Below are 56,468 nucleotides of genomic sequence, written 5' to 3'. Positions count from 1 at the left end.
CAGCGCTCACCCGCACCACGACGTCATGGGGTCCAGGGGTGGGCTCCGGCAGGTGGGCGGCGTGCAGGCCGTCCTTGCCGTACTTCTCGACGACGAATGCCTTCATGTCAGTCGGCCTTCTGTGCGGTGGTCTCAGGGGGCTTCGTGAGGGCCGGCGGGGTGCTGCTGGTATGCGCATGGCGCAGAGCAGCCTTGGCGATCTTGCCGACGGCGTTGCGCGGCAGTGTGTCGAGGACGTGTATCGCGACGGGGCGTTTGTAGCCGCTCAGACTGGCGACGCAGTGCTTCTGGAGCCGGTCGGTGTCGATGATGCGGCCGGGAGCCGCTTGGACGTAGGCGACGACCACTTCCCCCCAGACCGGGTCCGGGACTCCGATGACGGCGGCCTCGAGCACCCCGGGGTCGGCCGCCAGGACGTCCTCGATCTCCTTGGGATAGATGTTCTCCCCACCGCGGATGATCATGTCCTTGGAGCGGCCCACCAGGGTCAGATAGCCGTCGGAGTCGAAGTGGCCCACGTCGCCGGTGTGCAGCCAGCCGTCGATGAGCACCGCGGCCGTCGCCTCGGCGCGGCCGAGGTAGCCGCGCATGACGTTGGCTCCGCGCACGACGACCTCACCGTCGGTCCCGGTCGGGGCCTCGGTGCCGTCGGCGGTCAGAACTCGCACCTCTTGGCCGGGGAAGGGCAGCCCGACGGTGCCCGCACGCCGCGGACCCGCCACGGGGTTGATCGTCGACCCGCACGTGGCCTCTGACAGGCCGTAGCCCTCGACCATCGGGAAGCCGAACCGGTCCTCGAAGCGGGCCAGCAGCTCCGCCGGGGCCGGAGCGGCACCACAGACGGCGTACCGTATCGACGAGGTGTCGGGGACGACCTGGGCCGGGAGCGCCGCCAGCATCGCGTAGATCGTGGGAACGGCGCTGAAGTACGTGGGCCGTTCGGCCTCGACGAGGTCGAAGAACGTGTGTGGATGGAAACGTTCGGCGATGGCCACGCTCGCACCGGCGGCCAGCGGGATCAAGACGCTGACCACGATGCCGTTGACGTGGAACAGCGGAAGGATCAGCAGGCACCGGTCGCTCGGGCCGACGTCCAGGGCCTGACGGCCCATCTCCACCATTGCGTCCAGGTTGGCGTGGTCGAGCATGACCCCCTTGGGTACGCCGGTGGTTCCGCTGGTGTAGATGAGCAGCGCCAGCGCGGCGGCGTCCACGACGGGCTCGGCCGCCGGGCCCAGCGGAGTACGGCGCAGGTCGCCGACAGCGAGAGCGGCGATCTGGCCCTCCGCCGCCGTCCCGTCCTCCACTACGCACAGGCGCGCACGCGCGTCGGCGAGCTGGCGTGCGACCTCGCCTTGCGTCAGGCTCGGGTTGACCGGGGTGATCGTCGCGCCGATCCGCCAGGCGGCGAAGAGCAGGACCACGAACTCGACGCGGTTGGTCAGTCTGAGCGCCACCACATCGCCGGTCCCGATGCCCAGGTCGTGGAGGTGTTCGGCAGCGGCACGCACCCGGTGCAGGAACTGAGTGTTGGTGAGCGACTGCGCCGGGTCGCAGACGGATCGGCCGTTCGGGTCTTGCTGGGCACGGTCGTCCGGGAGGGAAGCGACATGCACGAGGATCACGCCTTCAGGTTGCGGGTCAGGAATTCGACCTGGTCGGTGACCACGGCCTCGAATACTTCACCCGTGTAGATGTCGAAGTGGCCTGCCTGGTACTGCTTGATCTCGGCGGCCGGTGCGGTTCGTGCGTATGCCAGCGTCTGCGAGGCAGGGGTGACCGTGTCGTGGTCGGTGATGCAGAACAGGATCGGTATGGTCACGCGCTTGGCCGCGCGACCGGGCCGGTAGGCCGCGATGGTGGGGACGACACGAGCGGCGGCCTGGTTGACGAAGCTGCTGCCGGGCGGGATGAGCGCCTGATAGCCGGGCAGGGCATCGGGCGCGTTCATCAGGGCCAGGGACCCCGGCGCCGCGGCGAGCGGGATCGTGACCGGAGCTCTGCCCCGAGCGCAGGCGGTCAGGTCGCGGGCCACCAGGGGGAGGAGCTTCAAGGACCCGGTGGCGCCGAGCGCCCGTGCGGATGCCAGGCCGTCGGTGAACGGGCACTGTGCGACCGCGGCACGGAGCTCCGGGTGGCGGGAGGCGACGGTGATGGCGTGGCCACCTCCAAAGGAGCTGCCCCAGACCGCGACGCGGCTACGGTCGAGATCGGAGCGGGACTGGATGTACGCGAGTGCGGCGTCCCAGTCGGCGAGCTGGCGTTTGATCGACAGAAGCTGACGCGGTACGCCCTCGCTGTCGCCGAAGTGGCGGTACGTGAAGGCGAGCGCGGCGATCCCCGCCCGGGCGAAGCGTTCGGCGAATGCGTCCAGCCGCATCTCGCGCGTGGCGCCCAGACCGTGGCCGAGGACGACCACGGGGGGTGCGGTTACGCCGTCCGGACGGTAGAGCCAGGCGGCGCAGGCAGCGCCATCGGACGGGAAGGTGACGTCGTACCGGGTGGCGGTGTGCTCCGTCATGCTGACTCGCCGCCCTCGGCGGCGCTGGGCGCGACGCCCGCGGCGATCGCCCTTTCGTAGGTGTCCCCGTCGTAGAGGGGCAGTTCACCGGTGGCCTCGGTGTCGGCCATGTACGCGCGCATCAACCTCTGGCCCTCGCTCGACAGCGCCGTGGTGAGGAACTCCGCGCGTTCGACATGCAGCCCGTCCTCCAGCGGCATCGAGCCGCCGAAGTACACCGCCCGCTTGATCGCAGCGACAGATCCCTTCGTCCGTGCACCGAAGTGTTCGGCCAGCGCGATCGCGCGGCTGAGGACCTGGTCCTGCGGTACCACCTCGTCGACCGCGCCGAGGGCGAGGGCCTCGGCGGGCGAGAACGGCCGACCCTCCAAGATGGCGACGAGCGCGCGGTGCGTGCCGATCAGTCGGGGGAGCCGCTGGCTGCCGCCACCACCTGGCATGATTCCGAGCAGGACCTCCGGCTGGCCGATGACATAGTCGCCGTCAGCCATGACTCTCAGGTCATTGGCCCACGCGAACTCCGCGCCCAGCCCCAGGGCGGAGCCGTTGAGCGCGGCCACGAAGACGACGCCGCTGCGGTTCATCCTGAGGAACGTCTGGTGCAAGCGCTCGAGCTCGACCGCCGGCCACAGCGGTGTGCCGCGCACGGCCGGTGCCACGACGGCGCTCGCCTTGTTCGCGGCTTTCGCCGTCCGCGCCAGCGCGGAGGCGCCGCGCCGGCCGACCGGGGGCACCGCGGCGCCGCCCTCCTGCAGCCAGCGCACCTCCGCGTGACTCACGAACCGATCCGGGTGCGTTCCCGTGAAGACCACCGCCCGGACGGCGGGATCGCGATCGACGCGGTCGACCAGCGCATCCAGCTGCTCGGCGATGTCGGGTCCGAAGACCTGGCGGGGGCCGCCCTCGATGCGGGCGACGACGACCGGCCCGCGTTCATCGACCGCCAGGTGGCCACTTTCCTTCTGCGCCATGACGCTTCCCTTCCTCGGCGCCTCGGGCCTGAGAGGGGTGTGCGACGACGGGGGTGTCGAATCGCGCCCATCCTGCCCTGCCATCTACAATAACGAAGTTATATTGCGTCGGCAAGGCTGTCCTGCCCCGTCTGGGCCAGGGGCCTGACCCAGCGCGATCGGAGCTGGTGGAAACATGGGAGGCATGGCAGTGAAGGCGACACCGGGCGGCGTGCCCGAGCGGCTGGTGGACGCCGCGATCAAGCTGCTGGCCGAACAGGGGCCGTCGGCGATCAAGGTGCGGGCGGTGGCGTCCGCCTGCGGACTCTCGACGATGGTGGTCTACAGCCACTTCGGAGGGGTGCCGGAGCTGACCCGGGCTGTGGCCGATCGCGGCTTCACGGAACTCGGGCGCGCCTTCGCCCGTATCCCGGTGACCGACGACCCGGTCATGGACCTGTTCGCCATGGCGGCGGCGTGCCGTCGGCTCGCGCGGGAGAATCCGCACCTGTACGACCTGATGTTCGGGCTGTCGACGCGCGCAACGTACCGCCCCGACCGCGACGCGGGCGGCCGGCTGAGTGGGCACTCCCCGGCCTTCCGCGACGCGTACGCACACGTCGCCGAGGCGTGCACGCGACTCGTGTCGTCAGGAAGGACCTCGCCCGCCGAACCCGAGGTCGTTGCCGCGCAGCTGTGGAGCTTCGTGCACGGCTTCATCAGCCTCGAACTGGCCGACCACTTCGCCGAGTTCGCCGACCCGCTGGCCGAGGTGCTGCTGCCGATGGGCGTGACGTTCTGCGTGGGCCTCGGTGACTCGCCCGAGCGAGCCCGCGCCTCGCACGAGGAGGCGGTAAGCCGCTACGGCGAGCTGCTGCGGGAGCCGTCGTAGGGCTCTTCGGCCGGCGGGAGCAGTTGGTCGTGACGCCCCAGCGCCTCGACCTCCGCCTCCAGCGTGGGAACGGAACGGGCCGCAAAGCGACGCATCCATGGCCACGCGGCCGGGGAGTTCAGCAATCCACGCGTCCAGTTCGCAACGCCGACCGCTCGGGGGATGTAGGCGCGGGCACGCCGACGGGCGAGTCCGTCGACGATCGCGGCGGCCGCGTCGTCAACGCTGGTCGTGACATTGCCGGGGTACGGCAACCTTTTGCGCAGCGCGCGGAAGGACGGCAGATCCGCCTCCGCGCCCCGCACCAGATCGGTGTCGACCCACGATGGATGCACCAGCCCGACGGTCACGCCCAGATGGGCCACTTCCTGCCGATAGGCGAGGGCGAGCATCTCCACGCCCGCCTTGCTCGCGCCGTATGACGCCAGAGCCGCCAGCGGCATGAAGGAAAGGGCCGAAGCGACGACCAGGATGTGCCCCCGGCTCTCGGCCACATGCCGAGTGGCGTACTTGAGCGTCCGGAACACCCCGTTGACGTTGATGTCCAGCACCCGCTCGAACGCGGCCTCATCGATGGTGCGGACCGTCCCGTATGAAGCAACTCCGGCATTCGCGACCAGGAAGTCAATGCCGCCCAGGGACGCGGCGCACTCATCGATCGCCGACCGTAGAGCGTCGGCATCGCGCACGTCCGCCTCGCGCCACACGGCGACCGACTCAACCTCCTCGGCCAGTAAGCGCAGCCGTTCAGGCTCCAGTCCCACGATCCCCAGGCGGGCACCCCGGGCGGCAGCCAGGCGGACAACCTGGGCGCCTATGCCGCGAGCGGCGCCGGTGACTACCACGGTCCGGTCCTTCAAGCCCTGCTTCACGCAGCGAATATAACTTCGTTATAGCATCCGGGCAAGGGCCTGGGCAAAGAGGCGGCTGGCCGCTCCAGCGCGACGTCGCCTGCTTCGACCTGCCCAACATCACCGCGATTCCGAACCTCTGGAACGTCGGCGACGGCGTCAAGGAATACGCCAACGGCGGCACCACCGCCTGCGCCGGGTACAGATCAGCGATGACGTGCAGCGGCTGACGGGAATCGGACCACGCGGCGCCGCCCGCCCGGCAGGCTCGGGCCCGGCTGGACGACCGCGGAGCCGCAGCCAGGTGCTGCAGTTCGCCCACCGAAGGCTAAAGAGCCGGGCCAGGTGCATGGATCACGTCCGCTCCCTGGCAGCTGCCCGTGCAGGGATGTGGGGTGTCAGCCGCCACGCTGAAATGCCTCACGGGCGGAGAGAGACCCTGGGATGGTTTGCGCCGGTCTGGGCAGCGGTCCGCCAGGGGCCGACGGCTATGACCTGTGCGGCTCCTACAAGCTCGTACCTTCCGGAGACTCGGCCTGGAATGCGTATCTGAACATTCGTCAGTCCCGATGGCCTCCCCTTGGCCTCCCCTGCGCCTCCCTGGCGCCCTGACGAGGGACCCGCCATCCCCCTCCCGAGAACATTTGACCAGTTCAGAGCGGTTTCGACGGCCAGACGGTGGAGCCTGACCGAACCAGCGACCAATGGATTCGGTTCACTGTCGCCTCGCTGGCGAAAAAGCGACGCCCTGACCCGAATATTCGCAGGTCAGGGCGTTCTGACGTGATGTCAGCGGTAGGCCGTGTGGGACTCGAACCCACAACCAACGGATTAAAAGTCCCCGCCGGATCGTCATCAGTGGGGATCCGTGGTACCAGGGAGTCCTGTCTGTCCAGGTCAGCGCGCTACTCGATGACGTGAAGTCCGCGTCGAGATGCCTCGTCCCAGCACGTCCGCTCACGCATCGCTCACGCACGACCTGCGCGCAGGCATGCGGTCTGGCCGTCACCACATAGCGGCAGACTGCGTTGCGTTTGATGCATGTTTCAGCCGGGATCCGGATAGAGGTCAGCGCCGGTTGACTGGCCGAGCGTGGCGCTGAGCCGCACTCCGCTGCTGGCTGCAGGGCCGGCCCTGATGCGGCACGGTGTCGGCGCTTGGCGAGTAGCGCGGACTGTCAGTCTTCCGAGGAGAACACCTCATGCAAGTTAAACTTCTCGATGAGCCAACTTCTAGGCACCTTCCTCCGGCGGTCAAGGTCAGCTCGCCGGTGCAGTGTGTCACCTGTGATGATGCGTGACATTGACTCGGCGAATCCGCGAACACGCCTAAATTTGTCTATCACGGCTTCGACTTCATCGTCCGGAAGGTGAAGAACCGCCATGCGCAGCTTATTATATATAAGCGCAGGCACATGGGTTGTGATCCCGCTGGATGTGAAGTTATGGCGTACGGTCACGCCTGGAATCACCATGCATCGTAGACCAAACGCCCAGGTGCGAAGTGAAATCTCTGCGTCTTCATCTCCCCAGGTTCCCAAGCCTGAATCAAATCCTCCGATATCCATGAAGGATGTCCGGCGCATCGCCATGAAGCCACCTGGCAGCAGCGGAACCTCGTAGGGTTTTCCATCGATTCGCTTTGGCAGCCACTCCCACCTAAGCGACGCATCCTTGGACTTCCAGGTTCCTCCATAGCCGCCGTGGAATTCGTCTTCGAGTCCCGCTATCCCCGGACTCACCACACCTACATCCGGGGCGGCCAGTATTCGCGACATCTCTGCAGCCCAACCTGGCGGGACGACTACGTGGGCGTCACTCCACACGACGATGTCTCCCGATGCCGCGGTGGTACCGAAGTTCTTGGCCTTCGCCACCCCAAGATGGCTGGGCGGCCGGAGCACAGTGACCCTATCCTGGGGGAGGTTGTTCGCGCTGCCATCGCTCGACTGATCGTCTACGACGATGATTTCAGCAAGGGAAACGTCTTTCCCAGGAGAGGTTTCGAGAAACCTCTCTATAGTATCGGCGAGTCGTTCGCCTTCATTTCGAGACGGTACGACAAGGCTCACAGTCGCGTCGGACATAATCACCTTCTAGTGGGTAGTGGCCGGTTCCGGAAGAGGGCGATTTAGCCTTCTGTTGACAGCGATGATGGTGCATAGCAGGAGAACTGCTGCCAGGGCGCTTGCGCCGTACGATATTGTCAGTGAAGAATCAGCTTGCATCGAGCGTTTCAGCCCGAGTGAATAGAGGCTTCCGCCGATGATCGGCCCCAGACTGCCGCCAACTGTTTCTGCCAACACCAGATTGGCGGACAGGCGTTCGGCGCTGCTGTCGGTGGCTGGCTCCATCGCGGTTGTCATGACCGTCGGGTAGGCGGCCCCCATGCCCAGCCCGGCCACTGCGCAACTCACAACAACGACAGTGACGCCGAGCGTTCCCGACCCCCGTGCTGCAAGGACAGCAATCAGGCCGCCGGTAGCCACGGTGAGCATGGCCGCGCCGACGGCTGCGACGAATGCGTCGGGTTTCTTCCATCGTTCAGTGAGCTTCGGCTGGGTCATGCTGGCAAGCGCCCAGCAGAGGGTTCCCACCGATAGGGCTAGCCCGGCCTGGGCGAGCCCGGAACCGATGGCGCGGGTGACCAGGAGGGACAGGGTGCCTTCGATGCTGAAATAGGTGAATGCCAGGAAGAGCATCGCCACGATGGAGGCTCGGGACGCGGCCGTAGTGTCCGCGGGCAGCAAACGAACGATGGCGAACCCGATTATGACGAGGCCGAGCCCGGCCGCTGCCAGGGCTGCGAGGGACGTGAAGCTCGTTCCCGTCAGGACTGCGAGCGTGCCGATCACGAGCATGCTGATCGCCTTGGCCGGGATCGGGGAACGCTTCACTGGTCGCGAGGTCATGGCAGCTGTCTGCCCGGCAATCAGCAGGCGCCCCAGGAGCAGGATCGGGATGAACATGAACAGGGTCCACCGCCAACCAAGGAGCGCGTTCACTGCGACCGCGTACGGCGGGCCGATGAATGCGGGCACGACCCACATGGATGCGATCAATCCGTAGACGCGGCTACGCAGATGACTGGGGACCGTGCTAGCCACGGCGCCGAGACTGAACACCGCGAGCGCCCCGGACGCCGCCCCCTGCAACAGGCGTCCGACCACAAACATCGGCAGTGTGGGAGCCGTGAGTGTCGCCAGGGCACCCACGCAGTAGATGACCAATGCGAGTGCGAGCATCCTGCGCCGGCCGATGCGCTCGGCCACCGCGGCGCTCAGGGGGATCATGACCAGGACCGACAGCGTGCCGGCACCTACAGCCCAGCCGAAGTAGTGCTCGCCGCCGAGGTCCTCCGTAATGCTCGGAAGCAGCGTGGCGACGGTGAGGCTGTGCATGGCGGCAGCCAACTCGAGGAACAGCAAACCGATGATCAATCGGCCGCGCTGTCCGGTGAACACCGCGCGCCAGCTAGCGTCGGACTTATCTGGGTTCTGGCTGGAGAGCTGCTGGTCCTCTGCGGTCACCGGTGGGTACCTCTTCCCGATCGTGGCTTGCGTGTAGATGGGTTCGCAGGAAGTCAGCGACCTCGCTCCGATGGGTTCGGCGGCTCGTCATGCGGTGCAGTTGGTGTCCGTCGTGGGGGAACCGGAGGTAGTCGGTCAGAACGCCTGTGTCGCGTAGTGCGTCGGCCAGCGCGTCCGCGTGTGAGCTTGCTCCGGTTTGACGGACACGGTGGCTGTGTCGGTCAGGCCGCGAGGGCGGCTTCGTATTCGGCGGGGCTGCGGTAGCCGAGGCTGCTGTGCAGACGGCGCGGGTTGTACCAGCCCTCGATGAAGTCGAAGATCGCTGAGTGGGCGACGGCGCGGCTGGGCCAGATCTGCGGGCCGCCGGCGCCCAGCTCGCGCTTGAGGGTAGCGAAGAACGACTCGGCCAGGGCATTGTCCCAGCACACCCCGGTCCGCCCGGTTGACAGCCGGATCCCGAAACCCTCTGCCACCTCGGCGAATTCACGACTGGTGTACTGGCAGCCGCGATCCGCATGAAAGATCAGCCCTCGCCCCGGGCGACGGCCGCGGCAGGCCGCCAGCAGCGCGTCGGTGACCAACGAGGTGCGCAAATGGTCGGCCGTTGCCCAGCCGACGACCTTCCGCGAGGCGATGTCGATCACGGTGGCCAGGTAGAGCCAGCCCTGATCGGTGGGGATGTAGGTGATGTCGCCGCACCAGCGGGCATCGAGCCGAGTCGCGGTGGCGAAGTCGCGCTGAACCAGGTCCGGTCGCCTTCTCGCGTGCGGGTCCTGGACCGTGGTGCGGACACGGCGTCCGCGGCACCGGCCCAAGAGCCCGGCCTGACGCATCAGCCGTGCCACGCGACGCCGGCCGCACCGCACGCCCTCTCGCCGCAGCGCGGCGTGGACGCGCGGGGAGCCGTAGGCGCCGCGGGAATGGGCATGCACCGCGGCGATCTGGTCGGCCAGCTCGTCGTCCTGCTGCCGGCGCGGGCAACGACTGCCCGCGCGGCGGGCGTAGAAGGCGGCACGCGAGACCTTCAGCAGTTCACACGCCCGCTTGACGCTGTGACCTGCCTGCTTCTCCGCCTCGATGAACGGATGCACCGTCACCGGGTCTCGTTCGCGAAGAAAGCCGTCGCCCGCTTGAGGACATCCACGTCCTGCCGCAACCGACGATTCTCCTGCCGCAACCGGGCCAGCTCCACCCGTTCATCGCTGGTCAGCCCCGGCTCCTCACCGCCATCGACCTTGGCCTGGCTGACCCACAAACGCACCGCGGTCTCGGTCAGATCGAAGTCCTTGGCCACCTGGCCGACCGAGCGGTCGCCTCGCCGGCACAGCTCGACGATCTCGGCCTTGAACTCCGGCGTGAACGAGCGCCTGGGACGCGGCTTCTTCTTCCCCATGCTCTCCATGGTGGACATCCTTCCGGGGCCGTGACCCCTGATCTCGGATGTCCGTCAAAGCGAATCAAGCCCACGTGAGCCACCGGCACACGAGAATCCATGGCCCCGTGGGCGAGCAGTACCGGAGCGGTGATGTCTGCTGCTCGATACAGCGGAGAGGTCTGCCGGAGCCGGTCCCGCTCGGTGTGGAGGTTGCCGATACGGGTGCGGTACTCGACCGCGTTGGCGCTGGCTGCATGAACTTCCAAGAAGGCTGGGAGGTCGCTGATGACGCTTGAGGCCACCACGCAGCTGACCAGTTCGGGACACTGCGCCGCCAACATGAGAGCGGCATAGCCACCGTAGGAGGATCCCATTACGCAGACCCGTGATGGGTGCAGCCAGCCCGCGTCAGAGCACTGGTGGAGGGTGTCGACGAGGTCGTCGTTCATGCGGCCTGCCCATTGGCGGTTGCCGGCATTGAGGAATGCCTTGCCGCGTCCGGTGGAGCCGCGGTAGTTCACTTGGATGCATGCGTATCCCAGGCTGGCCGGGTCTGCTGCACGAGTAGGTGACAGATGATCACGCCGCCATCGCGACGCGTTCCTTCATGATCAGTTCGTACTCGATGGGCGTCAACCGGCCCAGCGCGATCTGGCGCCGCCGACGGTGATAGGTGCGTTCGATCCAGGTGACGATCGCGATGCGGAGTTCCTCGCGGGAATCCCAGCTACGCCGGTTGAGGACGTTCTTCTGCAGGAGCGAGAAGAAGCTTTCCATCGCGGCATTGTCCCCGGCTCCACCGGCTTTCCCCATCGATCCTTTCATTCCGTGCCTGTCGAGTTCCTCCTTCAGCTTCTTGGAACGGAACTGGCCGCCGCGGTCGGAATGCAGGACGCATCCGGCGACGGATCCGGACCGGCGGGCCACGGCCTGTCGCAGGGCATCCACGGCCAGCGCGGATCTCCTGCGATGCGAGATCGAGTAACCGACATCCTGCGTGACCAGACGTCCTTGACCGCGCAGAGGTAAAGAACTCCCTCCCCGGTGCGGTGCTCGGTGATGTCGGCCAGCCACAGCGCATTCGCCCGTACGGCGCTGAAGTCCCGCCGCACCAGGTCATCGTGCGCCGGCGGACCGGGCCTGCCGGACTTGGCCTGCTTCTTCTTGCCGAACACGCTCCACCAGCCGTTGTCCCGGCACACCCGCCACACCGTCCGCTCCGCCGCCCGGTACCCGGCAGCACGGGCGGCATCGGCGAGGAACCGGTACCCGAACTCCGGGTCATCGATGTGCGCGTCGAACAACGCGTTCGCCAAATACGCCTATTCCAACTCAGAGCGCGTGACTGGGTTTTCCACCCACCGGTAATACGGCTGCCTGGCGAGCTTGAGGACCCCGCACGAGACCGCCACGGGAATCCCGTCAGCGGCCAGCTCGCTCACGAGCGGGTAGAGCCTTTTCCCGGAATCTGCGCCTGCGACAAATACGCCGCAGCCCGCCGCAGCACCTCGTTCTCCTGCTCCAGCAACTTGTTCCGCCGGCGCAACTCCTTCAGCTCCTCACGCTCGTCACCCAAGACCGAAGGACGCCTTCCCTCGTCCTTCTCCGCGGTCCGCAGCCACGTGTTCAGCGTGGCGGCATGGATCCCGAAATCTCTCGCGACCTGCTCGACGGAAACCCCCGGACCACGCTCACGCGCGACCCGGACGACATCGTCACGGAACTCCTTGGGGTACGGCTTCGGCACAGCAACATCCTTCCCAGCCCGCCCGAAGGCAAGCCACCTCGGATGTCACCCGACCGTGCAGCAGACCCCCTCTATTAACGGGGGCGCGCTGGAACTGGTCGCTAGTGGTAGCCGTCGAGTGGTCTGGACATGAATCACCGCCGGTGCGGCGCGGGCGTGAACCGCCAGACGATCATCTACAAGATGCGCGCGAACCGCCATGGACTTGTGACATTGAGCTGCCCCGAGTTTCATAGCGTCCGGACTTGATTGGTCAGGCGGACTGCTGGGTGGCTTCCTGACTTCGCCAGAAGGCGTCCTCGTACTCGGCGGGTGGCACGTAGTCGAGGGCGGAGTGGAGCCGTTCCTCGTTGTACCACGTCACCCAGCGAAAGATCGCCCGCTCGACCTGGTGGACGTCGTGCCAGGGGCCCTGCATCTCGATCAGCTCGGCCTTGAAGGTGCCGTTCAGCGCCTCCGCCATGGCGTTGTCGTAACTGTCCGCGACGGACCCGACGGATGCCGAGGCGCCGATGTCGGTGAGCCGGTCTGTGTATCGAATTGATACGTATTGCGACCCGCGGTCGCTGTGATGTATGAGACCGGAACCCGTCTTGATCCTCCGGCGCCACAGCGCCATTTCCAAGGCGTCCAGCGGCAGTTCGGTCCGCATGTGACCGGCGATCTGCCAGCCGACGATCATCCGCGAGTACACGTCGAGGACGAACGCGACATACGCCCAGCCGGACCAGGTCCGCACGTAGGTCATGTCCGCCACCCACAGCTGATCCGGCCGGTCCGCGGTGAAGTCGCGGTCGACCAGGTCCGGCGGCCGCGGCGCGGTCGGCTCGGGGATCGTGGTGCGGCGCCGCTGGCCGCGGATGACGCCTTCCAGGCCCAGCTCGCGCATCAGCCGCTCGACGGTGCAGCGGGCAGCTTCGACGCCCTTGCGCCGCAGCGCGCGGGTGATCCGGCGGGCCCCATAGGTGCCGCCGGACTCGGCGTGGATCTCCTCGATCATGGGCATGAGCTGTTCGTCGCGCAGCCGGCGGGCCGATTTCGGGCGCCGCTTGCGGGCGAAATAGGTCGAGACCGACAGGTCCAGCACCCGGCAGACGGGATCGACCCCGAGGCCGCGTTCCTTCAGGTGGTCGATCACCTGCTCGGCCTCGTCCGGGGACGGTCGATCTCCTGGGCAAAAAACACCGAAGCGGCCTTCAGGATCTCATTGGCCCGCTTCAACTCGGCGTTGTCCTTGCGGAGTTGTTTCAGCTCGTCGCGTTCGGCGCTGGTAAGCCGGTCATCGCGGTCGCCGCTGTCCGCCTCGGCCTGGCGGACCCACTGCCGCAGGGCTTCCTTGTGGATGCCGAGGTCTTTGGCGACATGGGCGACCGGGCGTCCGCTGGTGCGGACCTCGCGGACGGCACGCTCGCGGAGCTCGTCGGGGTACTTCCGTGGTGCTGGCACTTGCTCGTGTGTCTCCTTACGCCAAGATCATAGACCTGGCTTCAGGGACGCTACGAAACGGGGTGCAGCTCACATGACCTGTTGGACGGAACTCTTGGACGGAACTGTTGACCAAATCGTCGCGAGTCCGTCTGGTGGGGCGATGGTGTCGGCCACCACCTGTGTCCTCTTGAAGTGGTCGGAAGGCACCGTCTGACTTGCGCGCTCACATCGGAGTGCGGTGCGCACGGGAGCAGTTGGAGACAGAACGGTCCAGTCCCGGCGAGTGGTCATTCCATGCCGCGCGCATCTCGCACTACTGGGACCCGGTCCCAGTGGCAGGCCCACCACGACGCCGGACACCCCGCGCCCGGGGACAACAGCTAGGCGAACGATGTCCACCGCTGCCGCGACTGGGGCGTTCGCGTGCCGTGAACCGCGCATCCCATGAGCAAAAGTCATGGCTCGTGCACACCGCGGCCGGGAGGGCGTCCTGCAGGTGGCCAGCAAGGCAGCGGATTCCCGCGTTGCGCCGAGAACTGCCTCGGACTTCGCGACAAGCGTGGCCTCTTCGTACAGCTGCCGAACAGCAGCGCAGTCAGCGTGTGTGCTTGGCCACGGTGTATGCCACGGGGCCGGCGAGTTCCCGTCCGGGGTCGTCGGCCATGTCCAGGAGCTGGAATCCGGCTGTTGTGACGTAATGCTCCAGTTCGCGGGGGAACAGGACGCGGCGCCGGATGGTGTCGTGTGCCCGTTCGCCGGAGGGGAGGGTCCAGTCCCGGTGCATGGTGTTGATCTGCGTGCGTAGATCCCATTCGTGGCGGATGGTGACCTGTGCGGGGCCGTCCGCGGTCCGAACGGTGCTTTGGGAGGTCACGGTTTGCGTGATGGGCCATACCGGGGAGCAGAGCACGAGGACCGCACCGGTATTCGCGTGTGACGCGAACGTCTCAAACACGCGGCTGATGTCGTCGTTGTCGTGCACGTACGCCAGGGAATTGCCGAGGCAGGTGATGGCATCCATGCGCTCTCCGAGGCGGACGGTACGCATGTCTCCTTCGCGGATGTCCAGGCCAGGGCGCACGCGGTGGGCGTATTCGACCATCTGCGGCTGCAGGTCCACCCCCGTGGTGTCGTATCGCTTGGCGAGGGCTTCGATGTCGCGCGCGGTGCCGCAGCCGAAGTCCACGAGCGTGGTCGCGTCCGGGTGGTGGCGTTCGATCAGAGCCTGGCACGCCGCTGCGCTGCCGGTGTCCGCCTGCACTGCATCGTAGAGCGCGGGGTTGCGGTAGAAGAGGTTCGTCGCTTCCATGCGCGTGACTTCCGTGTCATGTCTGGTCAGGTGAGCGTCCGCAGTCCGACCTCAAGTGCGAGCACGTCGCACAGCAGATCCGGGACCACCGGTGCCGCCATTGCGTCCTCTTTGGCCTGGGCGAGCGCCTTCGGATCAACGTAGCCGAGATCCACCAGGAGCGACTCACGCAGCATGTCGTCGAGCACGGGCAGCCCGAACATGCGCAGGCCGGCCTCCATAACCATGAGGAAGTTCTCCGGCTCGGCCGGAGCAGCGACCGATTCCGGCAGCCCGGCTCGGCGCAGCCGCTGGCGGAACATCGCCTTTCCGCGCTTGTGCTCGTGCGGCAGCTGCTCCATGAATCGCACGATCCGGGGGTTCACGAGCGGGCTGACGGGCCAGATGCCGACGCGGAGGTATCCGGGGTTGTGCATGGCGAAGCCCATCAGGGTGGGTACCGGGAGTACGGGCATCGGTGCCAGCGCTGCGTCGACGTCGGGCAGGACGTCCACTGCGCGGCGGCCGAGCCACGGCACCTCCGGCGGCTCTGGTAGCCGGGCGTGGGTGCGGGAGTGGCAGCTGTTGATCTCGTCGCCACCGTTGCCGGTGAACACGACTGTGCACTCCCGTGCGGCGGCCTGGTCGCGCAGGACGTCGAACGCCTCCTGGTAGAACGCTCCGGCCGGGTCGTGCGGACGTCTTGCGGCACGGACGCCGCCGGGGACGAACGGCGGCTGCTGCAGGGCCGGGATGGCCGTGTCCGCGAAGCCGCAGTGCTCCGCGATCGCGATGCGCCGCTCGCGCTGTGCCGCACCGAGGTTCCCGCCCACGAGCAGGCCGAAGCTGTGCACGCGCGGGAAGCCGGCGGCTTTGACCGCCAGGGCGACGTTCGCCGAGTCGGCGCCGCCGGACAACTCCACGCCGACACGTCCTCTGACGGTGGGCACGTCCCGAACGACGTCGGTCAGCAGGGCGTCGAAGGCGTCCAGCGGATCGACGCCGGAGCGTAGGGCGCGCGGCTGCAGTACGTGCTCGGCCGGTTCGGGGTAGTGGACGGCGAGCCCGGCGTGGTCGAAGGAGGCTGTCGCGCGTTCGGTCAGCCGGTATACGCCTTCGAAGAGAGTGTCGGCGGTGTATCTGTGCTGCCGGGTCAGGGTCCGCGCAACCACACGGGGAACGAGGCGATCGGTGCGGAGGTACGGGTGCAGGTCGGCCAGGTCCCATGCCCCGTACAGAACCTCACCGGCCGCCACGAGGTAGACCGGGGCGGTCCCGAAGGTCCCCGCCGTGATCTGCACACCGTCCGGGGCCAGCGTGAGCGACACATGATCGGGCTTGTGCTCCTTGTTCTCGCGCACCAGCACATGCACGTACGGCGCTCCGGCGTCGTTGAACTCAGTGACGAGAGCCGGCATCGCGGCCGGTTTGATCCAGCTGGACCCTGTCGTCCACGTGCCGCCGAAGGCGGTCCACCGTGGATTGCGGAGGTCCGGTAAGTGGAGGCGCATGGAGATCACTTGGTTGTCCTTCTTCATGATGAGGCGGGGTGAGCCTGGCTCGGCCCACCCCGCCGCTGGTCATCGGTGGTGACCCTCAGGCGGTCGTCTGGCAGTGGTCGCCGTTGTTGTCGCCGCCGCCGGGCATCTTGTCCAGCAGCCCGGCTTCGAGGCTGGGCACGCCGGTGATCAGGTCGCCGTCGAACAGTTCATCAATGCTCATGGGGGGACTCCTCTTCGTTGTGGTGCGATGCCTCGCGACGGGCGCCGCGAAGTGAAACCCATCCGACCGCCTGCCGTGCTCACGCGACGGCCGTACGGGAGCTCATCGGTGGTAGTCCTGCCGTGGCGGAAGCACGGCCCCCTGCTGCAGGGCGCTGCGGCTGCTCGCGTTGGGGCGGCGGCGCTCCGGGGTGGTCTGGCGCATCGCGCGGATTTGGGCGTCGTACTCAGCGTGTGGCCCGAGGCCGACCTCGGCGCGGCGGGCATCGAGGTTGGTGGGGTCGGAGATGGGGTGTGGGGTGCCGTCGGCGCCGTATTGGGTGCCGTACAGCTGGGTCCGGTGGTCGGCGACGCGGCAGCGGTCGACGAGGTAGGCCCAGTGGCGCCGCGGCGCTTCACCGCACTGGACGGCCCCGGCGAGGAGGTCGCGGGCGCGCCGCTGGAAGCCGGGGTTGTCGTCCGCGTGCTGGGCAAGACACCAGGCAGCGTGCGCTCCCTGCTCGCCGACCAGGCTGCGACCGGGCCAGCCGTGCGCAGTGATAATGCGCTCCAGCGCCGCGGTGTTGGCGCGGTCGACTGTGCGCATCGCCTCCAGATCGGGCGCGACGTTGGTGCCGTCGGTGCGCAGGCCGCGGGCAGCCTGGTCGGCGGCCATGCGGCGTTGCAGCTCGTCGGCGATCTCGAGACGCTGGGGAGTTGGCTCGGCCATCTAGGGCTCCTGCGGAGGGTTCGAGGGCTGCTGACGCGCCACAGAGGCAGCGATGCGACGCAGGCCCGCGTCGATCTCGTTTGGTGTGGGGTCGGGTGCTGTCGCGAGCCGGGCGCGGTCGAGCTGGCGAATGAGCTCGCGCTGGGTGACATGGCGGCCCCACCACTGCTCGACGGTCCAGCAGGCCGCGGCGATGCGTTCACGCAGGCCGGGCAGCAGCAGCGCGGCGACGGGGACCGCTAGGGCGAGCCACTTAGCTACCGGGTGTGAGCTCATCCCGCCGACCCCTTCCGTACAAGGCGGCATCGTGCGCTTCCGTTGGGTGACGTGGTGCCGTTGATGCTGGACTGCGTGCCGGGGGTGGTCGCGGGGCGGTGCGTGAGGTCGAATTCGGCCCACACGACCTTGCCGGGGCCGCTGCGGGTCTGTACGTCCCATCGATCGGCGACGGTGTCGACGATCAGGAGGCCGCGGCCGGAGATGTCGTCTGGTTCGGGATCGCGAGGAGCAGGGACCCCGGGTTTCGTGTCGTGAACCTCGATCCGTAACGCGTCCGCGTCTACGGCCAGCCGGACGACGATGCTGCGATGGGCCGGCTCGTCCGGGGCGAGGGCGTTGGTGCAGAGCTCAGAGACGCACAGGCGCACGAGGTCGAGGTCGACGGCCGGCGTCCACTTCGCTAAGACGCGGTCGGTGAACGTTCGGGCCTGCTGGACCGCGGCTGCGGCGTTGGGGAAACGCCGTGCTCGCGTGCATGTCGTGATGCGCGCCGGAGTGAGGGCGGGTGCGTTGTCCGCTGCGTTCACCGCCACCTCCCGGGTACGGCCCAGCACGGGCGGGTGATGGTCCCGCGGTAGCGATAGGCAGTGCGGCTCATGCCTCACCCTCCCTGTGGAGTTGGGCGAGGTGTTGGACGATGGCCGCGCCGAGCTCGTCGTGCTGGGCGAACAGGTCGGGGACATTGATGGGGGCCGGTTTTGGCTGCTCATCCTGGGCCACGACCATGGGGGCAACTCCCGTTCAGCATTCCGGGGCGCCGTCGCCCCAGCGGGTACACCCATGGAAAGGGCCAAGCGGCCCGGCAGGCTACGTCTCCTATGCGGCAGTTATGCGGCACGTACGCGTCACCCGCTACTGTGGCCTGCATCAACGCCACACCTTCCGGGGGGCGGTCGATGCCCGACAGACGCGACCGGCTCGCGCGCCGCATCAAGGCGTGCGGATACAGTCATGAAGACTTGGCCGACTTACTCCACGTCGACCGCGCCTCCGTCAGCCGATGGGTACGCGGCATTGCCGCCCCGCAGGCTTTCCTGTGGCCCAAGCTGGCCTCAAAGCTCAAGGTCACCCCCGGTGAGCTGGAACAACTCCTCCAACCCGATCCGCCCCGAACCAAGCAGCCCCAGGGAGTTCAGGGGGGTGACTCAGACGACGTGATACGACGCAATTTCCTTCAGGTGATGGCTGTCACTGCGACGGCCGCCGCTTTACCAGCTACCCCGGCCGCCCATGCATTGCCCGCTGGGGACGCAGACGGCTACCGGCCGATGAACGACGAGCTGTGGAAGATCCACGACCTGGCCGCATCGAAACGATCCGTTTATCCCCTCGTCCACGACCAGGCCGTACAGCTGGCGACGGCCTTGCGCACCGCTACCACCGAGAAGCAACGCGTCCAGCTGTGTGGGCAGGCCGGCAACCTCTACCAGCTCGCCGGGGAAATCCTCTTCGACAGCACCCGCTATACCGATGCGGCCCACTGCTACACACTCGCTGCCACCGCAGCGAGGGAAGCCAAGAGCCCGGACTTGTGGGCCTGCGCACTGACGCGTCACGCCTACATCGGCCTGTACGGCGACCAACGGCACGCCGAGACGGTGCCCCTGCTCAGCCTCGCCGAACAGGTCGCCCGCCGCGGCGACACCCAGCTCTCTACCCGATATTGGGTTTCCGCGGTAAAGGCCGAGGCATACGCGGGCATAGGTGATCTCGACAACTGCCGCCGTGCCCTCGATGAGGCCGAGGAAGTCCACGCCCTTAACGGAGCTGTCCACAACGGTGGATGGCTGCGCTTCGACGGCTCACGCCTGGACGAGGAACGAGGCACCTGCTACGCGCAACTTGGCCGCCCAGATCTCGCCGAGACCGCGCTCAACCATGCCCTCGACACTGCACGCTCACCGCGGCGTCACGGCTCCATCCACACCGACCTCGCCCTGCTGGGCACCCAACGCCGCGACATCGACCAGATCACCACCCACGCCCGCCAGGCCATCGAGATCACCGTGCGCAGCGCCTCGGGCTACGTGGCCCGTAGGCTGCATAGCCTGCAACCGAAACTCGCTCCGTTCCTGGCCGATCACCGCATCCGCGAGATCAACGACCAGATCACGGAGCTCACAGCAGCATCGACCGGGAGGACACCGACTTGAGCAGCGACGAGCACGGCCGCATCTTCCGCGAAGCCTGGATCGCCGGCGTCACCAAGCACTACCCGGGCGAGCCCAAGCCCAGCTACATCACCCCGTGGGAAGACACCCCCGATTGGGAGCGCGCTGCGGCTGCTGCCGTCTGTACCCAGGTCTCCGACTTCATCAAGATTTCCGGCGGCACTACTGCCAAGCTGACAAGGGAGCAGCGCGGCCGGTTCGTCGCGATCTGCTGGATTGCCCAGATCTACAAGCACATCCCGGGTCCCAAGCCGGCCTACGTCGCCGACTGGGACAAGCTGCCGCCGTGGCAGCAGGAGACCGACTCCGACATCTTCGACGCCATCGAGGACCAGCAGACCTGACAGGCCGCGTACCTGTGCACAACGCCCTCTTGCGATCCACAGGACCGACGAGCTAATAGCCGTGAGCGCCCGGACCTCACCCTGTGGACAACCCTCGGTTCAACACACGCCGCCCCGCTCACCGGAATGCAGCCGGTAAGCGGGGCGGCGACCACACTGCTGGCCCGCATCTGGGTAGCCACCCCCGCGGCCGACGCGCACATGTGTTGGCCCGGGGGTGGTGAGGTCATGCGCGGTTGATGAGGCGGGTGGTCAGGTCTCGGGCTTCTGGTGTGAGGCCGTCGAGGACTTCGCGGGTGTAGTCGCTGTCGGGGCCGGTGGCGAGGTCGTCGATGGCGGCCCAGTTGGCGGCGATCTGTTCCAGCGCCTGGCGAGTGCGCTTGACGGCCTCCTGGCGCTGTTCGTACTGGGTGGTGGCCTCGCTCAGGGTGAGGCGTTCCTCCTGAACCGCCGCGGCGAGGTCGGGGGCGTGCCGGCGGAGGCGTTCGAATTGGGCGAGGAGGGCTTCGGCGTGGGCCTTGCGTTGGCGGGCTTCTTCGTAAGCGGGGTCCAGGCCCAGGGTGCCGAGGCGGGCTCGTTCGGCGAGGTCGGGGGCGTGGGTGAGGACGACATTGGCGACGGATAGGCGGCTGCGGCTGAGCTTGTGGAGCTTGGCATCAGCACGGAGCGAGTGTCCCGATCCTGAACGCTTCTCCCACTGACGGATCATGGCGTGGATCATCGCGCGCTGGCCTGTGCTGAGCTGGCGGCGGTGAACGTTGAGGCTGCCGATGAGGCCGGCGGGGTCATCTCCCTTATAGGTAGTGAAGGTCGGCTCGACGCCGGCCATCTCGCACGCGGTGAGGCGGTTGCGGCCGTCGATCAGGACGCCGTCGCGGTCGAGGACGATCGGCTTGTCCAGGCCCTCGGCCTTGATGGACTCGGCCAGGTCGTGGAGCTCGTCCTCGGGGAGCATCGAGAGCTGGGCGGCAAGGGGGTGGATCTTCAAGAAGGTCTCTCCTTGGGCGGGGTTCAGCGGTGGCGCCTCGGCTCAGGGACGGTCGGGGCGTTCAGCGGCGTGGCGGCCGCGGTTGGGTGCGTCGTGGCGGGCCTCCTGGGGGTGGTTGTGGTGGTGCGGGTGGCGGCTTGGGTGCGTTTGCTGGGGGTGTGGTGGATGCGCCAGAGCAGCGTTTCGGCGGGCCAGCTAGCGGTGTCGAGTTCGCGCTGGCCAGCGACTTCGGTGATGACCACGTACGGCTGATGGCCGGCGGTCTGCGCCTTTGCCAGGACGGTGGCCAATGCGGGCCAGGCCGGATCGGTCAGGATGCGCTCGGCGTGCTCGGGTACCGCGGCCCGGACAGCGTCGGCGAGCCGCTGCTGGACGGTCGTGCTGGGGGCGCGCCGGGCCAGCTCCCGAAGACGGGGCTGGGCGAGCTGCCGGTAGGCCGGTTGAAGGTGGGCCAAAGCAGCCTCGGCGGCTGCGGCTTGTTGCTCGTGGCGCCGTGCGGTGTACCAGTGGCGGGCGGCGATGGTGACCTGGATCAGGCTGCCGAGAAGCCCGATGACGCCGTCGGTGTCGTAGGTAGCCGCGTGCAGCAGCTGGCGGGCGGAGTCGCGAAGCGCCGCGGCGTGCTGGTGGTCGGCGTGGATGCGGGAGCGGGTGGCGCGCTCGAACGCCTTCGCCGCGGCCCGCATCTGCGCGCGGTGCTCGTCGGGCACCCACCCGTGCGCGATGTCGAGGACCGCGCCGAGCGCTGCGATCTGCCCCTGCGCGGCCTCCGCCTCCGGCCCGCCACTGGTGTTGGTGTTGTCGGTGAGGTCGGCGTGCGCCTGGCGCAGTGCGGTTTCGGCCTGGCGCAGCGGGCTGGGTGTCCCGAGATTGAATGCGGGCTGCTCGTCGGGGGCGGGCTTGGCGGCGAGGGCTTTACGGATCTTGGGCAGGGACAGGTCGGGGGCGAGGCGGGAGCCGCCGTAGAAGATGGGTTCGCCTGCGGCGTTTGTGTCGTCGGCCTCGGGTTTGAGGGCGACGGCGTAGCCCATGACGTCGCCGGTCTCCGGTGCGGTCTTGAGCTTGACCTGGATGCCCAGCGAGCCAAGGACGGAGAAGAACTCGGCCTCGTCCCGGGCGACGGCCACCACGGTGCGGACGTACTCGCGCAGTTCCTCGCGCGCCACCTGCTCCGCTCCGCGGCGTTCGGCCTTCGCCCGCTCCGCCGACTTCGGTGTCGGGGCGGCGGTGTCATCGCCGGACTTCAGCCTCCGCAGCCCGAAGTCGTATTCGATCTTTCGGCATTCGGCCTGAGCCCGTTTGCCATCGCCGTGCCGACGGGCACGGCGGCCGTCGGGCAGGACGGTGGTGGCGACGATGTGGATGTGGTTGTCGTCGTGGCGAACCGCGATCCACCGGCAGCCGGTGCCATCGCCCTTGGGGTCGATGCCGGTGGCCTGGACCACGCGGCGGGCGACCTCGGCCCATTCGTCGTCGGTGAGGTAGCGGTCCTCCGGCGCGGTACGGACCGGGCAGTGCCACACATGCTGCGCAGGCATCTTCCCGCCCATCCGGCGGGCGCGCTGCAGCACATGCATATCCAGGCGCTGGGCAAGCTGGGTGAGGGTAGCGTCGTCGTCACGACCGGGGTCGGGGGCGCCGGCGGTGTCCCAGGCGGCCACGATGTGCGGATCGGTGTGCTCGTCGCGGCGGCCGGGTCCGTAGAGGTAGGCGAGCAGACCACGGGTGTGGCCGCCGGTGGAGATATCAGGCACCACGCCGCTCACCACCCACCGCGCCGCCGGGCTGCGTAGCGCCGACCTCGTCCATCACCTGGTACGCCCGGTGCCGTAGGGCGCTGATCGTGGTGAGGACGTCGGCGGCCCGCTCGGGTATCTCGCCGGTGTGGGCGGCGATGGTGAGCTGGTTGAGGTTGTTGCCGATGCGGCGCAGCTGCTCGGTCAGTCCCTCGAGCCGGTCGAGGGTGGCCTGCTGCGGGAAGAGCACGGCGATGGGGTTGAGGCCGGCGCGGGCGTAGGCCACGGCGGAGTACCCGACGAACCCGGCAGGGGTCAGGCTGTGCCGCCCGGCGGCGGCCTCGACGTCCACGTGCTCGTCGGCGGCGAACCGGGCGGTGATCCGCATGTCACGGACCTGGCCGGTACGGTGCCGGTTCAGCCGGGCGGGCAACGGCGGCAGCTCAGGGTCGCGGAAGGCAGGGGTCGGGTCGGACTGCTCGGCGCGCTCACTGGCGGCGGCATCGTCGCTCGCGTCGCGGCGCGGTGGTGTGAGCTTGTCCCCCGGGATGTGGCCGTCCTCGGCTGCATCCTGCAGGCCGGTCGCCCCCAGCGAGTCGGCCTCCCCCGCCACTCCCGGGGCGGGGGCAAGCCCGGTCGAACCTCCGAAAGGAGGTCGAACGGTACAGCTTGCTCCGCCTGGGTCACCAGGGGCTGACGGAGTCTGGCGGGCTGGTGGTGAGGAGGGGGCGTTGGACGCGTTCACGTCGATGTTGTCACGGGCGGTTTCGGGCTGAGGCATAGGTGGCTCCTGATGCTGCTGGCGCTGGGGGCCGGTGTGCTGACGTCGTGACGGAGGCTTCGTTGGGCCTGGTGGTATCCCGAGAGGGTGACGCCTCGCGTGTCCCGAAAAGGAGCACCGAGCCTCCGCCGGCCAGCGCGCTCAGATTCTGAGGATCCGGGCGCTCAGATTCTGAGCAGGCCGACTGCTCAGTTTCTGAGCGCGGGCCGGGGCGTCCGCACCGCCAGCCCACGCGTTTCGGTGAGGTCAGCCGGAGGTGTGCGGAAGTCAGCTGACGGGGTGGGCGGAAGGGGTGTCAGCCTCGGCGCGGAGGATCTTCATGATCTCGGTGAGGCGTTCACCGCCGAGCGGAAGGTCGTGGGCTCGGATGGCGGTTTCGACGACCGATCGGGAGAGCTTGCCCGCTTCTTCGACGGCGGTGCGGGCGATGTCCAGGAGCTGTTCGAGGTCGGCGCCGGGTGGGCGGCCTGTGCGGCGCTGTCGTGCCTGACCAGAGGCCGGTTGGTGAGGCTGGGCCGGGTGGTCGACGTCGGCTGGCGTCGGGGCTTCTGCAGTTCCGATCGGCTCGTTCAGGGAAGTCGTGCGGCTGATGAGAACTGGTGGGTTTGGGCGCGCGATGGCGGTGGGCTCACCGGAAGGCTTCGCGGCGGGGACGGTGGTTCCGGTCGGGTCAGCGCTCCCCTGTGCGGATGGGGTGTTGGTGTGGCTGTGGCGGCCGATGAGGATGTACAGGTGGACGGCTCCGGCCAGGGCGAGCGGGGCGACGGTGGAGAGCAGGGCGACCGGGAGGTCGCCGAGCTGCAGGCTGCCGTTCCGGGCAGGCAGGTGGTTCAGGCGTACGGCATGCAGGGCGTTGGCCCAGATGCTGGTGCCGGTAGCGATGAAGACCAGGGCCCAGACGTAGGCGCGGGAGCCTTTGGGCCCGGTGCGCAGGATGATCAGGGCGGCGACGCCGATGCCGATGAAGCCGTCGATCACCAGGGGGAACAGGTAGGACAACAGCCCGCGGATGTGGACGGCGACGGCCATCTGGCGCAGGGCGTCGTAGGACAGCACGAAGCCGATGGCGGCCAGGGTCGCGACGCTGATCCGCAGCGCAAGGTTGCCGCGTTCGCTCGGGCCGGATGCCGACTGGGGTGGGGCGGCGGTCAAGCTGGGTCTCTCCCTTGAGGTTGATGGCGTGAATGCCGTCTTGGGCGTCTTGGCCGTTGCAAGCGCAGGTCAGGCTGGTCACGGCAGTGGGCGCACACTCCCGTCTCGGTGCATGGAGGTGCGTGCCGCTGGCTGGCCCCGAGCGCCGGGTGGGACGGATGCGGTGGGGCATTCCGTCCCACTCCGGAGCCCGGTGAGCTGCGGCGATACGGCAAGGACGCATGGGACGTCACAAGACGGATCTGGGCGGCGTCTTGAGGTCGGCTACACGTCTGAGGCGATCGCGCTGCCGTCTTGGGCGTGGTTGCCGTCTCGGCCGTCTGTCCTCTGACCTGCAGGATCACGGCAGGGACGGCAGGGACGGCAACCGGGGATGGGGCAAGCGAGCTCAGCCAGTGCCGGTGGCGGGCGCTCCGTCCACTGATTGGACGGTGGGGCAGTAGCGGCGCCAGGCGTCGAGGAACTTGGCTCTCGTGTAGCCCTTGCGCTGAGTCCCATCCGCCATACGCACGTTGCTCGACTTGATGCCGAACTCGCGCAGCATCGCTCCGAGGTCACGGGCAGACAGCCCGCCGCGTCCCCACTCCGCCCACGGGCTTTCCGGGTCCTGGCGCAGGTGGTGCAGGAGGTCCTCGGTGCTGAGACTGTCGATCTCGCGCTGGGCGACGAAGACACGGCGGATGTCGGCCAGGATCCGTGCGCCGCTTACGTGGTCGTCCTCGGCGGCTGCCTCTGCCGCCACCATGCGGGCACACGCCGTACGGGTCAGGCGTGGCCAGGCGCCTCCCGCGAGGTCGGCGACGATCACCAAGGGCTCCCAGGTATCCGCCGCGCGGTCCTCGACCGGCATGGCCGGTTCCGCGTTCGCCGCCTCATCGATCAGCGGTAGCACCCAGGCCGCGATGCGGTCGCGCAGTTCCTGCAGCGCGGGGGCGTCGCGGCGGTAGCGGAAGGGCTTGACCTTCTCACCCTCCGCCCGGCGGCGCATACGGATCACGACCGCCCGGTCCATGATCGTGTCCGGCAGGTCACCGATCCCGGCCAGGGCGGCCATGGCGAAGGTGGCGAACTTACGCGGCGTGTGGTCATTGCCCACCACTCGCGTCACGTACCGGTTGCGCTGATGACCGGCGTTGAGCAGGCCGCGCACCTCCTCGTTGCGCTCGGCCTGCTTGACCGTCCCGAAGATCGTGTCGACCTCGTCCACGATCAGCGTCGGCGGGCTGTCCCCGTCGATGGAGCGGAACAGCGCCGCAGGCGTGGTGTTGATCGTCAGCATCGGGTCGTGCACCGTCTCGATCAGCACGTCCAGCAGCCGCGACTTCCCGCACCGCTTCGCCGGCCCCACCACCGCCAGCCGGGGCGCGTGCTGCCACGCCGGCTGCAGATGGGTGGCCACCGCCCACAGCGTCACCGCGTCCAGCGCCTCGGGCGAGGGCAGGATCACGAACCGGGAGATGGCCTCCCGCAGTTCGTCCAGCAGCCGCGAGCCCTCCGTCGGCTCAGGATCCGGCTCGGGCTCGGGTTCCGGATCGGGCTTGGGCGTCGGCTCCCCGACATCTTCGACGCCCGCCTTGGCCGCATGCCGGGCCTCCTCGGGCTGGGGCTCGGTCTCAGTTTCCGCGCCGGGTTTACGGAAGCCGAGCTGGCCGGGGATGGCGACCGGCGGCCAGTTCACCTGCGCAGGTGCGCGTTCGGGCTCGGGTGTTGCACTATGCACTGGGCAGCTCCTTCGCTGTCGGCCATCGGCTTGCAGGCCGTGGCCGCCGGGATCGGTTACATGAGGCGATTGACGGGCGTTGCCAGGGCCTCCGGCGTTGCAGCGCCGGGGGCTCGTTTGCGTCTCGCCGCGAGCGGGCCGCGGCGAGGGAACACGGACAGTACGACCACGTCGGGGCACAGTCCAGCGATTCTGTGTCAGCTCCGCGCAGAAATCTGCCGCTAGAGTCACTGCCGTCATGCGGCCAGGCCGAGCAGGTCGAGCAGGTCGGCGGTCACCACCCGGTAGGCGTTGCCGAGCCGCAGCACCTTGCACGGGTACTGGCCGCGCTTGGCCAGCTCATACCCCTTACTCCGCCCCATCCCCAATGCCCGGTTACAGGTCTCCAGGTCAATGGACACCGGCAGGGCAAGCAGCTCCTCGCGGCTCATGCCCTTCACCCGGCCATCGGGCTCGCTGTCGCGCTTATCGCGCATGCACGCTCCATCCATGTCTACAGCCCTCGGCGAACGCGCGGCCGCGTCCGTCTCCAGGCGAGCTGCAAACAATTGTGGAGAAGTTATTGTGTCGCTATGACACAACACGATCGTGATGCTGGATACGAAGACGAGGACGACGTCCCGGAGTGGGCAGACCAGGTGATGCTCACCCTGGCCGCCGAGGTCCGCAGACGCAGGAAGGAGAAGCGCTTGAGCGCGCAGGAGCTGGCCGACAAGTGCGAGGAGATCGGGCACCCGATCCCCCGCAACGTCATCGCCAACATGGAATCCGGCCGACGCGCCAACCTGCCCCTGGTCGACGTCATGGTCCTGGCCAAGGCCCTGAACACGCCCCCTATCTGCCTGATCTACCCAGTCGGCTACGTCGAGGACGTCCAGCGCCTGCCGTTCGAGGACACCACCTCGGCGCTGAACGCCCTGAACTGGTTCACCGGCGAAGACGACGACCTCGGCGCGGAAGACGACATGCTGCGCTACTACCGCGCCCACGAGCACGCCGAGACGGCAATCCGTGAAGCACGGCAAGACGAGGACTACGCGCGCTGGCAAGCCAAGATGGCGAACAACGCCGAGCGCAAAGCCGAAGCCCTCGCCACTCAGGCCCGCGCCACACGGCGCATCAAGGCAGCCAAGCGCGACCTGCGCAGCGCCCGAGCCTTCATCCAAAGCGAAGGCGGCACGCTGCCCTTCCTGTGGCCCGACCTCGCCTCCGAGATCGCCCCGGACCAAGCAGTCAACTACCCCGCAGAGGAGACTGATTTTTGAAGGGTTCCACCTATCGCCGGTGCTACTGCCGCGACGCCGATACCGGCAAGCCGCTCGGCAAGCTGTGCCCGAAGCTGTCCAGCCGCAAGCACGGCTCGTACTCCGTCCGCCAGGAGCTGCCGCTCCGCGAGGACGGCACTCGCCGCGCTTTCAACCGCGCCGGCTACAGCTCCCTGAAGGAGGCGCAGGCCGATCTCGACCAAGTCCGCGCGCTCCTCGGCATCGTGGATGACGATGACACCGAGGACGCCGCCCGCGTCGCGGACCTCCTGGAGCGCATCGCCGACGAGAAGTCGCCGCTGCCCGACGTCGAGGAGACCCGACGGCGGCTGCGGACAGGCGTCGACCTCACCGGTCGAATCACCGTCGGTGAGTGGCTCGACCAATGGCTCGCCTCGAAGAAGACGCGGCGGACGACTACCAGGGGGTACGCCTCGCACATACGCGTCCACCTGAAGCCTCGCATCGGCCACATCCGGCTCGACCGCCTCAACGTGGGCCACCTCGTGGAGATGTTCGACGCGATAGCCGACGAGAACGAGGCCATCGCCGCCGAAAACGAAGCTCGACGTCTGCAGGTCTCCCGCTGCAAGCCCGGCAAGCCGGGCCGCCCCACCGACAATGAGCGCGCACGCCTGAACGCTGAGCGGGCCAAGCTCGCGGAGATGCCGCCGCTCCGGAAGTTCACCGGTGCCGCCACCCGCCAGAGCATCCGCCGCACCCTACGCGCCGCGCTCAATGCCGCCATCGCCCAGCAGCACATCACCTTCAACCCAGCTGCCCATGTCGAGCTCGCCTCCGGCAAGCGGCCGAAGCCGTTGCTGTGGACCGACGAGCGAGTCAAGCGCTGGCGGGCCACCGGCGAGATGCCCTCCCCCGTCATGGTGTGGACGCCGCAGCAGTTCGGCGTCTTCCTGGACGCCGCCGAGGGGGATCGCCTCTACCCCTACTTCCACCTCGTCGGCACCCGCGGCCTTCGCCGCGGCGAGGGTGTCGGCCAAGAGTGGGTCGACACAGATCTGGACGCCGGGCTCATCACGCCGGCCAAGGAGATCGTGACCGACGGCTGGGATCCGTACGAGTCCGAGCCCAAGACCGACGGCAGCGCCAGCACCATCGCCCTCGACAGCCTCAACGTCGCCGTGCTCCGCGAGCACCGTGCCCGCCAGGAAGAGGAGCGGCTCGCCTGGGGCACCGCATGGGTCGACTCCGGCAAGGTGTTCACCCGCGAAGACGGGAGCCCGCTGCACCCCTCGGCCGTCTCCGACGCCTTCCGCCGGATCCTCGCCACGACCGACCTGCCGCCCATCACCCTGCGCGACCTCCGTCACGTCGCCGCGACGCTCACGCACGGCGCCGGCGGCGACCTCCACACGATCAAGGAGACCCTGCGGCACTCCACGATCACGCTGACCTCGGATACGTACACGAGCCTGCTCCCCGAGGTCGACAAAGCCGCCGCCGAAGGCGCCGCAAAGTTGGTGCCTCGTGCTCGTTCCGCCTCCCCCGGCACACCTGATGCCGGGACGTCCGCTCACGCATCGCTCACGCAGAGGGCCGAAAACGAAGCAGCGCCCCAGCCGGAAGATCCGGACCGAGACGCTGCCTAGCAGGTCAGAGGGGGTGCCCCTCTCCCGCTCGCGGTAGGCCGTGTGGGACTCGAACCCACAACCAACGGATTAAAAGTCCGCTGCTCTGCCAATTGAGCTAACGGCCCGCGCCCGGCCAGCATAGCCCGCGCGCGGGCCGGGGCCCGAGCCGGTTTCGCCTGGCGGGTCAGTCGGACACCTCCGGCTGGGCGGACGCCGCGGCCATGCGGGCGCGGGTGCGGGCGTGGTCCGGGTTCAGGAACCAGTGGCGGGCCGAGGCGAGCCACCAGGTGCCGGCGAAGCCGAGGACGACGAGGACCGCGACCGGGGCGTAGTTGAAGTCTCTGACCGTGACCGGGGAGACCTGCGGGAGCATGAAGAGGACCGTGATCAATGCCACCCAGGTCACCGCGATCACGCCGATCGGGCGGCTCCAGCGGCCCAGGTGCCAGGGGCCGCGCTCGAAGGCGTCGCCCTGGCGGAGGCGGAGGAAGGTCGGGATCACGTACGCGATGTACAGGCCGATCACCGCGATCGAGGTCACGGCGGCGTAGGCCGTGACGTTGATCAGGTACGGGAGGCCCAGCACCAGCGCGCCCAGCGCCGCCAGCCACACCGCGTTCGTGGGGGTACGAGTCCGCGGGTTCACCCGGTGCCAGACGCCCGAGAACGGCAGCGCGCCGTCCCGCGAGAACGCGTAGATCATCCGGCTGTTCGCCGTCACCGAGGCCATGCCGCAGAAGAGCTGGGCGCCGATGATGACCAGGAGCATGGCCTTGCCGGCCGTCGCCCCCAGGGCGTCGAGCAGGATCTGCGCCGGCGGGGCGCCCGTCGCCGAGCCGACCGCCTTGTCGTACGACTGGATCGCGTACGTGAAGCCCAGCAGCAGGACGAAGCCCGCGATCCAGGACGTCCAGATCGAGCGCACGATCCCGCGCGGACCCGCCACCGAGGCGTCGGCCGTCTCCTCCGTCATGTGCGCCGATGCGTCGTAGCCCGTGAAGGTGTACTGCGCCATCAGCAGGCCGATCAGCACCACGTACATGCTGGAGCTGAAGCCCGTGTTGTTCACGAACTCCGTGAAGACGAAGGATGTCGACTGGTGGCTGTCCGGCGCGAAGGTCAGCGCGCCGACGATCACCAGGACGCCGACGACGTGCCACCACACGCTGATGCTGTTCAGCAGCCCGATGATGCGTACGCCGAAGGTGTTCAGCGCGCCGTGCAGGATCAGGATCGCGGCGAAGAGCAGGATCACCCGCTCCTCGGTGACCTTGAAGTCCCACTGCAGGTTCAGATACGCGCCCAGGAACGACGCCGCGCCGAAGTCGATGCCCGCCGTCACCGCCACCTGGCCGAGGACGTTGAACCACCCCGTGAACCATGCCCACGCCGCGGCCGTCTTCGGCGGCGCCAGCTTGCGCGCCCAGAAGTACAGCCCGGCCGAGGTGGGGTACGCGGAGCAGACCTCCGCCATCGCCAGGCCGACGAACAGCGTCATCAGCCCCACCCCGACCCAGCCCCAGGTGATCAACGCGGGGCCGCCCGTATTCATGCCGAAGAGGTACATGGTCATGCAGCCGGACAGGACCGAGATGATCGTGAACGAGACCGCGTAGTTGCCGAAGGCGGACATGCGGCGGGCCAGCGTCTGGGTGTAGCCGAGCTGGCGGAGTCGTTCTTCGTCAGAGACCTGAGATGGCCGAACTTCATCGGTTGTCATGCACCCAGCGATGCCCAGCAGCACCGCCAGGCATGCCTTCCCCTCTTATTCCGGGCCCGGCCTGGGCGCCGGGCACTCCGGCTCCAGCTCCTCGATGGCGTGGAAGGCGTCATGCAGATTGCGTACGAGCAGCTGCCGCACCCGCTCCCGGGGCACCTCGTCCCCCAGCGGCAGCCAGTCGAGCGTCACGCCCTCGACCGCGTACAGCCAGCCGGTGAGCGCGAGGCGCGCGGTCGGCGGGATCTCCCCGGACGTACGCCCCCAGGCTCCTATCGCCAGCGCGTCGAGGATCTGGCCGCGGACGCGGTCGCGGATCGCTATCACTTCGGTGTCGTGGCCGACGCCGCCCGTGATCATGGTGCGGTAGGCGGCCTGGTTCTGCTGCGCGTAGCGCAGATAGCCGTCGAGCGTGCGCAGCACCCGCTCGGCGCGGGGGACGTCCTCGCCGCCGGTGGCGCGGGAGAGCAGGTCGCCGACCGCGTCCTCGATCACCGCGAGGTAATAGCCGCGCTTGTTGGTGAAGTAGTAGTAGACGAGCCCCTTGGCGACGCCGGCCCTGCGGGCGATGTCGTCCATGGACAGGGCGTCGTACGAGGTGTCGGCGAAAAGGGTGCGGCCGAGGGCGATCAGCTCGGCGCGGCGGGCGCGGGAGCGGCCCGTGGCGCCGGTGGCGGAGCGCTGCACACGTTGTTGACTATTATTCAAAGTCGGCCCTAGTCTCCTGGTACCGGCAAACTCGCTGCTGTTTGACCGCAGTATGGCAGAGCTTGCAGACCGGTAGATCCGCACCGCACCACTGCACCTCCTTGCACCCCCAGTGACCCTGCGTCTTCTGCGAAGGCGCCGCTTAGGAGGAAACGTGCGCGAAAAACCGCTGGGCAAGACGTCCTTGAAGAAGTCCGCCGCCGTCGCGGTGCCCGCCGTGCTCGCCGTCGGCGCGATGGCCTCGATGATGGCGCAGGGCGCGCTCGCATCGTCATTCGCCGTCTCCGGCACGGCATTTCAGGTCAGCTCCGGAAGGCTGAACAGCGACGGCTTGGCAAGCTACGTCGAGGTTGACCGGGCGGTCGACGGCGACGGGCATCCCGTATCGCTGCTCGCCCTCGACAAGGCCGAGCTCAACACCATCTGCCAGTCCGCGAAGGTCAACACCCCGGTCGGAAAGGTCACCTTCAAGCTGCGGGCCGGCGGCGCGGCCGGGAACGTCACCGCCGACAACCTGGTCATCGACGCCGAGGACCTGGCCGGCGACGCCCGCTTCGGTACCGCACAGATCGGCCGCGACGCCTCCCAGCTCACCGAGGTACCAGGGGTGAAGGGCAAGCCCGGCGGCTTCGGGCTGCAGGCGGACGGCGTCTCGGTCTCGGGCGTGAAGTCCCACGCCTGGTCGGCCGTCGGCGGCAACTTCCACCTGCGCGGCCTGAAGCTCGACGTCAAGCTGGGCGGCAAAGGATGCTATTGAGCCAGTGGCAGCCGGAGTTACGCGCCGCCTTCCGGGACTGGCGGCGCCGGCGGCCCTTCTGGGGCGGCCTGCTGCTGATGGCCTCCGGGCTCGAACTGCTCATCGTCCCGCTCTCGCCGGTCGAGGTCCTCGTCAGCCTGGGCCTCGGCGGCCTGGCGGCGCTCGGGATCGGCCTGGCGCTGATCCTGGCGGGCGTGTTCCTGTGGGTGGCGCCGCACACCAGCCCGTACGTGAGCCTCAACGCGCTGCTGCTGTCGGTGCTGTCCTTCGCGGCGACGAACCTGGGCGGCTTCGTGGTCGGGAGCCTGCTGGGGATCGCGGGCAGCGCGCTGGCCTTCGGGTGGAAGCCCATCGGCTCCGGCGCCGCGCTGCTCGCGATCGCCGCGCTGCTCACGGCATCCCTGTGGCGCCCGGCCCCGGCCCACGCCGCCGAACCTCCCATGGCGGCGGCCACGCCACCCGCCATCACCACCACCCTCTTCGCGCCGGAGGGCTTCACCTTCGCCGGGGTGGAGGAGCTGCCGACCCGCGACGGCCCGCTGAAGGTCATGGTCCTGCGCATGGACGCCGCCTCCCTGACGGACTACGACCTCACCACCCGCGACGCCGGCAGCCCGGCCCAGGTGAACCTCACCTCCGCCGCCCTCCAGCTGCGCGGCAATGTGACGCTCTACCTCACGAAGTTCAGCGGCTGCCTGCAAGACCTCGTCTGCCTGACCTTCACCCCGGACAAGCTGCCGGTGCCCCCGGTCGTGCCGCCCTTCGTCTACATGACGGATGTCTCGGCCGAGCAGGCGCTCGTGACCACTGATGAGCTGATCGTGGACAAACTCGGCATCAAGGGAGGGGTCAGCTGATGGTCCCCGTACAAGCCGCCCTCTTCTGGGCCTTCGCCACCGGCGCCACCTTTGCCCTCTCCGCCGCCCGCCAGCTCCAGCACTGGCGCGGCTATACGACGAAGGCCCGCGCCTCCGGTCAGCTGGCCCGCCGGCCGCGCTCAGCGGCGGCGTCCCCGTATCTCCTGCATACGGTCCTCTTCGCCGCCGTGCTGCTCGCGCCCGCCGGGCTCTTCCTGCTCTGGTACAACCCGAGTTGGGGCACCATGCAGGTGGCCTCGGACCACGACGGCGTCTGGGCGGGCTTCGCGCTGCTGTACGCGGGCGGGGTCACGGTCGGCGCGGCGCTCGGCTTCCTCGCCGCGCAGCTGCTGATCCTTTACGGGGCCGCGTACTGGGCCTTCCTGCTGTCCGTATCCGCGCACTTCCTCTTCTTCGGGGCGCTGCTGCACGGCTGGGACGGGACCGGCTACCGGCGCCTGCTGACCACCAATCAGCGGGACTTCGCGGGCTGGTCGGGCGATCCGGTCGCCGACAATGTCGTCGACTTCATGACGTCCGGGACCTTCCTCGCCCTCCTCGTCTTCGGCGCGGGCGTGCTCCTCACACTGCTGCTCGCCGAGGTCGGCTGGCTGATGGAGGGCTGGGAGGCGCCGGGCGCGGACGCCGACCGCAAGGTGCCGCGGCTGGTCGCGGTCGGGATCGCGGCGGCGGGGACGTACGGGCTGCCGTTCCTCGGCGCGGTTACGGCGAGCGTGCTGGTGCACCTCACCAACTGGCCGGTGGGGCTGGTGCTGTTCGCGGTGATCGCGTATCTGGCGCTGCTGCCGCGCCGGACGCCGGTGCGGCTGCTGTACGGGCTGGTGGGCCTCCCGGGAGGTACGTGGGAGGCCACCACCGAGTCCGTCTAGCTAGTCGCCCTGCTGGAAGAACGGCAGCGCGAAGATCCGCTCCTTCGGCCCGTCCTCCATCAGCTCGACCAGCTCCATCACCGGATCCCACAGGTCCTGCTTCTCGACCTCGCGGGCCATCGCCTCCAGCTCGTCGTCCGGCAGCTCCCCGGCCGCGTCCGCGACGACCTTGCGCCCGTCCTCGGGAATCTCCGTAACCAGCGGCAGGAAGGGCGCCCACAGCCCGGCGGCCACGACGGCGGTGACCGCGCCGCGCAACACGGCGCCCTCCCGCAGCACCGGGAGCCGGGCGATCTCCTTGCGCCAGCCCTCCCCCGCCATCGTGGCGACGGCCAGCGCCTCCGGCCACCGGTCCTGGTCCGCGGCGGTACGGATCACCGAGGCGAGCCGCTCGGCGGACAGCAGCTGGAGGATGTCGTCGATCCGCTCCGGGTGGTCGATGACGTAACCGGTGCGCAGGATCGAGATGTCGTCGATCAGCTCGATGGCGCGCTTCAGCGCGGTCGGGCGCAGGTGGCCGACGAAACGGCCCATGGTCAGGTAGTCGCCGTTCTCCGCGAGCGCCACGGCGACCCGCACCACCAGGTCCTCCTCCAGCCGGTCCACGATGCCGCGGATCCGGCGCGGGTCGAGATAGCCGCAGGAGGCGGCGGTGAAGGACACCGGCAGCTTGCTGATGATGTCGCCCGCGCGGGCGGGCTCCAGGCGCCCGGCAACGGCCGCGGAGAGCCGCGGGCCGAGCGCCTTCTGGGAGATGACGGCGGCGACGGCCGCCGGGACCAGCTTGGTGGCCTTGGCGATGCGGTCGAGCATGTCGGGCGCGGAGTCGAAGAGCGCGGCGGCGGTCTGCTCGCGGAAGGCGCGGAGGTCGGCGTCGGGCAGTGGCTGCAGGAAGGCGAGTTGCTGCGGCTCGGTGCCGAGCAGCCGGGCGATCTTCTCGGTCTCGGCGCGGGCGGTGAGGCTTAGTGCGTCCACTGATTCCGCTCCCGTCACTTGAAAAGAATGCGGCGTACGGGCCCGCGGGCCACGGCGGGTACGAGCTTGAGCGCCTCCTCCGCGGCCTGCTCCAGCCCGCCGTTCTGGGCCTCGCGTTCGGCGGTGAAGGCATCGGTGAGGGTGCGCAGCTGGGCCGGGTCGAGGGCCGCGAAGGAGGCGGGTGGGGATGTGCCGATTGCGGTGGCTAGTGCGGCAGTTGGCTCATCGGTCATGGGGCCGAGAGTGGTGCCGTTTTGAATAATAGTCAATAGACCGCGTGTCAGCAGGAGTTGGCCCCGGTGCCCCGTACACACGAAGGCGCCCCCGGCGAGAACGAATCTCGCCGGGGGCGCCTTGCGTGCGTCAGCCGTCAGCCGTTGCGCTTCCAGCGCGGCTTGTCGGTGCGGCGGTCGTTGCGGTTGAAGCCGCCGCCGTTGAACGAGCCGGTGCCGGAGCGGTGGCCGCCGGAGCGGCGGTCGTCGCGGTTGTACGGGCGGTCGCCGTTCCGGTGGCCGCCGTCGCGGCGGTCGAAGGAGCGGCCACCGCGGTCATCGCGGTTGTACGGGCGGTCGCCATTCCGGAAGCCGCCGTCACGACGCTCGAAGGAGCGGCCACCGCGGTCATCGCGACGGTCGAAGGAACGGCCGCCACGGTCGTCACGGCGGTACGAGCCACGGTCGTCGCGGCGGTCGAAGGAGCGGCCACCGCGGTCGTCACGGCGCTCGAAGGAACGGCCACCGCGGTCATCGCGACGGTCGAAGGAGCGGCCACCGCGGTCGTCACGGCGGTCGAAGGAACGGCCACCGCGGTCGTCACGGCGGTCATCGCGCCGGTCGTCACGACGGTACGAGCCACGGTCGTCACGGCGCTCGAAGGACCGGCCACCCCGGTCATCGCGCCGGTCGTCGCGGCGGTCGAAGGAACGCCCACCCCGGTCGTTGTCCCGACGCTCGTTGTCCCGACGCTCCTGCCGCGGCATGGAGCGGAAGCGCTCCTCGCGGCGGTCGTGACGCTCACGGCGGTGGTGGTCATCGGTGGCGGCCGGGCGGGCCGGGGCCTCGACGGTCTCCTCGACCGCGACCGGCGCCGCCTCGGCGACCGGCTGCTCAGCGGCGGCCTCGGCGACGCCCGCCGCCTCGTCCGCCGGCTTCACGCCGGCCCGCTCCTGCAGCCGCTGCGCCTCCTCGTGCAGCTCGGTGGCGCGGCGCTGGGCCTTCTCCAGGCGCTTCGTCAGGTCCGCCACGTCGCGGTCCGCCATCACGGCGGCCTGCATCGCGGACTCGGCCTGCACCTCGAAGATGGAGCGGGCACCGGTGATCCGGGCGACGTCCTCGTCGAACTCCCGGCCGCTGACGATGTGCCGCGAGGCGTCCACGCCCGCGTCCTCCATCAGCCGGAAGATCGTGCGGCGCTGGTGCGGCAGCGCGAGGGAGACGACCGTGCCGGACTGGCCCGCACGCGCCGTACGGCCCGAGCGGTGCAGGTAGTCCTTGTGGTCGCCGGCCGGGTCGACGTTCAGCACCAGGTCGATGCCGTCGACGTGGATGCCGCGGGCGGCGACGTCGGTGGCGACGAGGGTGTTGACGTAGCCGTCCTTGAAGTCGGCGAGGGTACGGGTGCGGGCGCCCTGGGTCATGCCGCCGTGCAGCGCGTCCGCCGTGACGCCGGCCTCGCGCAGCTGCTCGGCCACGCGGTCGGCGCCCAGCTGGGTCCGTACGAAGATGATGGTGCGGCCCTTGCGGGCGGCGATCGCGGCCGTGACCGGCTGCTTGTCCTTCGGCTTCACGACGAAGACGTGGTGCGTCATGGTCGTGACGGCGCCCTGGGACGGGTCCACCTCGTGGCTGACCGGGTCCTTCAGGTAGCGCTTGACGAGGGTGTCGATCTCCTTCTCCAGCGTGGCGGAGAACAGCATCCGCTGGCCGCCCGCCGGGATCAGGTCGAGCAGCTCGGTGACCTCGGGCAGGAAGCCCAGGTCGGCCATCTGGTCGGCCTCGTCGAGGATCGCGATCTCGGTCTTGTCGAGGGAGCAGGCGCCGCGGTTGATGATGTCCTTCAGGCGGCCCGGGGTGGCGACGAGGATGTCGACGCCGCGCTCGAGGGCGTAGATCTGGTTGCCCATGGACGTACCGCCGCAGACGACCTTCATCTTCAGGCCCATGACGTCGCCGTACGGCTGCAGGGCGTCGGCTACCTGCATCGCGAGCTCGCGGGTCGGGGTGAGGATCAGGCCGCGCGGGCGCTTCTTCTCGGTGTGGCCGCCGGCGAGCTGGGTCAGCAGCGGCAGGCCGAAGGAGAGGGTCTTGCCGGAGCCGGTGCGGCCGCGGCCGAGGATGTCCTTGCCGGCCAGGGCGTCCGGGATGGTCGCGGCCTGGATCGGGAAGGGGGTGGTGACGCCGTTGGCGGCGAGCTTCTTCACGATCTGGGCGGGAAGGCCCAGGTCGGCGAAGGTGATGGTCGGCTCGGCAGACGCCTCAGCCTCTACGGCCTCGTCGGCAGCGGGCATGGGCGTATTGAGGGTGTTTTCAGACATGCGAAATGCAAACCTTCCGGAGTCATCGGCACGTGCCCACGACTCCGCGGCAGATTTCACACACGACCGCCTCAATGCGGTCAGCCACGGCTGGACAAAGGAACGCGCCACACGGCGCGTCTCATCAGGCGCCGGGCAAGGGGGAATCAAACGATCTACCACGATACGCAGGTCGGACCATCGGTGGCAAATCCTCCCGCTGTGACCTCCGCCTCAGACGGAACGAGACGGACCGTCTTGCGGAACGCCGCGAGCTGTCGTACCTTCATCTCCATGGGTTCCCTCTGAGATCGCCGACGCCGCCCGCGTAGAGCCTCGCTCCGCGGGCCCGCGTCCTGTCGCGCCCTTCTCACCTCCACCCGACAGGGGGCCCATACATGTACCCATCACCCACCACCCAGCTCACCCTTCACGCCGTCACCAAGCGCTACCCGGGCCGCGCCGTCCTCGACCAGGTCTCCCTCACCCTCAAGCCGGGCGAGAAGGCCGGTCTCATCGGCGACAACGGCTCCGGCAAGTCCACGCTGCTGCGGATCCTCGCCGGGCAGGAGCGCCCGGACAGCGGCGAGGTCACCGTCACCGCCCCCGGCGGCCTCGGCTATCTGCCGCAGACCCTCCCGCTGCCCCCGACCGCCACCGTCCAGGACGCCATCGACCACGCGCTGGCCGACCTGCGCGCCCTGGAGGCCGAGCTGCGGCAAGCCGAGGCGGCTCTTGATGACGATCCGGCGGCGCTCGACGCGTACGCCCGGCTCGTCGAGCGCTATGAGGCGCGCGGCGGCTACGAGGCGGACCACCGCGTCGACGTCGCCCTGCACCACCTCGGCCTGCCCGGCCTGGCCCGGGACCGCACGCTCGGCACCCTCTCGGGCGGCGAGCGGTCCCGATTGGCGCTGGCCGCCGTGCTCGCGGGGCGCCCTGAGCTGCTGCTCCTCGACGAGCCGACGAACGACCTGGACGACCAGGCCGTCGAGTGGCTCGAAGACCAGTTGCGGGCGCACCGCGGCACGGTCCTCGCCGTCACCCACGACCGGGTCTTCCTGGAGCGCCTGACCGACACCGTCCTGGAGGCCGAGGCGGGGAAGATCACGCGTTACGGGGACGGCTACGCCGGCTACCGCACCGCCAAGGCCGCCGAGCGCGCCCGGCGGCTGCAGGAGTACGCGGACTGGCGGGCGGAGCTGGACCGCAACGAGCGGCTGGCCGCCACCAACGCCGTCAGCCTCAGCGCCATCCCGCGCAAGGCGCCGCTGGCCAACTTCGGCCACGGCGGCTTCCGCGCCCGCGGCCGCGCGCACGGCGCCATGTCCCGTATCCGCAACGCCCGCGAACGCGTCGAGCGGCTGACCGCCAACCCGGTCGCGCCACCGCCGGAGCCGCTCGCCTTCGCCGCGGACATCGGGACGGCGGGGGACGCGACGACCGGCGGCGAGCCTGCCGTGGCGCTGGCGGACGTCCGCGTAGGAGACCGGCTCCGCCTGGACGCCCTCACCCTCGCCCCCGCCGGCCGGCTGCTGGTCACCGGGCCCAACGGGGCAGGCAAGACCACCCTGCTGCACGTCCTGTCCGGCGAGCTGCGGCCGGACGCGGGCGAGGTCCGGGTCGCGGGGCGGGTGGGCCATCTGCGGCAGCAGGAGACGCCGTGGCCGCCCGGGCTGACGGTGCTGGAGGCCTTCGCCCTCGGCCGTACGGGCACGCGCGAGGAGCACGCGGACGCGCTGCTCGCGCTCGGCCTCTTCCGCCCGGCGGAGCTGCGGCTGCGCATCCGGGAGCTGTCGTACGGGCAGCTCCGCCGCATCGACGTGGCCCGGCTGGTCACCGACCCCGCCGACCTGCTGCTCCTCGACGAGCCGACCAACCACCTCTCCCCCGCGCTGGTGGAGGAGCTGGAGGAGGCGCTCGCCGGCTACCCGGGCGCGGTGGTGCTGGTGACGCACGACCGGGCGCTGCGGGCGCGGTTCGAGGGGGCGCAGCTGGAGTTGGAGGGCGGTGGCGTCAGGGTGTGAGGGTCAAGACGCGAGCGTCTGCCCGATCACGTGCTCGGCGATCGTCGCCATCCAGTCGTTGCGGCCGCCCCGGTAGTACGACAGCTCCGGCAGCGCGATCGCCAGGGCGAGGCCGCGGGAGCGGGTCCAGGTGGCGTCGTCGGCGTCCAGCGCGCGGCGGAAGCGGTCGCGCGCCGGGCCGGTGAGCAGGCTCCACGCGACCGTCATGTCCGAGGCGGGGTCGGCGACCCCGGCCGCACCGAAGTCGATCACGGCCGACAGCCGCCCGTCGGCCGCGAGGAGGTTCCCCGGCTGCAGGTCGGCGTGCGCCCAGACGCCGGGGCCTTCGTAGCGCGGCGCGGCGAGGGCGGTCTCCCAGAGGGCGGTGGCGGCGTCCGTGTCGATGACGCCGTCGAGATCCGCGAGCGCCTTGCGCACGCCCTCGTCCAGGTCGGCGAGCGGGCCGCCGCGGTACGCGGGCGGCGCCCCCGCGATGTCGGTGCGTCGCAGCGCGGTGATGAAGGCGGCCAGGTCGTCGGCGAGCAGCTCGCGGTCGACCGGGCTGTCCAGGCCGATCGGGGCGCCGGGCAGCCAGCGCTGTACCGACCATGCCCACGGATAGCCCTCCCCGGGCTCCCCCACCGCCAGCGGTACGGGGATCTCCACCGGCAGCGCCGCCAGCCCGGCCAGCAGCCGGGCCTCGGCGGCCACGTCCTCCTCCTGCAGCGGCATCCGCACGGCGAGGTCGTCGCCGAGGCGGAAGATGGCGTTCACCGTGCCCTGGGAGGGGAAGCGCTCGACCGGCAGCCCTGCCCACTGCGGGAACTGTGCGGCCAGCAGCCGCCGTACCAACGCTGCGTCTATGTCCACCGGCTCAGGATATTCAGGTGCCCTGCGGTGCCGCAGGGGAAGCCGTGCGGGTTGGGGTCGGCGTGGGAGTCGGCGTCTGCGTACGGGTCGGGGTCGGCTTCGGCGAGCTCTTCGTCGGGCGCGGCTTACTGGGCGTCGGCGAGGCGGCCGACGGCGGCGCGGGCCTGCTCTGCGACGGCCGCGCGCGGGAGGAGGTCGCCGAGGCCTCGGGGTCCTTATGGGGCGTGCCGGAGGTCGCGCGCCGCGACGCGGACGCCGACGCCGACCGGCGCTCCGGCACCGTCGCCGCGCCGCCGCTGTGTCCATCAGGCTCCGCCGCGCTGCGCTTGCCGTCGCTGTCCGGCGCCACCGTGCGCTGCTGTTCGTCAGGGCCTGACACAGACATGCAGCCGCCGAGCGCGGAGGCGGCGAGGACGGCTACGACGGGTCCACCGCACCAGCGGCGGAGCCTCTTCGAGGTGTGCATGACGGGCCCCTTCCGGGCGAGCCGAGCGGGTTACGCGGGGCTCAACTCCCTTGCGGGGCAGAAAGTCACCCGTATCTCAGCCGTATCCGAGCGCGTGCAACCGCTCGTCGTCGATGCCGAAGTGGTGGGCGATCTCGTGCACCACCGTCACCTCGGTTTCCGCCACGACCTCGTCGCGGGTGGCGCACATCCGCAGCGTCGGGCCGCGGTAGATGGTGATCCGGTCGGGCAGCACGCCCGCATACCACTCCCCGCGCTCGGTCAGCGGCGTGCCCTCGTACAGCCCGAGCAGCTCGGGGTCGTCCGCGGGCGGCTCGTCCTCCACAAAAACCGCGACATTGTCCATCAGGCGTGTCAGTTCCGCCGGGATCCGGTCGAGCGCGACCGCCACCAGCTCCTCGAAGTCCTCAACCGTCATCTCCAGCACACCCCCATTGTCCGACACCGCTACGACAGTCGCCGCATGCCGCCCTTCCGGCATGGGCATACGGGCCCCATGCGCCGCCTCGCAGCCGTGCCGGCCGCCGCGTGGACCGCGGCGGCCGCGGCCGTGCGCCGGGCGTACGGATCGCACCACCCGAGCCCGCAGGTATGGCTCACGCACCGTCCGCATCCGTACGCCCGTGCCGTCGGCCTCTTCGCGGTGACGCTGCTCGGCGCCTGGCTGGGGCTGCTGGTGGTGGGCAGCGTGAACACGTCCGTCGGGCCGATGGACACCCGGATGACGCTGCGGCCCTCCCTCACCGGCGGCACGAAGATCAATGTGTCGCCGCTCGGCGCCCTGGAGCTGTCCAGCCACCACGCCCCGATCCGCCTGGACGTGGACGTCGATCAGCTCGACCCGGCCCGCTCCCAGGACCTGGTCAAGCACCCGGAGCGGATCTCCGGCCTGGAGGACGAGGTCACCCACGACATCCAGCGCTCCACCCTCGACCTCGGCGCCCGCTCCGCCGTCGCCGTCCTCGCCGGCGCCTCCGCGCTCGGCCTCGCCGTCTACCGCACCCCGCGCCGCGCCCTCGCCGCCGGCAGCCTGGCGCTCGCGCTGCTGGTCGCGTCGGGGGCGACCGCGTGGGCCACCTGGAATCCCAAGTCGGTGCTGGAGCCGAAGTATTCGGGCCTGCTGGCCAGCGCGCCCAGCCTGGTCGGCGACGCCCGGTCGATCGTCAATGACTTCGATGTGTACGGCCAGGAGCTGGCCCGCCTCGTCACCAACGTCACCACGCTCTACGACGCCACCTCCAGCCTCCCCGCCTTCCAGCCGGACCCGACCATGACCCGGGTGCTGTGGGTCTCCGACCTGCACCTGAATCCGGCCTCCTGGGGCATCATCCGCTCGCTGATCAAGCAGTACGACGTGGCGATGGTGGTCGACACCGGCGACACGATGGACCACGGCACCGCCGCCGAGAACCGCTACCTCGAACCGATCGCGGACCTCGGCGTCCCGTACGTCTGGGTGCGCGGCAACCACGACTCGCTCACCACCCAGGCGGGCGTCGCGAAGCAGAAGAACGCGGTCGTGGTCGACAACGGCGACGCCGTCTCCGTAAAAGGGCTGCGGATCGCGGGCGTCGGGGACCCGCAGTTCACGCCCGACCGCTCGGTCAAGCAGGCGGGGGACCCGTCGGAGGAGGCGGCCGGGAAGCGGCTGGCCGCGGGCATCAGGGCCGAGAAGGACGCGGGCCGGGACGTGCATCTCGCGATCGCGCACAACCCGGTCGCCGCGCAGCAGGCCGACGGCCTGGTGCCGCTCGCGCTGGCCGGGCACAAGCACAACCGCCGCCAGTACGAGCTGCCCGGCGGTACCCGGCTGATGCTGGAGGGCTCGGCGGGCGGCGGCGGCCTGCGGGCGCTGGAGCAGGGGGTGCCCGAGAAGGTGACGGCGTCGATCCTCTATCTCGACAAGCAGTCGAAGCTGCTGCAGGCCTGGGACGAGATCACGCTGGGCGGCCTCGGGCAGACGAAGGCGGAGGTCAGCCGCCATCTGCCGAAGGAGAACCGGCCGGGGGCGACGCCCAGCCCGTCGCTGTCGACGCCGTCGGGGCCGTAGGACCTCACTGCTTGTAGCTGCTGAGGAACCGCCCGATCCGCCCGATCGCCGACTCCAGGTCGTCCGCGCGCGGCAGCGTCAGGATGCGGAAGTGGTCGGGGCGCGGCCAGTTGAAGCCCGTGCCCTGCACGACCTGGATCTTCTCGCGCAGCAGCAGGTCGAGGACGAACTTCTCGTCGTCGTGGATGCCGTGCACATCGAGGTCGATCTTCGGGAAGGCGTAGAGCGCGCCCTTGGGCTTGACGCAGGAGATGCCGGGGATCTCGTTGAGCTTCTGCCAGGCCACGTCGCGCTGCTCGTGCAGCCGGCCGCCGGGGAGGATGAGGTCCTTGATGGACTGGCGGCCGCCGAGCGCCGCCTGGATGGCGTACTGGGCGGGGGCGTTGGGGCACAGCCGCATCGAGGCGAGCATGGTGAGGCCCTCGAGGTAGTTGCGGGCGTGCTGCTTGGGGCCCGTAACGACCAGCCAGCCGCTGCGGAAGCCGGCCACCCGGTAGGCCTTTGAGAGGCCGGAGAAGGTGAGGCAGACGAGGTCCGGGGCGAGGGCGGCGGCGATGTGGTGGACGGCGTCGTCGTACGTGATCTTGTCGTAGACCTCGTCGGCGAAGACCAGCAGCTGGTGGCGGCGGGCGAGGTCGAGCATGCCCTCGAGGAGCTCGCGCGGATAGACGGCGCCGGTGGGGTTGTTGGGGTTGATGATCACCAGGGCCTTCGTCCGGTCGGTGATCTTCGAGGCGATGTCGTCGAGGTCGGGGTACCAGTCGGCGTTCTCGTCGCACATGTAGTGCACGGCCTTGCCGCCGGCGAGCGTGGTGACGGCCGTCCAGAGCGGGAAGTCCGGGGCCGGTACGAGGATCTCGTCGCCGTCCTCGACCAGGGCCTGGACGGCCATGGAGACGAGCTCGGAGACGCCGTTGCCGAGGAAGATGTCGTCCGGGCGGACGTCCGCCATGCCGCGGTCCTGGTAGTGCGCGGCGACGGCGCGGCGGGCCGGGAGGATGCCGCGGGACTCGGTGTAGCCGTGCGCCTGCGGCAGCATCCGGATCATGTCCTGGAGGATCTCCTCGGGCGCCTCGAAGCCGAAGAGCGCGGGGCTGCCGGTGTTCAGGCGCAGCACGCTGTGGCCCGCCGCCTCGAGCGCGTCCGCGTGCTCGATGACCGGGCCGCGGATCTCGTAGCAGACCTCGCTCAGCTTGCTCGACTGGCGGAACTCCATGGCGTTGCCCTCCAAGTGCGTGGACCTTGGTTCTACCAAGTCCACACTTGGAAAATCAAACTTAATGCCTAGACTGATCCACATGCCGTCACGAGAACGCCGCCGAAGCTACGACCAGTACTGCGGCATCGCCCGCGCCCTCGACGCCGTCGGCGACCGCTGGTCGCTGCTGATCGTCCGCGAGCTGCTGGCGGGACCGCGCCGCTATACGGACCTGCACACCGAGCTCCCGGGCGTCAGCACCGACATGCTCGCCGCACGCCTGAAGGGCCTGGAGCAGGAGGGCGTGGTCACCCGCCGCAAGCTGCCGCCGCCGGCGGGCACCTCCGTGTACGACCTCACCGACCGCGGCCGCGAGCTGCTGCCCGTACTGGACGCGCTGGCGGCCTGGGGCGCGCCCGCGCTGGCGGAGCAGCGGCCGACGGATGCGGTACGGGCGCACTGGCTGGCGTTCCCGCTGCGCGAGCAGCTGCGGGCGGCGCTGGCGGGGGCGGGCGGTGGGGCGGACGGCCCGGTCACGGTGAATGTCGAATTCCCGCACCTGCAGGGCGCCTTCCACATCCGCCTCGGCGACGCGGGCCCGCCGTACGGCGACGGCCTCGCGGAGGACGCGGACGCGGTGCTGCATGTCGACCACGACGCGGGCGGCCTGATCGCCTCCGGCAAGCTGACGGCGGATATCCTCGAACCTCGCAAGTCACCTGCACGGGAGGTTTCGTGACAATCGCTGCCGCTGAGCCGGAGAACGAGGTACCCGGGGTAGCCGAGGTATCCGAGGTATCCGTGGACGACGCGGTCGTACGGGACGCCGAGGACTTCGGCGCGTACGCGAAGACCGGCGGCTGGGCGTTCGGGCTGAAGGTGGCGCGGAGTGTGCTGCCGGGCGGCGGGGCCGTCGCGGAGGACGGGTCGCGGAAGGTGTCGGCGAAGGAGTTCGCGCGGATCGCCGGGTGCTCGCCGGAGCGGGTGCTGCGGTACTGGCGGGCCTGGGACCGGGCGGCGGACGACGGCCTGGTGCCGGTCTTCGAGCAGCTGACGCCGGGCGGCGAGGTGGAGCTGCCGGACGCGGACGTCTGGCTCTCGTACTACACCTCGCGCTCCTCCGGCGACTCCCCGCGCGGCCACGCGATCGCCGCCGTCGCCGAGGCGGAGGGCATCCGCCCGACAAAGGCCCTGGAGGTCGCGGAGAACCCGACCGCCCTGCGCGCCGCGATCCTCGCCGACCCGGGCACCGCCCAGGCCGCCCGGCACGCCCTGATGGACCGCCTGGAGGACGACCCGAACCTCCGCCAGGAGCTGGCCCGCGACATCGCGCACGCCGACGAGCTGAAGAAGGCGGTCGGCGCGGAGTCGAAGACGGCCGGGCAGGTGGAGTACGTCCGCGGCGTCATCGACTCGGGCGAGGTCAAGACGGCGGGCGGCCAGAAGATCCCGGCGCCGGAGGCGGTCGTGGCGGAGGCCCGGCAGCACCTGACCCTGATCGAGGACGTCGACGACGCGGAAGCCGGCGAGTACGCGGACGACGCCCACAAGGCCCTCCAGGCCCTGGTGGCCGAGACGGTCGAGAACGACCCGCAGCTCCGCGCCCACGAACGCCGCGCCCGCTTCCAGTCGAAGGTCGCGAAGGCGGCGAAGGCCTTCGAGGAGCTGACGCTGGACGACGCGGCGGAGGTGTACGAGGAGGAGATGCTGGAGCAGCTGGAGACGCTGCGGGCGGCGATCACGGCGTGCATCGAGGAGCTGCGGGGGGCGGCGCCGGTGGCGGAGCCCGTATCGGAGGCGGCGCCCGTACCGGAGCAGGCACCCGTACCGGAGCAGGCGCAGCAGGAGGACGGCTACTGGACCCCGGACACCGCCGCGACCACCACCGCCTGACCCCCGCTCAACCCCCCGCCGGGGCGGCCTCCGGAATCGTTTTGGCAGGCCGCCCCCGCATCACATATGCTTCTCAGGTCCCCGACGTGTCGGCCCCAGCCTCCAAGCTGCCCGACACCACGGCGGCCATCAGCCCTCATCGTCTAGTGGCCCAGGACGCCGCCCTTTCAAGGCGGTAGCACGGGTTCGAATCCCGTTGGGGGCACCAACCCGTGCGGCATAGCCGCAGGTCGGAGCGTATGTGGACCTTCGCGGAACCTGACGCGAAGTCAGTTTGCGGGAGTGCTGCCCTTCCTGGGCCGCGTTCCCCCTGGTCAGCACTTGATCATCTTGATCGGTGCGCGCACGGGTGCACGCCCCAGGGGGTGCGCGGAACATGGGAACTTCTCACGCTTCGTCGGCCGCGGGATCCGTATCCGTTTCGTCGCGCTCGCGTCGGCGACGCTGCTGAAGCAGCAGGAGCACTTCCCGGATCGCTTCGGCCTGCTGCGCCTCTATGTGTCGGGCCTCGGGCCCGGTCACGACCTCGTACTCGATGATGACCTTCTTTAGTGGCCGTTGTCTCATTCCGTCAGAGTGGCAGGTAGCGCTGATCGCACTCCGGAGTTTCTCCGTGATGGTATGGGCCGTCCCGCGCGACGGCTCGGCCTGCTCGCCCACGGCGCGCTCACCGACGTCGACCGCGCCGTCGATGCCCTCCTGCGGGCCGGCGCCGCTGGCATTTCCGCGCCTTCCCCGGCGCGGACGCCGGACCCCACCGCGTTCGGGAGCAGCTGGCTGGGCAGCGGCCTCGGCGACCGTCCCGCGCTGGCCGCAGCGCTCGCCGCCCTGCGCGAAGCACTGCACGCGATGCTGCCAGCGCCCATCATCACCGCCCTCTTCCAGGCCGACCTCACCGCCACCGGCGCCCCGCCCTGGCCGAGCCCCTCTCCGCCGTCGGCGACATCGAATCCGAAGGCCACGTCGGCGTCTGGCTCATCACCCCCACCTCACTGCGCCGACCCTACGACGCCGGCTGGGACTCCGAGGAGGTCACCGACAAGCTCACCGCCGTCCGCGAACCCGGCACTGCCCTGCCCCAGGCGCTCGCCCATACCATCAAGGACACCGCACGCAGCCACGGCCGCCTCAAGGTCGCACGCTCCGCCTACTGCATCCGCTCCGACGACACTGCCCTCATCGCAGAAGCGGGGCCGCCTCCCGCGGCCCGGCCAAACTGCATCTGCGCCGTATCGCCCCCGTCTGGGACATCGGCGACCCGGACCAACATCACTCTGCGCATTTGGCCTGTCACTCCAATTAGGGCGCGTCCACGCTGGTCGGAACGCCCCTCGCGCACCCAGTCCAGATGGCGTTCCAAGAGTCGCACTCGCGTTCGCGGCTGACGAAGCCGGACATCAACACTCCAAAGACTTGGGTTGACAAAACTTGGATGAATCCAAGTTAATCGGCTGCTGCGTGGTCGCCGGCGGGTCGGAGAGTCCCGGCTGATCGACGTCTTCTGTCGGGACGCAGGCGTCCCCTATGCCGTCCACCAGGCCAGCAAGGGACAGAGTCCGGCCACCGAGCGCGAGCGTTTCACCGAAGCCGTGCGGCGCTCGCCCCTCCCCGGCAGGGCCCTGTTCGACGCCGTGCACCCCGACTCCTGGGAAGGTGCCTGCGCCTGCTGGCCACAACCCTCCCCGACGATCAGCCCAGCATCGTAGTCCTCGACGAGTTCCCCTGGTTGCTCGAGCAGGACGCCTCCGTCGAAGGCGTGCTGCAAACCGTGTGGGACCGCGAGCTGAGCCGCAAACCGGTACTCCTGATCATCATCGGTAGCGACCTGGCCATGATGGAGCGGCTATCGGCCTACGAACGCCCCTTCCACCAGCGCGGCGTAGAGATGGTGCTGCGACCGCTGACCCCCTGGGACGTCATGCAGATGACCGGGCTGCCCGCGGCCGACGCCATCGACGCCCATCTGATCACCGGCGGCCTCCCCCTGATCCGCCATACCTTCGGCCAGTTCGCCCGAGTCGCGCTCGCACGGGAGGCCGCAGCCCTCATCGACAGTTGGCGCGCGGGCTGCGCCACCCGGCACCGGCATCCGGTCCGTGACGAACCAGGGCAGTTGAGAGGCCAATGCGGCAGCTGCGACCCGGATTCGACGCAAACGCGACCGGAAACCATCCACGCGAGAAGCCAAGGGGGCATTTTGACGGATTTGTCCGTTGACTATGAGATTCTCATGCGTGTGAAGAAGAACCTCAACGACATCGCGGGCCTCATGAAGAAGCCTGGACGGGAAATGGAGGAGGTGAGCGGGCAATCCATGGGGGTTCTCGAACTGGCCAAGCGCATGGATGACTTCGGCGATGAATGGTCGTACGGGATCAAGCAGCTCACCAAGTTCTCCGAGTCCGCGAGTAAAGAGCTCGACAAGGTCAAGCGGGAGTTCGAGAAGCTGGATCACGAACTCGGGAAGGACTCCGACAAGAAGGGGGGTAAGAAATGAAGGAGCGCCGGGAGCCGACCATTGACGAGTATCCTGCGCTCGGCTTCGTGCCGTGCCCTGGAAGCCAGAACGTAGCGAACTCCGTGTCCAGCACGGCGCGGCACACCGCCGATGCGCTGGCCGAGATATGCCGAGTTCTTGACGGCACCGGCTTGGCCGACTGGAAAGGTAAGGCCGCGGAAGCCTTCCGAGCGAAGTTTCACGATGACTTCCGCCCGAAGATGCATGAGGCCCGTGACTCCTTCAAGAAGGCAGCGAAGGCCCTGGAGGACTGGGCTGACTACATGGAGAGGAAGCAGCACCGGGCGGACAAGCTGGAGGAAGATGCCCATGTGATCAACGAACGCCTAGGCAAGGCGTACGAAAAGAAGGAGAAGCTCGGCAAGGCTCCGGAGAAGGAGAAGGAGTCAGCAAAACACGAAGAGGCCGCCACGAACGTCAGCAGAAAAATAAACGCTGACGAAATCGAACTCGAGAACATGCGGCGTGCGGGCCGCAGGCTGCGAACGCGATACCAGGAGGCCCGCAAGGAAATCGCTAATCGGCTGGACTCCGCGATGAACATCGCGCCCGACGAACCCAGCCCGTGGGACAAGCTGGGTGACTTCTTCTCCGATGCCGGAGATTTTCTGGCCGATCTGCCCGGCGAAGTGGCCTCGGCGGTCAAGGATGCCGCGAGTGCCATCGGTACGTGGATGAAGGAACACGCCGACTGGATCACGGTGGCGGCATCGGTGGTCGGTGTCATCGCCATCTTCTGCCCGGTGCTGGCACCGCTGGCCATCGGACTGAGCGCGGTGGCGCTTTTCTCGCACGCCGCGGCCTACGGCGTCGACGGGCTCTTCGGGAAGAACGCGAGCATCGGCAACTGGCTCACGCTGGGCGGCGACATGCTCGGCATGGTGCCCGGTGTCGGCGCCGCAAAGGCCGGCGCCATGGCCGGGTTCAAGGCAGCCCGCGGAGCCGGCGGCGTGGCCGCGGGCACCAAGGTCGGCATCAAGACCGCCGGCACGACGGCGAAGAACGTCATGAAGGCCGCCGACCCGGTCGCGAAGGTGATCGACAAACCCGTGATGGCGGTCGCCACCAAACTGGGCGCCTCGCGCGGCGCGGCCCTGACAGCCACCGAGGTTACGCAGGCAGCGGCCCAGACCGCCTGGACGGCGCCGACCGCGATCAATGCGTACAACACGACTCCGGGGCGAGTCGATGCCGCGAACTGGGGCACCGGCGTGGGGAACATCGCCACCGGAGCCGGCGGCGGCAAGTTCGGCGGCATCACCGCCGTCGGCAGCGCCATCGGACTGGGCGCCTGGGAGCTGACGGACTGATGACCTATGCCGGCATACCGGACCTCTGGTTCAACCTGCCCCCGGGCTTCCTGCAGTTCGACCTCGAAGAGGACGCTGAGGCGCGGATGCTGCGGATGGCGGACGTGGCCTCCTCGATCTACCCCTCGGCAACCCCCGACCAGCACCTCAGTCTCGTGGTGTCGGGCGAGTACATCCTCCAGACCATGATCGCCGCTGGGGCAGAGCACGTTTCCAGCTGTCTGCTGCGTATGCCGGGTGACAAGCTGTCCCAGGGCACCCTCTGCGTGCTCATCGAGCGGCCGGACACCGGCCCGCTGCGCCAGAATCGGCAGGATGCGGCGGAACGTACCGCCCGGCAGTGGCGTGAGCTGTATCCGGAGGCCGACGTCGGGCTGGTCATGCTGCCGTACGGGATCTCCGCCCTGTGCATGTACGAGCAGGCCCTGCAGATCCCCGGCGCGCTCTTCGGCCTGGACGAGCCCAGGTCCACCACGGTGCGGCAGGCGCAGTTCTGTCTGCCGCTCAAGACCGGCCCCGGCTCGGCGCTCTTCGTCTTCACGACGGAGGACACGGAACACTGGGACGACTACCTTGAGGTATTGGCCGGGATCATGAAGTCGGTCTCCGCGGAGGAACCGCTGGGGGATGACAGCGCGGCGGCAGGTGCCCCGGCCATGAAAGATGCGGAGCGGGTCGAGTGAGCAGTGTCCGAGAAGCAGAGGAGCGGGCGGGGAAGCGGCGGGCGCGGTTCCCGGTGCTGCTGGCGGTTGGCATCGGGTGCTATGCGCTCGGTGGGATCTGGGGGATGTACCTGCTGCAGGACCGGATCGGGCTGGTCGTCAGGGTCCTGCTGTGGGTTGCGCACGGCCTGCTGCTGATCGCACTGGTCCGGAAGTTGGGCTCCAGGGGTTCGAGCTTCGTGGTGGTCTTCGGCATCGTGCTCGCCTCCGCGGCTGCCGTCTACGTCGCAGACCTGGCCCGCGACGACCTCACCCTCCAGCAGCGCGGTGAAAGAGTCCGTGCCGAGGTCGTCAAGGAATGGACGGACCCGACTCGCGGGCGCGCGAAGCGATACACCCACTACGTCCTGGAGCGCTCCGACGGCAAGCAGGTTCGTGGGCCGGAGATGCAGACGTCATCCGATCAATACGACGTCGGCCAGATCCTGACGGTCCTCGAGGACCCCGAGGGGAAGCTCGCCCCGAAGACGCCGGGCAGCGCGGACGTGACCCGCGAAACAGCCGGTGCCGGAGCCTTCGCTCTGGTCGCGTTGGGCGGCATCGGCTGGGCGACCTGGCGTGGGTCGATGGCCGCACGCAACGTCCACAAGGCAGCCAGCGACGACGCACCCTCGAACGAAGCGCAGGAGGAGACCCTGCGCGAGGCGCTGCGCACGTATCCCACCGACCGCCGCGGCTACATCAAGGTGTTTCCCGAGGATTACCCGGGCCTGACGCATCAACGCGCGGCCCGGATCGCCTGGGAGCTGGGGCTGCGTGCGGAAGCGGCCGGCAATCGGGGATCGTGGCGCTTCGGTGAGACGGTGGTGGAGGAAGTCCCGCACGACTGAGTCAACCAGCAGCCAAGCCACCGTTCGACGAGGCTCGCACCGCAGCCACCAGCTCCCGGGCACGCACGGCACCGTTATGCAGGTCCTTGCGCAGCGTCTCCGCAGAGATCGGCCGCTGGAATGTCTCTCGGTGCCGGGCGTCCTCGCGGAAGGCCCGCTCCAGCAGTGGTCTTCCGCCGCTTCTGGCCCACCCGCACCACCGGCGAGCCACCTAGCCACCGCGCACCCAGCGAAAAGGGGCCCGATATGACCGGCCACAGCCGGTGGCTCACCGGCACGCACCGCATCGCCCAAGGGCGAGCTTCTGCCCGGGCCCCGGAGCCAAGCCGGGGCCCGCCGCGCCTCGGCACTCGGGAAAGCGGTCTACGACCGGCGCACCGCCCTCGGGCTGAACGAAGAGGAACTGGGACACCGCCTCGGCATGAGCGCGGAGGAAATCGAGGCTCTCGAGGTCGGCGGCATCGACCCCACCGTGGAACTCCTCGAAGCCCTCGCCGACGCCCTCGCCGCAGAGGTTCACCCGGGCCCGCCCCGGCGTCTCCTTCCACGACCGCCCAGCCGCAGCCTGAACCCATCATCCTGCCGGTACAGCTCACCGCTTGACCCGAATGTCTCGACAATCTCGATGCCACCCCCGCCCACCCGGGAATTCCCAGCTGCCCATGCTCCGCGCTCCGCGTTGGGGGCACCAACCAGAACCGTGCGTTTGCCCGCCCCCATGTGTGGGGGCGGGCTTTTGCATGTCCGGGGTTACGCCTTGTCCGTGCGAGCCAGGGCCTACTTCCGGCCACTGGCCCGCGGCACCGACGCCGCCATGAGCCGCTTCACCTCGGATGAGCTCGGAGTCGTCGCCAGATTCCTGGCCGAAATGAACCGGGAGCTCGAGCTCCTGCGCTGAGAGCCGGGCCTACGCTCACCGCCGTCAGAAGATGTCAGGAGGTGTCAGAAGGCGTTCGGTGCGGTTAAGGTGCGGCGGGTGTCCCATGTCGTTGCCGAGCGGCCGCCGCTCTACTACCCCGACGTCCCGAACGCATACCCCCATGCTTCCGGGAGCCAGGCGCCGCCGCGCCCGGGCAAGGGCGCGCCGGAGAGCACCGGCAAGGCGCAGAGCCGGGACCCGTTCCTGGACAACGCCAAGTACCTGACGATCATCCTCGTCGTCCTGGGACACACCTGGGCGCCCATGGTGCACGGCAGCCGGACCACCGCCGCCGCGTACATGCTGCTGTACTCGTTCCACATGCCGGCGTTCATCATCGTCTCCGGCTATCTCTCGCGGACCTTCGTGGGCAGTCCGCGGCAGCTGCAGCGGCTGGTCACGGGCGTGCTGGTGCCGTATGTGGTGCTGCAGACCGCCTTCACCCTCTTCATGCGGGTGATCGACAACCCGGACCGGGAGTTCCGCTACCAGGAGCCGGCGTTCGCCCTCTGGTTCCTGATCGCGCTCTTCCTGTGGCGGCTGAGCACCCCGCTGTGGAACCGGCTGCGCTACCCGGTGCCGGTGGCGCTGGCGATCGCCGTCGCGGCGAGCGTGACGCCCACGATGAGCTACAGCAGCCTGAACCTGATGCGGGTCGCCCAGTTCCTGCCGTTCTTCGTGCTCGGGCTGCAGCTGAAACCGGAGCACTTCGAGCTGCTCAAGCGGCGTTCGGCCCGGCTCATAGCCGCGCCCGTCATGTGCATAGCCCTGCTCGTGTCGTACTTGGCGGTGCCGCGGATGAGCCCCGGCTGGTTCCTGCACAACTACGCCTCACAGACCCTGGGCGCGCCCGCGTGGGCAGGAGCGCCGATGAGCCTGGCGATCTTCGGCTGCGGCGTGGTCATGACCGCCTGCTTCCTGGCCTGGGTGCCGCGCCGGCAGCTGTGGATGACGGCGCTGGGAGCCGGGACCCTGTACGCGTACCTGCTGCACATCTTCCCGGTTCAGATGTCGCGCCAGTTCGGCTGGTACGACGCGGGCTGGATCCGCGGCCCGGTCGGCCACGCGGCCATCTCCGTCATCGCCATGGTGCTGATGACCCTGCTGTGCACCCCGCCGGTGCAGCGCGCCCTGCGCCCGATCCTGGAGCCCAAGATGGCCTGGTTCTTCCAGCGCGAGCAGCGCAGAGGGGCACACGCCAAGCGGCGACGCTGACGGCTGGCCTTCAGCCGCGCGCGGAGCCGCCGCGTTTGCCCAGCATCCAGCCGACGGCGACGCCGATCAGGCCGACGCCCATCAGCGCCAGCCACAGCGGCATGGAGACCTCGGCGAACAGGAAGCGGATCTTCGTCTGCCGGGTGTTGCTGAAGATGAAGACGAGGCTCAGCACGGCGAGCGCGGCCGTGACGATCCTGCCCGACGTCAGCTGCACGCCGAAGGGTCCGGACTTGGTATTCGCCATGCCTCATCATGATCATGCCGGGCCGGGCGACGCGCGCCGGCGAGGCCCACGATCCGCCGGATGGGCGTTCCCGTACGCGTACCGGAGAGGTCAGAAGTCGATCGGCTCCCGGATCAGCGGGCACGTCATGCAGTGACCGCCGCCACGGCCGCGGCCGAGCTCGGCGCCCACGATTTCGATGACCTCGACCCCGGCCTTGCGCAGCAGCGTGTTGGTGGTGGTGTTGCGGTCGTACGTGAAGACCACGCCCGGCTCCAGCGCTACGGCGTTGTTGCCGCTGTCCCACTGCTGGCGCTCCGAGGCGTAGACGTCGCCGCCCGTCTCGATCACCCGGAGCTCCGGCAGGCCGAGGGCCTCCGCGACCACGTCCACGAAGGCGCGTGAGCCCTCGTCGGTGAGGTCCACGCTGCCCGCGGTGTCGCCCGGGCGCAGCGTGAAGGTGTGCACGCTGTCCATGATCGTCGGGTAGAGGGTGACCATGTCGCGGTCGGCGAAGGTGAAGACGGTGTCGAGGTGCATCGCCGCCCGCAGCTTCGGCATGCCGGCGACGATGACGCGCTCGGCGGCGCCGGCCTCGAACAGGGCCGCGGCGACCTGGGTGATCGCCTGCCGGGTGGTGCGTTCGCTCATGCCCATCAGGACGACGCCGTTGCCGACCGGCATGATGTCGCCGCCCTCGAAGGCCGCCTGGCCCCAGTCGAGCTCCGGGTCGCCCCACCACACCGTGTCGCCGGTGAAGTCGGGGTGGAAGCCGTAGATCGCCTTCATCAGCAGCGTCTCGTCGTGCCGGGCCGGCCAGAACAGCGGGTTGAGGGTGACGCCGCCGTACAGCCAGCAGGTGGTGTCGCGGGTGTAGAGGGTGTTCGGCAGCGGGGGCATCAGGTACTCGCGGACGCCGGCGGACTCCCGGGCCAGGGCCACGTACGGGGAGCGGAAGTCGTCGGGGAGGTCGGTGGTGGCCAGGCCGCCGATCAGATACTCGGCGAGCTGCCGGGGCTCAAGGGTCTCCAGGAAGGCGCGGGTGTCGTCGATGAGGCCGAGGCCGACCTGGTTGGCGGTGATCTTCCGGTCCAGGAGCCACGACTTGGCCTTGTCGTCGGCCATCGTCTGCGCGAGCAGGTCGTGCAGCTCGACCACCTCCACGCCGCGCTGGGTGAGCTTGTTGACGAAGTCGGCGTGGTCGCGCTGGGCGTTCTCCACCCACATCACGTCGTCGAAGAGGAGGTCGTCGGAGTTGGTGGGGGTGAGCCGCCGGTGGGCCAGGCCCGGGGAGCAGACCAGGACCTTGTGCAGCCGTCCGACCTCGGAGAATACGCCGTGCGCGGTCGGCTTCGATGCGGTGTCGTGGGGGGTCACGGTGCGCCTTTCTGGAGTACGGAGGTCACAGGCTGATCCAGCCGGCCACGAGAGCGATCACGCCCAGGACGCCGCCGGCCACCGAGACGGCCAGGATCACCAGCTCCCGCGGGGAGAAGAGCCGGCGGCCCTGCTCCCGGCGGGCCATCACGAAGAGCACGGTGGCGGGGGCGTAGACGATGAAGGACATCAGCACGAACTTCATCCCGGCCGCGTAGATGAGAAAGGCGGTGTAGAGGGTCGCCAGCACGGCGATGACCAGGTCGCGGCCGCGGCCGGAGGCGCCCGTACCGCCGCCGCCCGCCACCTTCACCGCGAAGCCCGCCGCCAGCAGGAACGGGATCAGCGACAGCGAGCTGGTCAGGTCGAGCGCGAAGTTGAAGGCATCGTCGGAGAAGAGGGTGACGATCAGCACGACCTGGCTCAGGAGCGTGGTCATCAGCAGCGCGGGGGCGGGCACGTCCGCGGCCGTGGCCCGGCCCAGGAACCGCGGCATGTCCTTGTCCTTGGCGGCCACGAACAGCACCTCGGCCGCCATCAGCGTCCAGGCGAGATAGGCGCCGAGCACCGACACGATCAGCCCGATGCTGACGAACACCTTGCCCCAGGTGCCCACCGCCTCCTCCAGCACCGCGGACATCGACGGCTGCCGCAGCTCGGCGATCTCGCTCATCGGCATGATCCCGTACGACACGATCGTCACCGAGGCGAAGACGGCGAAGACGCACAGGAAGCCCAGCAGCGTGGCCCGGCCGACGTCCTCGCGGCGCTTGGCGTGCCGGGAGTAGACGCTGGCGCCCTCGACGCCGAGGAAGACGAAGACGGTGGCGAGCATGGTGCCGCGGACCTGGTTGAAGAGCGAGCCGGCGTAGTCGGCGCCGCCCCAGTTGTCGACGAACACGTCCCACTTGAAGTAGAAGAGCGCCAGCAGGATGAAGACCAGGATCGGGACGATCTTCGCTACGGTGACGATCTTGTTGATCGCGGCGGCTTCCTTCACTCCGCGGCGGATCAGCAGGAAGAACGCCCACAGCCCGACCGAGGACAGCACCGCGGCCAGGATCGTGTCGCCGTCGCCGAGCGCCGGGGCGATGGCGCCGACGGTCGACATGATCAGCACCCAGTACGTCACATTGCCGACGCAGGCGCTCGCCCAGTAGCCGAAGGCCGAGAAGAAGCCGAGATACTCGCCGAACCCGGCCTTGGCGTACGCGTACACACCGGCGTCCAGGTCGGGGCGGCGGACGGCGAGCATCTGGAAGACCAGCGCCAGCATCAGCATGCCCAGGCCGGCGATCAGCCAGGCGATCAGGGCGCCGGCGACGCCGGTCTCCTCGGCGAAGCGCCGCGGCAGGGAGAAGACGCCGGCGCCGACCATGGAGCCGACGACCATCGCCGTCAGGGTCAGGAGGT

General features: G+C 69.2%; 54 protein-coding genes, 2 tRNA genes and 3 pseudogenes (2 of these 59 cut by a window edge). 21 read left to right on the top strand and 38 right to left on the bottom strand.

Annotation, left to right across the window (positions count from 1 at the left end; all coding sequences use genetic code 11):
* The 4 genes in view from ACNNMR_RS25165 to ACNNMR_RS25150 are tightly spaced (at most 1 nt apart) and all read right to left on the bottom strand, a layout consistent with a single transcriptional unit that may run on beyond the window.
* Nucleotides 1-106, bottom strand: partial view of an NADP-dependent oxidoreductase gene (locus ACNNMR_RS25165; RefSeq protein WP_419996947.1) — the 5' end (the start) only. The gene continues 902 nt to the left of window position 1, outside the view; the window shows 106 of its 1,008 coding nt (coding positions 1-106); its start codon is at nt 104-106; its stop codon lies beyond the left edge, outside the window.
* A gap of 1 nt (nt 107) precedes the next feature.
* The gene (locus ACNNMR_RS25160; protein ID WP_419996946.1) at nt 108-1,625 is read right to left on the bottom strand and encodes a class I adenylate-forming enzyme family protein; all 1,518 of its coding nucleotides are present in this window, start codon (nt 1,623-1,625) and stop codon (nt 108-110) included.
* Entirely contained in the window at nt 1,622-2,521 is a 900-nt protein-coding gene (locus ACNNMR_RS25155; protein ID WP_419996945.1) for an alpha/beta hydrolase, read from the bottom strand. The genes ACNNMR_RS25160 and ACNNMR_RS25155 overlap by 4 nt, the downstream gene beginning before the upstream one ends.
* Nucleotides 2,518-3,492, bottom strand: a complete 975-nt coding sequence (locus tag ACNNMR_RS25150; protein WP_419996944.1) for an enoyl-CoA hydratase/isomerase family protein — start codon at nt 3,490-3,492, stop codon at nt 2,518-2,520. The genes ACNNMR_RS25155 and ACNNMR_RS25150 overlap by 4 nt, the downstream gene beginning before the upstream one ends.
* A gap of 184 nt (nt 3,493-3,676) precedes the next feature.
* Between ACNNMR_RS25150 and ACNNMR_RS25145 the strand changes: the two genes are divergently transcribed.
* Entirely contained in the window at nt 3,677-4,363 is a 687-nt protein-coding gene (locus tag ACNNMR_RS25145; RefSeq protein ID WP_419996943.1) for a TetR/AcrR family transcriptional regulator, read from the top strand.
* Here ACNNMR_RS25145 and ACNNMR_RS25140 read toward each other — a convergent pair.
* From ACNNMR_RS25140 to ACNNMR_RS25075, 14 genes and pseudogenes are all read right to left on the bottom strand, one after another.
* A complete protein-coding gene (locus ACNNMR_RS25140; RefSeq protein ID WP_419996942.1) occupies nt 4,333-5,235 on the bottom strand; it encodes an SDR family oxidoreductase in 903 nt (300 codons plus the stop codon). The two genes, ACNNMR_RS25145 and ACNNMR_RS25140, sit on opposite strands and share 31 nt — an antisense overlap.
* Nucleotides 5,236-6,391: 1,156 nt before the next feature.
* Entirely contained in the window at nt 6,392-7,300 is a 909-nt protein-coding gene (locus ACNNMR_RS25135) for a glycosyltransferase family 2 protein (RefSeq protein ID WP_419996941.1), read from the bottom strand.
* A 9-nt stretch (nt 7,301-7,309) separates the two neighbouring features.
* Nucleotides 7,310-8,743, bottom strand: coding sequence for an MFS transporter (locus ACNNMR_RS25130; protein WP_419996940.1), 1,434 nt, complete (start codon nt 8,741-8,743; stop codon nt 7,310-7,312).
* A 221-nt stretch (nt 8,744-8,964) separates the two neighbouring features.
* Entirely contained in the window at nt 8,965-9,840 is an 876-nt protein-coding gene (locus ACNNMR_RS25125; RefSeq protein WP_419992669.1) for an IS3 family transposase, read from the bottom strand.
* Nucleotides 9,837-10,136, bottom strand: coding sequence for a transposase (locus ACNNMR_RS25120; RefSeq protein ID WP_419992670.1), 300 nt, complete (start codon nt 10,134-10,136; stop codon nt 9,837-9,839). The genes ACNNMR_RS25125 and ACNNMR_RS25120 overlap by 4 nt, the downstream gene beginning before the upstream one ends.
* A gap of 86 nt (nt 10,137-10,222) precedes the next feature.
* Nucleotides 10,223-10,660, bottom strand: a pseudogene (locus ACNNMR_RS25115) (alpha/beta hydrolase family protein); the annotation flags it as partial.
* Nucleotides 10,661-10,697: 37 nt separating this feature from the next.
* Nucleotides 10,698-11,865: pseudogene (locus ACNNMR_RS25110) on the bottom strand (IS3 family transposase).
* A 253-nt stretch (nt 11,866-12,118) separates the two neighbouring features.
* Nucleotides 12,119-13,311 (bottom strand): IS3 family transposase gene (locus tag ACNNMR_RS25105; protein ID WP_419993208.1). Its coding sequence is split into 2 segments (ribosomal slippage): nt 12,119-13,047 and nt 13,047-13,311, totalling 1,194 coding nucleotides; the frame shifts between segments, so codons are not numbered across the junction.
* A 577-nt stretch (nt 13,312-13,888) separates the two neighbouring features.
* On the bottom strand, nt 13,889-14,602 hold the full coding sequence (locus ACNNMR_RS25100) for a class I SAM-dependent methyltransferase (protein ID WP_419996939.1): 714 nt from the start codon (nt 14,600-14,602) through the stop codon (nt 13,889-13,891).
* A gap of 26 nt (nt 14,603-14,628) precedes the next feature.
* Nucleotides 14,629-16,119, bottom strand: coding sequence for an asparagine synthase-related protein (locus tag ACNNMR_RS25095; RefSeq protein ID WP_419996938.1), 1,491 nt, complete (start codon nt 16,117-16,119; stop codon nt 14,629-14,631).
* A gap of 58 nt (nt 16,120-16,177) precedes the next feature.
* On the bottom strand, nt 16,178-16,303 hold the full coding sequence (locus tag ACNNMR_RS25090; protein WP_419996937.1) for a hypothetical protein: 126 nt from the start codon (nt 16,301-16,303) through the stop codon (nt 16,178-16,180).
* Between the two features lie 102 nt (nt 16,304-16,405).
* Nucleotides 16,406-17,011, bottom strand: a complete 606-nt coding sequence (locus ACNNMR_RS25085; RefSeq protein WP_419996936.1) for a DUF6624 domain-containing protein — start codon at nt 17,009-17,011, stop codon at nt 16,406-16,408.
* A complete protein-coding gene (locus ACNNMR_RS25080; RefSeq protein WP_419996935.1) occupies nt 17,012-17,287 on the bottom strand; it encodes a hypothetical protein in 276 nt (91 codons plus the stop codon).
* The gene (locus ACNNMR_RS25075; RefSeq protein WP_419996934.1) at nt 17,284-17,817 is read right to left on the bottom strand and encodes an ATP-binding protein; all 534 of its coding nucleotides are present in this window, start codon (nt 17,815-17,817) and stop codon (nt 17,284-17,286) included. Before ACNNMR_RS25075 ends, ACNNMR_RS25080 begins: the two co-directional genes overlap by 4 nt.
* A gap of 369 nt (nt 17,818-18,186) precedes the next feature.
* Between ACNNMR_RS25075 and ACNNMR_RS25070 the strand changes: the two genes are divergently transcribed.
* Complete coding sequence (locus ACNNMR_RS25070; protein ID WP_419996933.1) at nt 18,187-19,443, top strand: helix-turn-helix domain-containing protein; 1,257 nt, start codon at nt 18,187-18,189, stop codon at nt 19,441-19,443.
* Nucleotides 19,440-19,805: a hypothetical protein gene (locus tag ACNNMR_RS25065; RefSeq protein ID WP_419996932.1), complete on the top strand. Its 366-nt coding sequence runs from the start codon at nt 19,440-19,442 to the stop codon at nt 19,803-19,805. Before ACNNMR_RS25070 ends, ACNNMR_RS25065 begins: the two co-directional genes overlap by 4 nt.
* 226 nt (nt 19,806-20,031) lie before the next feature.
* Here ACNNMR_RS25065 and ACNNMR_RS25060 read toward each other — a convergent pair whose 3' ends face one another.
* The 6 genes from ACNNMR_RS25060 to ACNNMR_RS25035 form a co-directional block, all read right to left on the bottom strand.
* Nucleotides 20,032-20,793, bottom strand: a complete 762-nt coding sequence (locus ACNNMR_RS25060; RefSeq protein WP_419996931.1) for a ParB N-terminal domain-containing protein — start codon at nt 20,791-20,793, stop codon at nt 20,032-20,034.
* Nucleotides 20,794-20,816: 23 nt separating this feature from the next.
* Nucleotides 20,817-22,550, bottom strand: a complete 1,734-nt coding sequence (locus ACNNMR_RS25055) for a relaxase/mobilization nuclease domain-containing protein (protein ID WP_419996930.1) — start codon at nt 22,548-22,550, stop codon at nt 20,817-20,819.
* A complete protein-coding gene (locus tag ACNNMR_RS25050; protein WP_419996929.1) occupies nt 22,540-23,142 on the bottom strand; it encodes a MobC family plasmid mobilization relaxosome protein in 603 nt (200 codons plus the stop codon). Before ACNNMR_RS25050 ends, ACNNMR_RS25055 begins: the two co-directional genes overlap by 11 nt.
* Before the next feature lie 435 nt (nt 23,143-23,577).
* The gene (locus ACNNMR_RS25045) at nt 23,578-24,462 is read right to left on the bottom strand and encodes a DUF2637 domain-containing protein (protein ID WP_419996928.1); all 885 of its coding nucleotides are present in this window, start codon (nt 24,460-24,462) and stop codon (nt 23,578-23,580) included.
* A gap of 388 nt (nt 24,463-24,850) precedes the next feature.
* Nucleotides 24,851-25,945: a DUF3631 domain-containing protein gene (locus tag ACNNMR_RS25040; protein WP_420000459.1), complete on the bottom strand. Its 1,095-nt coding sequence runs from the start codon at nt 25,943-25,945 to the stop codon at nt 24,851-24,853.
* Nucleotides 25,946-26,418: 473 nt separating this feature from the next.
* The gene (locus ACNNMR_RS25035; RefSeq protein WP_419996927.1) at nt 26,419-26,658 is read right to left on the bottom strand and encodes a hypothetical protein; all 240 of its coding nucleotides are present in this window, start codon (nt 26,656-26,658) and stop codon (nt 26,419-26,421) included.
* Between the two features lie 96 nt (nt 26,659-26,754).
* Between ACNNMR_RS25035 and ACNNMR_RS25030 the strand changes: the two genes are divergently transcribed.
* Together ACNNMR_RS25030 and ACNNMR_RS25025 are read left to right on the top strand one after the other, a co-directional pair.
* Complete coding sequence (locus tag ACNNMR_RS25030) at nt 26,755-27,447, top strand: helix-turn-helix domain-containing protein (protein WP_419996926.1); 693 nt, start codon at nt 26,755-26,757, stop codon at nt 27,445-27,447.
* Nucleotides 27,444-29,057, top strand: a complete 1,614-nt coding sequence (locus ACNNMR_RS25025) for a site-specific integrase (protein WP_419996925.1) — start codon at nt 27,444-27,446, stop codon at nt 29,055-29,057. Before ACNNMR_RS25030 ends, ACNNMR_RS25025 begins: the two co-directional genes overlap by 4 nt.
* A gap of 34 nt (nt 29,058-29,091) precedes the next feature.
* Here ACNNMR_RS25025 and ACNNMR_RS25020 read toward each other — a convergent pair.
* The 3 genes from ACNNMR_RS25020 to ACNNMR_RS25010 form a co-directional block, all read right to left on the bottom strand.
* Nucleotides 29,092-29,164 (bottom strand) — tRNA-Lys (locus ACNNMR_RS25020).
* A gap of 59 nt (nt 29,165-29,223) precedes the next feature.
* Nucleotides 29,224-30,759, bottom strand: a complete 1,536-nt coding sequence (locus ACNNMR_RS25015) for an amino acid permease (RefSeq protein ID WP_419996924.1) — start codon at nt 30,757-30,759, stop codon at nt 29,224-29,226.
* A 45-nt stretch (nt 30,760-30,804) separates the two neighbouring features.
* Nucleotides 30,805-31,464: a TetR/AcrR family transcriptional regulator gene (locus ACNNMR_RS25010; protein ID WP_419996923.1), complete on the bottom strand. Its 660-nt coding sequence runs from the start codon at nt 31,462-31,464 to the stop codon at nt 30,805-30,807.
* Nucleotides 31,465-31,618: 154 nt separating this feature from the next.
* Here ACNNMR_RS25010 and ACNNMR_RS25005 point away from each other — a divergent pair, with 154 nt between their 5' ends.
* Genes ACNNMR_RS25005 through ACNNMR_RS24995 form a run of 3 tightly spaced genes read left to right on the top strand, consistent with a single transcriptional unit; the run spans nt 31,619 to nt 33,968 of the window.
* A complete protein-coding gene (locus ACNNMR_RS25005; RefSeq protein ID WP_419996922.1) occupies nt 31,619-32,221 on the top strand; it encodes a DUF6230 family protein in 603 nt (200 codons plus the stop codon).
* On the top strand, nt 32,212-33,078 hold the full coding sequence (locus tag ACNNMR_RS25000) for a DUF6114 domain-containing protein (protein ID WP_419996921.1): 867 nt from the start codon (nt 32,212-32,214) through the stop codon (nt 33,076-33,078). Before ACNNMR_RS25005 ends, ACNNMR_RS25000 begins: the two co-directional genes overlap by 10 nt.
* On the top strand, nt 33,078-33,968 hold the full coding sequence (locus tag ACNNMR_RS24995) for a hypothetical protein (protein WP_419996920.1): 891 nt from the start codon (nt 33,078-33,080) through the stop codon (nt 33,966-33,968). Before ACNNMR_RS25000 ends, ACNNMR_RS24995 begins: the two co-directional genes overlap by 1 nt.
* Here ACNNMR_RS24995 and ACNNMR_RS24990 read toward each other — a convergent pair whose 3' ends face one another.
* The 3 genes from ACNNMR_RS24990 to ACNNMR_RS24980 all read right to left on the bottom strand — a co-directional run bounded on the left by ACNNMR_RS24990 (nt 33,969) and on the right by ACNNMR_RS24980 (nt 37,476).
* On the bottom strand, nt 33,969-34,943 hold the full coding sequence (locus ACNNMR_RS24990; protein ID WP_419996919.1) for a hypothetical protein: 975 nt from the start codon (nt 34,941-34,943) through the stop codon (nt 33,969-33,971).
* A 14-nt stretch (nt 34,944-34,957) separates the two neighbouring features.
* Entirely contained in the window at nt 34,958-35,176 is a 219-nt protein-coding gene (locus ACNNMR_RS24985) for a hypothetical protein (protein WP_419996918.1), read from the bottom strand.
* Nucleotides 35,177-35,313: 137 nt separating this feature from the next.
* Nucleotides 35,314-37,476, bottom strand: a complete 2,163-nt coding sequence (locus ACNNMR_RS24980; RefSeq protein WP_419996917.1) for a DEAD/DEAH box helicase — start codon at nt 37,474-37,476, stop codon at nt 35,314-35,316.
* Between the two features lie 377 nt (nt 37,477-37,853).
* Between ACNNMR_RS24980 and ACNNMR_RS24975 the strand changes: the two genes are divergently transcribed.
* A complete protein-coding gene (locus tag ACNNMR_RS24975; RefSeq protein ID WP_419996916.1) occupies nt 37,854-39,482 on the top strand; it encodes a TlrC/CarA/OleB/SrmB family ABC-F type ribosomal protection protein in 1,629 nt (542 codons plus the stop codon).
* A gap of 3 nt (nt 39,483-39,485) precedes the next feature.
* On the opposite strand, the gene ACNNMR_RS24970 is transcribed toward ACNNMR_RS24975, so the two are convergent.
* The 3 genes from ACNNMR_RS24970 to ACNNMR_RS24960 form a co-directional block, all read right to left on the bottom strand.
* Complete coding sequence (locus tag ACNNMR_RS24970; protein ID WP_419996915.1) at nt 39,486-40,331, bottom strand: aminoglycoside phosphotransferase family protein; 846 nt, start codon at nt 40,329-40,331, stop codon at nt 39,486-39,488.
* Nucleotides 40,332-40,344: 13 nt separating this feature from the next.
* Nucleotides 40,345-40,797: a hypothetical protein gene (locus ACNNMR_RS24965; RefSeq protein WP_419996914.1), complete on the bottom strand. Its 453-nt coding sequence runs from the start codon at nt 40,795-40,797 to the stop codon at nt 40,345-40,347.
* 76 nt (nt 40,798-40,873) lie between these two features.
* Nucleotides 40,874-41,224: a metallopeptidase family protein gene (locus tag ACNNMR_RS24960; protein ID WP_420000458.1), complete on the bottom strand. Its 351-nt coding sequence runs from the start codon at nt 41,222-41,224 to the stop codon at nt 40,874-40,876.
* Nucleotides 41,225-41,293: 69 nt separating this feature from the next.
* Here ACNNMR_RS24960 and ACNNMR_RS24955 point away from each other — a divergent pair, with 69 nt between their 5' ends.
* On the top strand, nt 41,294-42,847 hold the full coding sequence (locus tag ACNNMR_RS24955; protein ID WP_419996913.1) for a metallophosphoesterase family protein: 1,554 nt from the start codon (nt 41,294-41,296) through the stop codon (nt 42,845-42,847).
* A gap of 4 nt (nt 42,848-42,851) precedes the next feature.
* Here the strand turns inward: ACNNMR_RS24955 and ACNNMR_RS24950 are convergent, their stop codons facing one another.
* The gene (locus tag ACNNMR_RS24950) at nt 42,852-44,063 is read right to left on the bottom strand and encodes a pyridoxal phosphate-dependent aminotransferase (RefSeq protein WP_420000457.1); all 1,212 of its coding nucleotides are present in this window, start codon (nt 44,061-44,063) and stop codon (nt 42,852-42,854) included.
* An 82-nt stretch (nt 44,064-44,145) separates the two neighbouring features.
* Here ACNNMR_RS24950 and ACNNMR_RS24945 point away from each other — a divergent pair, with 82 nt between their 5' ends.
* The 3 genes from ACNNMR_RS24945 to ACNNMR_RS24935 all read left to right on the top strand — a co-directional run bounded on the left by ACNNMR_RS24945 (nt 44,146) and on the right by ACNNMR_RS24935 (nt 46,146).
* Entirely contained in the window at nt 44,146-44,784 is a 639-nt protein-coding gene (locus ACNNMR_RS24945) for a winged helix-turn-helix transcriptional regulator (protein ID WP_419996912.1), read from the top strand.
* Nucleotides 44,781-45,938: a hypothetical protein gene (locus tag ACNNMR_RS24940; protein WP_419996911.1), complete on the top strand. Its 1,158-nt coding sequence runs from the start codon at nt 44,781-44,783 to the stop codon at nt 45,936-45,938. Before ACNNMR_RS24945 ends, ACNNMR_RS24940 begins: the two co-directional genes overlap by 4 nt.
* A gap of 132 nt (nt 45,939-46,070) precedes the next feature.
* Nucleotides 46,071-46,146, top strand: a tRNA-Glu gene (locus tag ACNNMR_RS24935).
* A gap of 179 nt (nt 46,147-46,325) precedes the next feature.
* On the opposite strand, the gene ACNNMR_RS24930 is transcribed toward ACNNMR_RS24935, so the two are convergent.
* Nucleotides 46,326-46,784 (bottom strand): hypothetical protein, encoded by a 459-nt coding sequence (locus ACNNMR_RS24930; RefSeq protein WP_419996910.1) that lies wholly within the window; start codon nt 46,782-46,784, stop codon nt 46,326-46,328.
* On the opposite strand from ACNNMR_RS24930, the gene ACNNMR_RS24925 reads away from it, so the two are divergent.
* From ACNNMR_RS24925 to ACNNMR_RS24890, 8 genes and pseudogenes are all read left to right on the top strand, one after another.
* A complete protein-coding gene (locus tag ACNNMR_RS24925; RefSeq protein ID WP_420000456.1) occupies nt 46,712-47,323 on the top strand; it encodes a helicase-associated domain-containing protein in 612 nt (203 codons plus the stop codon). The two genes, ACNNMR_RS24930 and ACNNMR_RS24925, sit on opposite strands and share 73 nt — an antisense overlap.
* Nucleotides 47,324-47,664: 341 nt before the next feature.
* Nucleotides 47,665-48,435: a hypothetical protein gene (locus ACNNMR_RS24920; RefSeq protein WP_419996909.1), complete on the top strand. Its 771-nt coding sequence runs from the start codon at nt 47,665-47,667 to the stop codon at nt 48,433-48,435.
* Nucleotides 48,432-49,766: a putative T7SS-secreted protein gene (locus tag ACNNMR_RS24915; RefSeq protein WP_419996908.1), complete on the top strand. Its 1,335-nt coding sequence runs from the start codon at nt 48,432-48,434 to the stop codon at nt 49,764-49,766. The genes ACNNMR_RS24920 and ACNNMR_RS24915 overlap by 4 nt, the downstream gene beginning before the upstream one ends.
* Nucleotides 49,766-50,449, top strand: coding sequence for a hypothetical protein (locus tag ACNNMR_RS24910; protein ID WP_419996907.1), 684 nt, complete (start codon nt 49,766-49,768; stop codon nt 50,447-50,449). Before ACNNMR_RS24915 ends, ACNNMR_RS24910 begins: the two co-directional genes overlap by 1 nt.
* A gap of 104 nt (nt 50,450-50,553) precedes the next feature.
* Entirely contained in the window at nt 50,554-51,318 is a 765-nt protein-coding gene (locus ACNNMR_RS24905; RefSeq protein WP_419996906.1) for a hypothetical protein, read from the top strand.
* A gap of 304 nt (nt 51,319-51,622) precedes the next feature.
* Nucleotides 51,623-51,811: pseudogene (locus tag ACNNMR_RS24900) on the top strand (helix-turn-helix domain-containing protein); the annotation flags it as partial.
* Between the two features lie 270 nt (nt 51,812-52,081).
* Complete coding sequence (locus ACNNMR_RS24895) at nt 52,082-52,216, top strand: hypothetical protein (RefSeq protein ID WP_419996905.1); 135 nt, start codon at nt 52,082-52,084, stop codon at nt 52,214-52,216.
* A gap of 78 nt (nt 52,217-52,294) precedes the next feature.
* Nucleotides 52,295-53,452: an acyltransferase family protein gene (locus ACNNMR_RS24890; protein ID WP_419996904.1), complete on the top strand. Its 1,158-nt coding sequence runs from the start codon at nt 52,295-52,297 to the stop codon at nt 53,450-53,452.
* A gap of 10 nt (nt 53,453-53,462) precedes the next feature.
* Here ACNNMR_RS24890 and ACNNMR_RS24885 read toward each other — a convergent pair whose 3' ends face one another.
* The 3 genes from ACNNMR_RS24885 to ACNNMR_RS24875 form a co-directional block, all read right to left on the bottom strand.
* The gene (locus ACNNMR_RS24885) at nt 53,463-53,699 is read right to left on the bottom strand and encodes a lipopolysaccharide assembly protein LapA domain-containing protein (RefSeq protein WP_419996903.1); all 237 of its coding nucleotides are present in this window, start codon (nt 53,697-53,699) and stop codon (nt 53,463-53,465) included.
* Between the two features lie 90 nt (nt 53,700-53,789).
* Nucleotides 53,790-55,055 (bottom strand): arginine deiminase, encoded by a 1,266-nt coding sequence (locus ACNNMR_RS24880; RefSeq protein WP_419996902.1) that lies wholly within the window; start codon nt 55,053-55,055, stop codon nt 53,790-53,792.
* Between the two features lie 25 nt (nt 55,056-55,080).
* Nucleotides 55,081-56,468, bottom strand: partial view of a basic amino acid/polyamine antiporter gene (locus ACNNMR_RS24875; protein WP_419996901.1) — the 3' portion only. It continues 40 nt past the right edge of the window; only the last 1,388 of its 1,428 coding nucleotides appear in the window; its start codon lies off the right edge, out of view; the stop codon is at nt 55,081-55,083.

Source organism: Streptomyces boninensis, from assembly GCF_048572725.1.
GTDB lineage: Bacteria > Actinomycetota > Actinomycetes > Streptomycetales > Streptomycetaceae > Streptomyces > Streptomyces boninensis.
The sequence above is the reverse complement of the archived record's forward strand: the minus strand, read 5'-3'. Positions and strand labels throughout refer to the sequence as shown.

Bases quoted from the DNA above. Each gene is read 5' to 3' on its own strand.
- ACNNMR_RS25155 (WP_419996945.1), bottom strand. From the start codon at position 2,521: ATGACGGAGCACACCGCCACCCGGTACGACGTCACCTTCCCGTCCGAT.
- ACNNMR_RS25150 (WP_419996944.1), bottom strand. From the start codon at position 3,492: ATGGCGCAGAAGGAAAGTGGCCACCTGGCGGTCGATGAACGCGGGCCG.
- ACNNMR_RS25145 (WP_419996943.1), top strand. From the start codon at position 3,677: ATGGCAGTGAAGGCGACACCGGGCGGCGTGCCCGAGCGGCTGGTGGAC.
- ACNNMR_RS25135 (WP_419996941.1), bottom strand. From the start codon at position 7,300: ATGTCCGACGCGACTGTGAGCCTTGTCGTACCGTCTCGAAATGAAGGC.
- ACNNMR_RS25120 (WP_419992670.1), bottom strand. From the start codon at position 10,136: ATGGGGAAGAAGAAGCCGCGTCCCAGGCGCTCGTTCACGCCGGAGTTC.
- ACNNMR_RS25100 (WP_419996939.1), bottom strand. From the start codon at position 14,602: ATGGAAGCGACGAACCTCTTCTACCGCAACCCCGCGCTCTACGATGCA.
- ACNNMR_RS25095 (WP_419996938.1), bottom strand. From the start codon at position 16,119: ATGAAGAAGGACAACCAAGTGATCTCCATGCGCCTCCACTTACCGGAC.
- ACNNMR_RS25090 (WP_419996937.1), bottom strand. From the start codon at position 16,303: ATGAGCATTGATGAACTGTTCGACGGCGACCTGATCACCGGCGTGCCC.
- ACNNMR_RS25085 (WP_419996936.1), bottom strand. From the start codon at position 17,011: ATGGCCGAGCCAACTCCCCAGCGTCTCGAGATCGCCGACGAGCTGCAA.
- ACNNMR_RS25080 (WP_419996935.1), bottom strand. From the start codon at position 17,287: ATGAGCTCACACCCGGTAGCTAAGTGGCTCGCCCTAGCGGTCCCCGTC.
- ACNNMR_RS25070 (WP_419996933.1), top strand. From the start codon at position 18,187: ATGCCCGACAGACGCGACCGGCTCGCGCGCCGCATCAAGGCGTGCGGA.
- ACNNMR_RS25035 (WP_419996927.1), bottom strand. From the start codon at position 26,658: ATGCGCGATAAGCGCGACAGCGAGCCCGATGGCCGGGTGAAGGGCATG.
- ACNNMR_RS25030 (WP_419996926.1), top strand. From the start codon at position 26,755: ATGACACAACACGATCGTGATGCTGGATACGAAGACGAGGACGACGTC.
- ACNNMR_RS25015 (WP_419996924.1), bottom strand. From the start codon at position 30,759: ATGACAACCGATGAAGTTCGGCCATCTCAGGTCTCTGACGAAGAACGA.
- ACNNMR_RS25000 (WP_419996921.1), top strand. From the start codon at position 32,212: ATGCTATTGAGCCAGTGGCAGCCGGAGTTACGCGCCGCCTTCCGGGAC.
- ACNNMR_RS24995 (WP_419996920.1), top strand. From the start codon at position 33,078: ATGGTCCCCGTACAAGCCGCCCTCTTCTGGGCCTTCGCCACCGGCGCC.
- ACNNMR_RS24985 (WP_419996918.1), bottom strand. From the start codon at position 35,176: ATGACCGATGAGCCAACTGCCGCACTAGCCACCGCAATCGGCACATCC.
- ACNNMR_RS24980 (WP_419996917.1), bottom strand. From the start codon at position 37,476: ATGTCTGAAAACACCCTCAATACGCCCATGCCCGCTGCCGACGAGGCC.
- ACNNMR_RS24975 (WP_419996916.1), top strand. From the start codon at position 37,854: ATGTACCCATCACCCACCACCCAGCTCACCCTTCACGCCGTCACCAAG.
- ACNNMR_RS24965 (WP_419996914.1), bottom strand. From the start codon at position 40,797: ATGCACACCTCGAAGAGGCTCCGCCGCTGGTGCGGTGGACCCGTCGTA.
- ACNNMR_RS24955 (WP_419996913.1), top strand. From the start codon at position 41,294: ATGCGCCGCCTCGCAGCCGTGCCGGCCGCCGCGTGGACCGCGGCGGCC.
- ACNNMR_RS24950 (WP_420000457.1), bottom strand. From the start codon at position 44,063: ATGGAGTTCCGCCAGTCGAGCAAGCTGAGCGAGGTCTGCTACGAGATC.
- ACNNMR_RS24945 (WP_419996912.1), top strand. From the start codon at position 44,146: ATGCCGTCACGAGAACGCCGCCGAAGCTACGACCAGTACTGCGGCATC.
- ACNNMR_RS24915 (WP_419996908.1), top strand. From the start codon at position 48,432: ATGAAGGAGCGCCGGGAGCCGACCATTGACGAGTATCCTGCGCTCGGC.
- ACNNMR_RS24910 (WP_419996907.1), top strand. From the start codon at position 49,766: ATGACCTATGCCGGCATACCGGACCTCTGGTTCAACCTGCCCCCGGGC.
- ACNNMR_RS24905 (WP_419996906.1), top strand. From the start codon at position 50,554: ATGTACCTGCTGCAGGACCGGATCGGGCTGGTCGTCAGGGTCCTGCTG.
- ACNNMR_RS24885 (WP_419996903.1), bottom strand. From the start codon at position 53,699: ATGGCGAATACCAAGTCCGGACCCTTCGGCGTGCAGCTGACGTCGGGC.